Raw genomic sequence first — 57,671 nt, 5'->3', positions numbered from 1 at the left:
GGGTGGTGGCGGTGGACGGCGGCGTGTCCAGCCCCGGCAGCGACCAGCTCGAGGTGACGCTGGACGTCGAAGCCGTCGCGGCGACCGCCCCCGGCGCGGCCCAGGTGGTGTACGAGGCCCCCAACACCGACCGCGCGTGGGTCGACGAGATGGCCAAGATCGCGTCGGACAACGCGGTCACCGTGCTGTCCGGATCGTGGCTGCTCGGCGAGAAATGCGAGTCCGACCCGATCGCCTCGTCCCACGACTCCTACACCCAGCTCGCCGCCCAGGGCGTGACGATGCTGTCCGCGTCCGGCGACTGGGGCGCCACCGGCTGCGGCTACAACGGCGACAACTCGACCATCCAGGCCGACTACCCGCCGTCGGACCCGCTGTTCACCGGCGTGGGCGGCACGCAGCTGCGCACCGCCGACAACGCGGGCGCCTACAGCTCCGAGTCCTGCTGGAACCAGGGCGGCAGCGGCAACACCCGGTCCGGCGGCGGCTATTCGGCGATCTACGACCGGCCGGACTGGCAGACCGGCAGCAATGCCCACCGATCGGTGCCGGATGTCGCGTTGGACGCCGACTACGGCGCGGGCGCGTTGTCGGTCTACATGAACGGCGGCTGGCAGGACGTCGGCGGCACCAGCCTGTCCTCGCCGCTGTGGGCCGGCTACATCGCGATGGTCAACCAGAAGGCCAAGGCCGGCGGCAAGGGCAACCTCGGCGGCATCAACCCCACGCTGTACCAGATCGGCAAGGGCAGCTCCTACTCGTCGAACTTCCACGACGTCACCTCCGGCAGCAACGGCACCTACTCCGCGGGCGCCGGGTACGACCTGTGCACCGGCTGGGGTTCCATGCAGGGCGACACCCTGGCCGACTCGCTGATCAGCGGCACCACCCCGCCGGCCAGCAACGACTTCTCGATGGCGTCGAGCCCGGCGTCGGTCAGCGTCGACCCGGACAAGTCCGTGACCTCGACCATTTCCACCACGGTCAGCAAGGGCACCGCGCAGACCGTGGCGTTGGCGGCCAGCGGCCTGCCCGCCGGTGTGACCGCGACGTTCGACCCGACCTCGGTGACGGCCGGCAACTCCTCGACGCTCACCCTGACCGCGTCATCCTCGGCCTCGCCGGGCCAGAGCACCGTCACGGTGACCGGCAAGGGCTCCGACGCGACCCACACCACGACGGTGTCGTTGACGGTCAACGGCTCCGGCCAGGGGGACTTCTCGATCAGCGCCAGCCCGGGCTCCGGGTCCGTGGCCGCCGGCCAGTCCGCCTCGACCACCGTCGCCACGGCCGCCGCGCCAAGCGGAGGGAGCACGCCGGCGGCCAACCCGGACGTCATCAACGGACAGCCGACCACGCTCGCCAAGTACCCGTTCATCATCTCCGAGATGCGCACCGGCGGTGTCCGCCCGCAGGAGCAGTCCTGCACCGGCAGCGTCGTCGCCCCGCGGACGGTGCTGATCGCGGCGCACTGCAAGTTCGCCCAGGGCGACCCCAAGTACCTGGTCTACGGGCGCGACGACCTGGCCGACACCAGCAAGGGCGCCCGCATCGAGATCGCGGAGTTCCGGATCCACCCGGACTACACCCCGCAGAGCGACGAGGGCTTCCGCAACGGCAACGACGTCGCCGTCATCTTCACCAAGACCGACATTCCGACGCCCGCGGGCATGGCCTATCCGAAGATCGCGACGTCGGCCGACACGCTGCCGTTGGGCACTCAGGGCACGGCCATCGGGTACGGCAAGACCGACGCCAACGACGCCAACAAGAACACCAAGCTGCGCGAGGTGGTGCTGCCCACCGTCGACGGCCAGAAGTGCAGCGCCATCGACTCGTCGGCGTTCAAGCCGGACTACATGTTCTGCGACGGCTACGGCGACGGCAGCAAGGGACTGTGCCAGGGCGACTCCGGCGGCCCGTACTACTACAACGGCAAGATCTACGGTGTTTTCTCCTGGCTGCGCACCGACTGCGCGTCCTACAACGCCCACGGCAGGCTGTGGGGCTCGATGGGCGACTGGGCCAACGCGCAGATCGGCGACACCCCGCCGGGCAACGGCGACATCGCGCTGTCGGCCAGCGGCCTGCCCTCGGGCGCGACGGCCACGTTCGACCCGGCCTCGGTCAACGCGGGCGGTTCGTCGAAGCTGACCATCGCCACCAGCGCGTCCACCCCGGCCGGCACCTATCAGGTGACCGTCACCGGGAAGAACGCGACCGCCAGCCACGACACCACGTTCACGCTGACCGTGACCAAGGGCGGCGGCGGGCCGGTGACGGTGGCCGACCCGGACTTCCAGTTCACCCAGCACGGGCAGCCGGTCAGCCTCCAGATGTCGGCGAGCGGCGGCGCCGGTGGCTATCGGTGGTCGGCGACCGGGCTGCCGCCGGGCCTGTCGATCAACGCCGGCACCGGCCTGATCAGCGGCGCCGCGGGCAACGTCACCCAGCTCTACCAGGTGACGGTCACCGCGACCGATTCCGCCGGCGCCAGTGGACACGACCAGTTCTCCTGGTACGTCTACTGATCCCGAGCACGTGAGACGACCGGTGGCTCCCCCCGGGGGGGCCACCGGTCAGTCCCATTCCCAGCTCAGCCCGACGATGCCCGGGCGCACGTCCTCGACGACCAGGTGCGCGGTGTTGGACATGCCGATCCACAGTGGACTCCCCTGCCGGGGCGTCGCGGTCGGAGTCCGTTGCTGGTAGGGAACGCAGTGCACCGGCGCGGTTCCGCCGAACCCCACCTGGAGCACCAGCTCCCGGGCCGACCGGGTGAACCGGCGGTGGTAGGAGGTGAGTTCCGGCCCGGCGGGAAACCGCCAGGTGTAGTCCACGACCGCGCGTTCCCGCGCCGCCAGCCGCTGGTCCAGGATCAGCTCGCACACGGTGGCCCCGGCGACCTCGTCGCGGCGTATCCGCCCGAGGCGGCAGAACCTCGGCTCCACCAGTTGCGGCAGCTCCGATTCCTCGACCCACTGGTACACCAGGCAACAGTCCACGTGGTCGCGCTGGGCTTCCACCACCAGCCGGGTGCGCACCTCGGCCAGGCGCCGATCGGCGTCCACCCGGACGTGCTCGTGGATGGTGAGGTAGCGCAGCCGGTCGTCGGCGGGCGCGGCCAGCGAGGTCAGCAACGAGTCGTGCGCGGGCCACATCCGCTTGCGATCGACCGATCCCGGCTCGGCGGACCTGCCCCGGGGACGCGGCGGGCCGAGCAGGGACACCAGCGTGGACTCCGGGAGTCCGAACAGATCCTCCAGCGCTCGCACCGTTCGCAACGACTCGTCACGTTCCGGCCGGCTGCGCCCGTTGCGCCAGTAACTCAGCGCCGCCCTGCTGATGCGCACACCCCGGGCCGCGAGCTGCTGCTGGAGGCGTTTGAGGCTCAGCCCGTGCGCGTTGAGGCAGTGGTCGAGCACCTGCGCGAAGGTTCCTTGACGAAGCAACCTGCGCAGCTCGCGGTCGGCGAGAAGGAGCGAGGAACGGCGATCGGCGGACACAGATCTCCTCAAGGACGGCGGCACTCCACTATCGCCGCCTGTCCGGCTGCGGGCAAGTGCCCGCAGCCGGCTCGTCAGGTCAGCGCTCGGTGTAGATGAAGCCGACCTTGTCGACCTCGTCGCCCGAACGGCCGTGGAAACCGGCGATCTGCCACCCGGCGGGCGCGGTCCTGGTGACACAGTCCGAGGTGGTGGAGCCGCCGGACAGGGTGCGCCCGAGGTTGGTGGTGAACAGCGCCGAGAAGATCCGGGTGTGGTTCTGGTAGCTGCCCTCACACACGGTTGCCGAGGCGACGTACTCGTTGCTGCCCAACACCAACGACGTGAGGTTGCCGCCGGTCCCGCCATGCGCCAGGGAGACGCCGTTGTCCAGCGTGAGGCCAAGCTGGTCGACGCGGGAACCACTGCGCATCGACACGGTCCGCACCCGCGCCGCCGCCGCAACCGCGACGATGTCGGTGAAGTAGTCGCCGTGCGGCCCGCCGAACTGGTCGGACAGCTGGAAGGCCGGATTGCGGGTCCAGGCGAACCGGACCGTGATCGGGTCGTGGTCGGACAGCATCTTTGCCGGTGTCGTCGAGGAACTTCGCGTGCTCGTTGTTGTAGTACGTGGCGTTGAGACCGACGAGCTTGCTGCCGCGGTAGAGAACCTTGTCCACGACCTCGCAGTCGTTGGTGACGTTCTGCTCGTCGCAGACCAGGGCCGGGCTCCCCGGCGCGGGCGCGCCGCCGCCACGCACGAGCTGGACCCAGGCGTCGGTCAGGCCGTTGGCGGCGGCGAACCCGGCGATGGTGTCGGCGGCGCGGGTGTATCGCGTGTTGGTGTCGCCCATGACGATCACCGCGTCGCCGGCCGAGTGCGTCTGGACGAAATCGCTCAGCTGAGCCAGGTTCGACGCCCGCGACGACTCGTCCCCGCTGTTGTCGCCGGCATTGGTGTGCAGGTTGTAGACGTCGACGTAGACGCCTTCGGCCAGCCGCACCCGCATGAAGGTGAAGCCCTTCGGCGTGAGGCAGTCCCCGGAGTCGAGCTGACACGAGTTCCAGTGCACACGCTCGAAGTCGTCCACGTCGTACGGCAGCGAGGACAGGCTGTTCAGGCCGCTGCCGACGCCCGCGCCGCCGCTGGTCGGCGTCCGGTAGGCGTGGCTGTCGGCGGCGTAGAGCGCGGCGTGGTAGTTGAAGTCCTCCTCGACGTGCACCAGGTCGTACGCCCCGAGGCGCTGCCCGATCGCCGTGGTGGCCGACTGGCGTGGCGTCGGCGCGCTGGAGATCCCCTCCGGCAGCCCGGCCACGTTGTAGCTCAGCACGGAGAAGCTGCCTCCGCTCGTGGTGTCGGCGTGGGCGACCGCCGGCGCGCTCACCGTCGCCATGGTCAGGATGACCGCCGTGGCAAAGCTTCTCTTCACAAATGCTCCCGAAGGATTCGGACGGACAGGGCGCCTCTCATCAGCCACAGGTCAGCGTCGGCGCCGCCCAGTCGGCGTGGTCCAGGCCGTTGCCATCGCCGCCGTCGCCCACCAGGAGGTCCAGGACCTGACCGCCGGTGACGGGCACGTCGATCGTCGCCGCGGGCTGGTTGCCCTTCAGCACCGGCGTGGTGGCCAGGGTCTTGCCGTCCAGACTCACCGTGAAGGTGACGGTGCCGGCGTTTCCGGCTTCGGCGTCGACACCGACGGAAGCGGTGAAGCGGGTGCACTTGCCGGCGAGGTAGAGCTGAACGTCGCTGACGGCGTTGGTGCCCAGGCCCTTGGCGTACTGCACGCCGGCGATGGTGATCGGCTTGCCGTCGCCGGCGGCGGCCTCACCGTTGCTGGTGTCCCGTTCCACCGGGCCCCAGCCGTTGGTGGCGGACAGGAACGGCAGGCTGCTGACGGCGACCGAGCCGCTGGGTGGCGCGGCCGGCACCGCGCCGACGACCCGCTCGTCGGCCACCGTCTCCCGGCCCCACTTGGCCGTCACCTTCAGCGCGGCCGGCGCCAGGGCGCCGGTCGGCGCGGTCACCGGCCAGGAGAAGGTGTTGCCACTGCGGGAAACCACCCCGACGGCCCAGCCGGCGGGTGCCGTCAGTGCCGCCGAGTCGACCCGGCCCGGCGCCTGGACGGTCGCGGTGGCGGTGAACTGCTGGCCGCTGGCGGCGGTGTCCGGCACCGCGAGCGTCACCGACCCGCGAGGAGCCGGCGGCACAGCGTACTTGCGAGGGTCGTAGCCCGGGGAGTAGTTCTGCCGCACGGTCAACGGGGAGGCGTAGCTGCCGTAGTCGGTCAGCGCCACCTGGCCCAGGCCGCCGGTGCTGCCGTCCAGGTTCCACACCGCGATGGCGATGGTGTTGTCGCCGTTGGGGTTCAGCACGCCGTTGGGGATCGGGAAGCTGTGCTCGGGCCCCAGGTAGTTGATGTACTGCCCCATCTGCCAGCCGTTGACGAAGATCAGCGCCCGGTACTGGCGGGACGGGTCGTCGGTGATGGTGACGCCGACCGAGGTGTCCTGACCTCGGGGCAGATCGAGCCGGATGTTGGTGCGGTACCAGGAAACCCCGGGGGTCGTGTCCTTGGCCGGCAACGAGGTCGTCGACCACGAGCCGTCCGGGTAGCCCGGCAGCGACTCGCCGGTGCGCTCGCCGTACAGGCCGCCGGTGTTGAGCGGGCCGCGAACCTGGTCCAGGCCGTTCGCGCCCTGCAACCGCCAGGTGATCGAGGTCAGCGGCGAGCCGGTCACGCGGGCGCCGATCAGGCCGCGAGCGGCCTTGTTCCCGTTGGACGCCCCGTAGTCCTCGTCGTGGCCCATGTTCACGGTGAGCACGGAGATCTCGTTGTCCCCCTTGCGGACCGAGCCGGCGGGGAAGGCGAAGGTGTGCTGGTCGGTGGTCGAGCTGCCGAGGAACGTCCCGTTCAGCCACACCGAGGTCGCGCCGGCCGAGCCGCCGCTCTGCGCCGAGAGGGTGATCCCGGCCTGGGTGCCGTCCCCGGTGAACTTGCCGCGGTACCAGGTGTTTCCGGTGTGGAAGCCGTAGTCGTCGGCGAACAGCACCGGCAGCGAGCCGGGGGTGGTGCTGCTGTTGGTGGTCATCTTGTCCGCGACCGGCCAGCGCGAGTCGTCGAAGCCGGGCTGGCTCTCCGGGGACTCCTGCTGGTGTTTCCAGTCGGTCAATGCGGGCAGCGTGACCGGCTTGGCCGTCGGCAGCGCACCGGTCCGGCTGCCGCTGCCGGTGACCTGTGTCCCAACATCACGGCCGTTCCAGGTGATCCGGTCGGCGGTGCTGAACACCTCGACGGAGCCGTCGGTGTCGGTGTCGCCGGTCAACGCCAGCGACTGGCCCGAGGCCTGGGCGGTGCGCAGCAGGTGCGTGCCCCGGACCAGCACCGGCCCGGACGCGGTGTCCTGACGCCAGAAGGTCTCGGCGGTCGCCTTGTCCCCCACCAGGAGCAGCAGGGGGCGGGCGCCGGGCTCGTCGATCAGCACCCGAGTAAGTCCATTGTGGACGTAGTTGAGACGGAGGTCGCCGCGCGAGGCGTCCCAGGTGCTGGTGGCGGAGCCGCCGAGCACCGTGACGACAGGCTGCTTGGCGTAGCGCAGCACGGTCTCGCCGGCCTGGCCGGCGTCGCCGTAGAGCACCGCGACGTCACGGTTGCCGATAGTCGCGTTGGTCATGATCTCGGACGTCGAGTACTGAAGGTGCGACTGCCCGAGGTCGTAGCCGGCGACGAGGATCTTCGACTCCCGGCCGTTCAACGTGATGCCGGTGTCGGGCTGCTGCGGCACGGACGGGTAGTAGTCGGCGGTCGTGGCGGACAGCAGGTCCACGGCGTCCACGACCACGAAGGCGCCGGAGGCCGACGGGTTCTTCTGCCCGGTGACGACGATCTTCAGCGTGTGCGGACCGTCGGCCAGACCGCGGACCTCGTAGCCGGTCAGCTGGTTCTGCTTGGTCGCCGCGTACAGGTCGACGGTGCTGACCTTGGCCCCGTCCAGGTAGACGTCGGCGATGCCGTGGTTGCCGTCCTTGGAGGTGATCCAGCGGATTCCGGGGCCGGTGAAGGGGATGCTCACGCTGTCGCCGGTGGTGTTCGAGAACGACTCGGTGTGCTGGTAGTCGCCGCCGGTGTAGTTCTGCTCGGGGCCGACGTGGCTCCAGGAACCCGCATAGGCCACTGCGGCGGCCGGATCGTCATACGTGTAGCCGGAATGCGCGGCGAGGTCGAGCGCGATGTGCGTGGTGTCGGTGGTGTTGGACGTGGAATCGCTGTGCCGCAGAGTGTGGAACTGCGTGTGCGTGTCGGGGTTGATCCGGGCGGTGTCGGTCAGCGCGGCGTCGGTCAGCGGGGCGGAGCCGAGCCCGTCGGTCTTGGTCAGCGGGGCCACCGACTGCGTGAACTCGCCGATCAGCTTGTCCTCGTAGTACTTCGGGTCCAGCTGGCGGCTCTCGGTGATGGCCGCGCCGTAGTCGTAGGAGGTGTAGTTCTGCGGGATCGCGCTCCAGCCCCACGAGGTGCCGCCGTAGAGCATGTAGAAGCTCTGCGCGGTGGCCCCGGCGGCGATGTTCTGCTTGTAGAACACGTTCGCGAACTGGTCGTTGATCAGCTGGCCGCACTTGGCGTAGCCGGGCCCGCCCCACGGGTCGAACGCCCCGCCCTGGAACTCGGGGGTGTACAACGGCTTGCCGGCCGGATGGTCGTAGCTGATGTCCGGCACGCCGTTCCACGTGCCCGGGTTCGAGCAGTCGAAGCCCTGCGGGTAGGAGTCGGGCCCGTCCACGTCCAGCGCGGCCACACCCGAGTTGAAGGTGCCGTTGTTGTTGCCGGTCAACGGGACCGTGATGCCGTCGGCCCTGGCCTTGTCCTCAAGGTGCTTCATGTACGCGCGGCCGGCGTCGTTGCCGTTGTAGTACTCGTTCTCCACCTGGTAGGCGATCACGCTGCCGCCGCCGTCGGTGAGCTGGTGGCGTTTGAGGATGCCGTCGATCTGGGACTGCCACTCGTCGGAGTAGGCCAGGTAGGTCGGGTCGGCCGAGCGGGTGTGGCCCGGCGTGGTGGACAGCCAGGTCGGGAAGCCGCCGCCGTCGACCTCGGCGTTGATGTAGGGGCCGGGCCGGGCGATCACGTACAGGCCGGCTTGCTCGGCCATGTCCAGGACTTGGTCGATGTCCCGGACGCCACTGTGGTCGTAGACGCCCTGGGCCGGGGACTGGTAGCCCCAGTCGAAGTACAGCGAGGTGGCGTTGAACCCGGCGGCCTTCATCTTCTGGAAGATGTCCAGCCACAGGTCCGGGCTGGGCAGCCGGTAGTAGTGGAACTCGCCGGACCACAGGTAGGTCCGCTGCCCGTCGATGAGAAACGAGTACCCGTCGTAGCCGATGCTGTGGGTGGCTCGGGCCGGGGCGGCGGCGACCGGGCCCGACGCGCTCACGAGCCCGGTCAGCGCGAGCGCGACACAGCCGAGCAACGCCAGCAGTGTTCGCCTCCAGGAGGTCGACGGGGTGCGGCGGGGTAAGCGCATGACAGGCCTCCTGGAGTGCCACTCTGCACGGAAAGCACCATGAAAGCTAAGGAACTGAGCAGAGTCGGTCAATACTCAACACTTGCTCACAAGGTCGGGACCGTCGAATGTGTCGACGGCGTCAGCGGGTCGCGGCCACCGCGCCCCGCCGCTTGGTCCAGATGTCGTAGGCGACCGCCGCCAGCAACACCAGGCCCTTCACCAGCATCACCTGCTCGCTGGGCGCGCCGATCAGCGACATGCCGTTGTTGATCACGGCCATGATCAGGCCGCCGGTGATCGCGCCGACCACCTTGCCCACGCCGCCCTGCACCGCCGCGCCGCCGATGAAGGCGGCGGCGATGGCGTCCAGCTCGAACGACGTGCCGGCGGTCGGCCCGGCCTGGTTGAGCCGCCCGGCGAAGATCACCCCGGCCAGCGCGGACAGCACGCCCATGTTGACGAAGATCCAGAACACCACGGACTTCACCTTCACGCCGGACAGCGTGGCCGCCTGGAGGTTGCCGCCGATGGCGTAGACGCGCCGGCCGAACACCGCCCGGGTGGTCAGCAGCGAGTAGAACAGCACCAGCGCCGCCAGCAGCACCAGCACCCACGGAATGTTCTTGAACCGGGCCAGCTGCACGACGACGGCCAGCACGACCACGCCGGCGCCGCCGGTCTTGAGCAGGAACACCGGCAGCGGGTCGACCTCCTGGAGGTAGCGCATCCGGCCCCGCCGGGCCCGCCACTGGGAGAACGCGATGCCGCCGACGACCAGCACGCCGACCACCAGGCTCACCAGGTCCGCGCCGCCAAGCGGCCCCAGTCCGATGTTGCCGAGGTAGCCGTCGGTGAAGCCGTTGGCCAGCGTGCGGATCGGGTCCGGGAACGGGCCGATGCCCTGGTTTCCCAGCACGGTCAGGGTGAGCGCGCGGAACACCAGCATGCCGGCCAGCGTGACGATGAACGCCGGGATGCCGAAGTAGGCGATCCAGTAGCCCTGCCAGGCGCCGATCAGCGCGCCGACCGCCAGCGTGATCACCAGCGCCGGCAGCCACGGCACGTCGAGGTCGACCATCAGCACCGCCGACACCGCGCCGGTCACCGCGACCACCGAGCCGGCGGACAGGTCGATGTGCCCGGCGATGATGATCAGGATCATGCCGATGGCCAGGATCAGCACGTACGAGTTCTGCACGATGATGTTGGAGATGTTCTCCGGTTGCAGCAGCGTGCCGCCGGTCAGCGCCGAGAACAGCGCGATGATCAGCGCGAACGCCACGTAGATGCCGCTCTGCCTGATGTTGAGCGAGAACCGGCGCGGCGCGCGGGCCGGCGGGCCCGCGCTCCGCTCGGTGTCCACCGGGGCGGTGCTGGTCATGGCGTGCGCTCCTGGTTCCTGGTCATGTGCTGCATCAACAGCTCCTGGGTGGCCTCGGCCCGGCCCACCTCGCCGGTGATCCGGCCGGCGGCCAGGGTGTAGATCCGGTCGCACAGGCCGAGCAGCTCCGGCAGCTCGGAGGAGATGACCAGCACGGCCTTGCCCTCGTCGGCCAGCCGGTTGACGATCGAGTAGATCTCGTACTTGGCGCCGACGTCGATGCCGCGGGTGGGCTCGTCGAGGATGAGCACGTCCGGGTCGGTGAAGATCCACTTGGACAGCACGACCTTCTGCTGGTTGCCGCCGGACAGCGTGCCCACCGCGGTGGTCACGGTGGGCGTCTTGATGTTCATGTCGCGGCGGAACCGGCCGGCCACCCGGTGCTCCTCGTTCTCGTTCACCCAGCCGCGACGGGCCAGCCTGCCCAGTCCCGCCGCGGAGATGTTGCGCTTGACGTCCTCGATGAGGTTGAGGCCGTAGCGCTTGCGGTCCTCGGTGACGTAGGCGATGCCGTGGGCGATCGCCTCCCGCACCGTGCGGACCTCGATCGGCTTGCCGTCCTTGACCAGCCGGCCGGAGATGTCCCGACCGTAGGACCGGCCGAACACGCTCATGGCCAGCTCGGTCCGGCCGGCCCCCATCAGGCCGGCCAGCCCGACGATCTCCCCGCGCCGCAGCACCAGGTTGGCGCGGTCGACCACCACGTGGCCGGGCCGGGTCGGGCTGCGCACCGTCCAGTCCTCGACGCGCAGCGCCTCCGCGCCGATCTTCGGCTCGTGCGGCGGGAACCGGTGCTCCAGGTCGCGGCCGACCATGCCGGCGATGATCCGGTCCTCGGTCACGTCATCGGTCCGCGCGTCCATGGTCTCGACGGTGCGGCCGTCGCGCAGGATGGTGATCGAGTCGGCGACGGCCATGATCTCGTCGAGCTTGTGGGAGACGATCACCGAGGTCACCCCGCCCGCACGCAGGCCGCGCAGCAGATCGAGCAGGTGCGCGGAGTCGTCCGCGCCCAGCGCCGCGGTCGGCTCGTCCAGGATCAGCAGTCTGACCTCTTTGGACAGTGCCTTGGCGATCTCCACCAGCTGCTGCTTGCCCACGCCCAGGTCGCCGACCGGCGTGACCGGCGATTCCCGCAGCCCCACCCGGTCGAGCAGCTCGGCGGCCCGGTGGTTGGTGCGGTTCCAGTCGATCACCCCGCGCCTGGCCTGCTCATTGCCCAGGAAGATGTTCTCGGCGACCGACAGCTGCGGGCACAGGGCCAGCTCCTGGTGGATGATCACGATGCCGCGCTGCTCGCTGTCCCGGACGCCGCCGAACTCGCAGGGCCGCCCGTCGAAGGTGATCTCGCCGTCGTAGGACCCGTGCGGGTAGACGCCGGACAGCACCTTCATCAGCGTCGACTTGCCGGCGCCGTTCTCGCCGCAGATGGCGTGGATCTCGCCCCTGCGCACGGACAGCCGCACGTCGGCCAGCGCCCGCACGCCCGGGAACGACTTGCCGATCCCGTCCATGGTCAGGATGAACTCGGTCATGGCCGCTACTTCAGCTCGGCGGCGGTGTAGTAGCCGGAGTCCACCAGCGCCTGCTGGTAGTTGTCCTTGGTGACGATCACCGGCTGGAGCAGGAAGGAGGGCACGACCTTCTTGCCGTTGTCGTAGTCCTTGGTGTTGTTCACGGTCGGCTTGGCCCCGGTCAGCACCGCCTGCGCCATGTCGACGGCGGTCTTGGCCAGCTGGCGGGTGTCCTTGAAGACAGTCGAATACTGCTCACCCGCGACGATCGACTTCACCGACGCCACCTCGGCGTCCTGCCCGGTGACCACCGGATAGGGTTGGCCGGCGGTGCCGTAGCCGTTGCTCTTGAGCGCGGAGAGGATGCCGATCGACAGCCCGTCGTACGGCGAGAGCACGCCGGCGATCCTGGTGGTGGCGTTGTAGGTCTTGGTGAGCAGGTCCTCCATGCGCTTCTGCGCGGTGGCCGGGTCCCAGCGCAGGATGGCGCAGGTGGCGAAGTCGGTCTGGCCGCTCCTGACCACCAGCGTGCCCTTGTCCAGGTACGGCTTGAGCACGGACATCGCGCCGTTGAAGAAGAAGGTGGCGTTGTTGTCGTCGGGCGAGCCGGCGAACAGCTCGATGTTCACCGGGCCCTTGAGATCGGGGTCCGTCCGCTTCAGGCCGGTCAGCAGCGAGGTGGCCTGCTCCACGCCGACCTTGAAGTTGTCGAAGGTGGCGTAGTAGTCCACAGTGGACGTGTTGCGGATCAGCCGGTCGTAGGCGATCACCGGGATGTGCCGGTCGGCGGCGTCCTGGAGCTGCGTGGTCAGGGCGGTGCCGTCGATGGAGGCGACGATCAGCGCCTTGGCCCCCTTGGTGATCTGGTTCTCGATCTGGTTGGCCTGGGTGGGGATGTCGTTCTCGGCGTACTGGAGGTCGACCTTGTAGCCGAGCTTCTCCAGCGCGCCCTTGATGTTGTCGCCGTCGTGGATCCACCGCTCGGACGACTTGGTCGGCATGGTCACGCCGACCAGCGCACCGGCGTTGGAGCCCGGGGTCGGGGCCTGGTCCACGGTCTTGACCGCGGGCCCGCAGGCGGTCAGCGCCGCGCCGAGCGTGAGGGCGACGCCGACCGTCGCCCATCGTGCTGACTTCATGAGTGCTCCTCGTTTCTGTCAGAAGCCCTGGGCCAGCCGGTAATAGGCCTGGTTCCACCGGATGTGGTCGCCGAAGGAGTCGCTGTCGCTGCCCGCGTCCACCAGCAGCAACTCGGTGTTGAGCATGTGGGCGAAGTCCCGCAGCGCCGACGCGCCGACCGCCTGCGTCAGCACGGTGTGGTGCGGGCCGCCGGCCATCAGCCACATCTCGGCCGACTCGGCCAGCGACGGCTCGGGCCGCCACACCGCGCGGGCCACCGGCAGCTTCGGCAGCGGCTCGTCCGGCGGCACCACGGTGACCTCGTTGGCCACGAACCGGAAACGGTCGCCGAGGTCGGCCAGGCCGATCACCACGGCGTGGCCGGCCGTGGCGTCGAACACCAGCCGCACCGGGTCCTCCCGGCCGCCGATGCCCAGCGGATGGATCTCGCAGGACGGCCGGTCGGCGGCGATGCTCGGGCAGACTTCGAGCATGTGCGCACCGAGGATCTTCGGCTCCCCCGGCCCGAAGTGGTAGGTGTAGTCCTCCATGAACGACGCGCCGAGTCCGGTGCCCCGGCCCATGGCCTTGACCGCGGCCAGCAGCGCCGAGGTCTTCCAGTCGCCCTCGCCGCCGAAGCCGTAGCCGTCGGCCATCAGCCGCTGCACCGCGATGCCCGGCAGCTGCCGCAGCCCGCCGAGGTCCTCGAAGTTGGTGGTGAACGCGCCGAAGCCGCCCACGGTCAGGAAATGGCGCAGTCCGACCTCGATCCGGGCCGCGTACCGCAGCGAGTCGTGACGGTCGCCGCCCGGCGCCAGCTCCGGCCGCAGGACGTACGAGGCGGCGTAGTCCGCGACCACCTCGTCCACCGCGTGGTCCGACGCCGTGTCCACGAACGTCACCAGGTCGTTGACACCGTAGGTGTTCACCGAGACGCCGAACTTGAGCTCGGCCTCCACCTTGTCGCCCTCGGTCACCGCGACATCGCGCATGTTGTCGCCGAAGCGGGCCAGCCGCAGCGTGCGCAGGTGCGCCAGGCCGGTCGCGGCGCGAGTCCAGTCCTCGATCCGACCGAGTAGCCGGGCGTCGGTGGCGTGCCCGGCGACGGTCTTGCGCGCCACGCCCAGCCTGGTCTGCACGAACCCGAACTCGCGGTCGCCGTGCGCGGCCTGGTTGAGGTTCATGAAGTCCATGTCGATGCTCGACCACGGCAGCGTGCGGTTGAGCTGGGTGTGCAGGTGCAGCAGCGGTTTTCGCAGCGCGTCCAGGCCGCTGATCCACATCTTGGCCGGCGAGAAGGTGTGCATCCACGCGATCACGCCGACGCAGTCCGGATCGCCGTTGGCCTCCCGCATCACCCGGCGGATCGCGGCCGGCTCGGTGAGCACCGGCTTGCCGACGATCTCGGCCGGCACCCGGCCGGACGCGGTGAGCATCTGCTGCACCCGCTCGGACTGGTCGGCGACCTGGCGCAGCGTGTCCTCGCCGTAGAGGTGCTGGCTGCCGGTGAGGAACCACAGCTTCGGTTTGGTGGCGCTCATGACGGGGTTGTCTCCTAGCGCTGGCCGTAGACGTTCTGGTAGCGGTGATGCAGGCGGTCTATGTCCTCGCGGCGCAGCGCGGGCAGCTCACCGAGCTGGTGTGCGATGTGGACGGTCCGAGCCACGTCCTCGACCATCACCGCCGCCTTGACCGCGGCCCGCGCGTCCTTGCCGACGGTGAACGGCCCGTGGTTGCGCATCAGCACAGCCGGCGAGCGGCTGGCCCGCAGCGTCTCGACGATGCCCTGGCCGATCGAGTCGTCGCCGATCAGCGCGAACGGCCCGATCGGGATCTCGCCGCCGAACTCGTCGGCGATCATCGTGAGCACACAGGGAATCGGCTCGCCCCGGGCGGCCCACGCCGTGGCATAGGTGGAATGCGTGTGCACGACTCCGCCGACCTCGGGCATGTGCCGGTAGACGTAGGCATGCGCGGCGGTGTCCGATGACGGCGCGAGCTCGCCCTCGACCAGCTCGCCGTGCAGGTCGGTGACGACCATCGAGTGCTCGCTGAGCTCGTCGTAGGACACGCCGGACGGCTTGATCACCATCAGGTCGCGGTCCGGCACCCGCGCGGACACGTTGCCGGCGGTCCAGATCACCAGGCCGTTGCGGGTGAGCTCACCGTGCAGCTCGGCCACCGTGCGGCGCAGCTGGCGGACCGTTTCGCGCACCTCGGCGCTGACGGACATGGTCACTCCTGTCCCTTCTCGGCGCGGGCCCTGCGCCTGCGTTGCCTGAGCCGGCGCATGACCTGGTTGACCCCACGGCCGAAGTAGTCGTGCAGGGTCAGGTATTCGACGAACAGCTCCTCGTAGCCCGACACGTTGGCCGGGATCGGCAGGTACACGTCTCGCTCCACCGAGCCCATGGCGGCGGCCGCCGCGCGGATGTCCGGGTAGGCGCCGGCGGCGACCGCGGCGTGGATCGCCGAGCCCAGCGCCGGACCGTGCTCCGACCCGATCACCGACAGCGGCATGTCGAGCACGTCGGCGTAGATCTGCATCAGCAGCCGATTGCGGATCAGGCCGCCGGCCGCGACGAACTCGGTCACCGGCACCCGCGCGTCGATGAAGGTGTCGATGACGACCCGCGTGCCGAACGCGGTCGCCTCCAGCAGCGCGCGGTAGACGTCCTCGGGGCGGGTGGCCAGGGTCTGGCCGACGACGACGCCGGACAGCTCGTGGTCGACCAGCACCGAGCGGTTGCCGCTGTGCCAGTCCAAAGCGACCAGTCCGTGTTCGCCGACCTGTTGCCGCGCCCCCAGATCCGAGAGCAGTTCGTGCACGGACCGGCCCTGTTCACGGGCCATGTCGTGGTAGGCCGGCGGAACGGCGTGGTCCACGAACCAGCCGAAGATGTCCCCGACGCCGCTCTGTCCGGCCTCGTACCCCCAGAGGCCGGGCACGATGCCGCCTTCCACCACGCCGCACATCCCCGGCACCTCACGGAGTTCGGCGCCGTTCACCACGTGGCAGGTGGAGGTGCCCATGATCGCGACCAGCTGTCCGGGCTCCACCGCCTGCGCGGCCGGCGCGGTCACGTGCGCGTCCACATTGCCAACGGCGACGGCGATCCCCGCCGGCAGGCCGGTCCAGGCCGCCGCCTCCGCGGTGAGGACGCCAGCCTTATCGCCCAGCTGCCCCAACGGATGCGCCAGCTTGTCCGTCACGAAGCGCTCGAAGCCGGGGTTGAGCTCGCGGAGATAGTCGGAGCTCGGGTAGGCGCCGTCCTGGTGGATTCCCTTGTAGCCGGCGGTGCAGGCGTTGCGCACGTAGTTTCCGGTGAGCTGCCAGACGATCCAGTCGGCCGCCTCGACGAACCGCCACATCGCGGCATACACCTCGGGCGCTTCCTCCAGGATCTGCAAGCCCTTGGCGAACTCCCACTCCGAGGAGATCAGGCCGCCGTAGCGGGGCAGCCACTTCTCGCCGCGGTCGCGGGCCAGGTCGGTGATCCGGTCGGCCTGCCCCTGGGCGGCGTGGTGCTTCCACAGCTTGACGTAGGCGTGCGGTTCGGCGCGGAACCCCGGCAGCTCGCACAGCGCGGCGCCGTCGGCGGTGACCGGGACCATGGTGCAGGCGGTGAAGTCGGTGCCGATGCCGATCACGCTTTCCCCCGACACCCCAGCGGCTTTGAGCGCGTCGGGCACGGCGTGGCGCAGCACGTCGACGTAGTCGGAGGGGACCTGGAGCGCCCAGTCCGGCGGCAGGGTCCGCCCGGTCGCCGGCAGCGTCCGCTCGACGACGCCGTGCGCGTACTCGTGCACCGCGCTGCCCAGTTCGGCCCCGTCGCGGGCCCGGACCACCACGGCCCGGCCGGACAGCGTGCCGAAGTCGACGCCGACCACGAGCGGTTCAGTTAGCGCTAACATTCCGGCCACGGCAGTGTTTTCCTCTCGGACACGCGCGGTCAGCGGCGGGCGATCAGCCGCTGGATGGCGATGAACACGAACAACAGGGCGCCGATCACGATCCGGGTCCACCAGGAGCTGAGCGTCCCGTCGAAGGTGATCAGGGTCTGGATGATGCCCAGCACCAGCACACCCAGCACGGTGCCGAGCACATAGCCGCTGCCGCCGGTGAGGATCGTGCCGCCGATGACCACGGCGGCGATGGCGTCCAACTCCATGCCCACCGCGCCCAGCGGATCGGCCGACAGCGTGTAGAACGCCATCAGCACGCCGCCCAACGCCGAGCACGCGCCGCTGATCGTGTAGACGGCGACCTTGGTCCTGGCCACCGTCAATCCCATCAGCAGGGCCGACCGCTCGCTGCCGCCGACGGCGTACACGGTGCGGCCGAACCGGGTGAAGTGCAGGACGTAGCCGGCGATCGCCACGACCACCACCGCGATCAGCACACTCGGCGACACGCGCAGCCCGGCGCCCAGCGGGATCGGCGTCTGCGCCATCGTGGTGAAGGTGTCGTCGGTGATCGAGATGGAGTCGGTGCTGATCGTGTAGCACAGGCCGCGGGCCAGGAACATGCCGGCCAGCGTCACGATGAACGGCTGGATCTCGAAGTGGTGGATCACCAGGCCCATCGCGCAGCCGAGCGCCGCGCCGAGCACGAGCACCGCCGGGATCACCAGGTAGGCCGGCCATCCCCGGTGCTGCAACAGATCGGCCGAGGCCATCGCCGACAGCGCGGCGACCGAGCCCACGGACAGGTCGATGCCGCCGGTGAGGATGACAAACGTCGCCCCGACCGCGACCACCAGCAGGAACGAGTGGTCGATGAACAGGTCCAGCACCACCTGGCCGGTCCCGAAGGCGGGATACCTCGCCGCGCCGAAGCCGTAGGCGCCCACCAGCACCGCCAGCGCGCCGAGCACCGGCAGGTACCGCCGCTGCGGGCGGTAGGAGCGAACCCGTGCGGACAGCGCGGTCATGACGACACCTCCACCGGTTCCGCCGGTGTCACCACGGATTCGGCTCGGCGTCGGCGTTTGACCAGCTTGGCCCGAAACGCCGGCGACTGCACCAGGCACACGACGGTGACCACGATCGCCTTGAACAGCAACGTCTCCTGCGAGGGAATGCCCAGCGCGTAGACGGTCGTGGTCAGCGTCTGGATGAGCAGCGCGCCGATCACCGTGCCGCCCAGGCAGAATCGGCCGCCGGTCAGCTTGGTGCCGCCGATCACCACGGCCAGGATGGCGTCCAGCTCGATCCACAGGCCGGCGTTGTTGCCGTCGGCCCCGGTGACGTTGGAGCTGATGATCAGGCCGGCGACGCCCGCGCACAGGCCGCTGAACACGTAGCAGAGCCAGATCAGCCGGCCCGAACGCAGCCCGGACAGCCGGCTGGCCTCGGGGTTGGCGCCGACCGACTCCAGCAGTATCCCGAGTGCGGACCGCCGCACCACCAGGGAAGTCAGAGCGTAGACCGCGATCGCGATCAGGAACGACAGCGGCAGGGCGAGCAGGTAGCCGCCGGCGATGGCCAGGAACGGTCCATTCTGGACGGTCACGATCTGGCCGCCGGTGATCAGCTGGGCCAGCCCGCGGCCGGCGACCATCAGGATCAGCGTCGCGACGATGGGCTGGATCTTCAGTCCGGCCACCAGCCAGCCGTTCCACGCGCCCAGCGCCAGGCACAGCCCGAGCGCCATGGCCACGGCGACCACCACGCCGGTGCTGCCCAGCTGCACGCACGCCACCGCGCCGCTGACCGCCACCACCGCGCCGACCGACAGGTCGATGCCCCGGGTGGCGACCACGAGCGTCATGCCGACCGCGATCAGGATCAGCGGCGAGCCGTTGCGCAGGATGTCGACGAGGTTGCCGTACAGGTGCCCGTCTCGGATCTCGACGGCGAAGAACCGGGGCGAGACGACAAGATTTCCGAGCAGCAGCGCCACCAGCGCGGCCGCCGGCCAGAACAGCCGGTGCCGGGTCATGGCCGGCCCCCGTCCGCGATAGTCGACATGATCTCCTCCGGGGTCAGCCCGTCGTTGGCCAGCTGGGCGACGACCCGCCGGTCCCGCAGCACGGCGACGTGATGGCTCAGCCGCAGCACCTCCTCCAGCTCGGCGGAGATGAACAGCACCGCCGTGCCGTCCTCGGACAGCTTCGCCACCAGCCGCTGGATCTCCGCCTTGGCCCCGATGTCGATGCCGCGGGTCGGCTCGTCCAGGATCAGCAGCCGGGGCTCGGTGGCCAGCCACCGGGCCAGCAACACCTTCTGCTGGTTGCCGCCGGACAGCGTGCCGACCACGGCCTCGGGGTCGGCCGGCCGGATGTCCAACGCCTCGACGTAGCCCAGCGCCAGCTCCAGCTGCCGTCGGCGCGAGAGCGGGCGGGTCCAGCCCCGGCCGGCCTGCACCGCGAGCGCGATGTTCTCCCGGATGGTCAGCTCGGCGATCAGGCCCTCGGTCTTGCGGTTCTCCGAGCAGAAACCGATGTGCTGGCGCATCGCCGCGCGCGGGGACCGCAGGTGCACCCGCTGCCCGTCGATGTCGAGCGTGCCGCCGTCGGCGTGGTCGGCCCCGAACAGCAGGCGGGCCAGCTCGGTGCGGCCGGAGCCGAGCAGGCCGGCCAGCCCGACCACCTCCCCCGGCCGGATGCTCATCGAGAACGGCTCGATGCCGCCGGCGCGGGCCAGCCCGTCCGCGGCCACCAGCACCGGCCGGTCCGGGCCGGGCCGGGACCGCTCGGACACCTCCAGCTCGTCCAGCGCGGCCAGCTCCTTGCCGATCATCCTGGTCACCAGCTCGACCGGCGTGATGTCCGCGGTCACGTACTCGCCGACCAGCTTTCCGTTGCGCAGCACGGTCATCCGGTCGGCGATGGCGAAGACCTGGTCGATGAAGTGGGAAACGAACAGGATGGCCATGCCGTCCGCGCGCAGCGCTCGCAGCACGCCCATCAGCTGCTCGACCTCCTTGGCGTCGAGGCTGGAGGTCGGCTCGTCGAGCACCAGCACCTGGGCCTGCACGTCCAGCGCCCGGGCGATGGCCACCATCTGCTGCACGGCGATCGACCGCGTGCCCAGCTCGGCCGACACATCGAGACGCAGGTCGAGCCGGGCCAACAGCTCCTCGGCCCGGGACCGCATCCGGGACCACTGGATCCGGCCGAACCGCCGCGGCTCGCGGCCGATGAAGATGTTCTCCGCCACCGACAGGTTCGGGCAGAGGTTCACCTCCTGGTAGACGGTGCTGATGCCGGCCCGCTGGGCCTGGCCCGGGCCGCCGAACGACACCGGCGACCCGGCCAGCTCGACGGCGCCCGCGTCCACGCCCTCGACCCCGGTCAGCACCTTGATCAGGGTCGACTTGCCGGCGCCGTTCTCGCCCATCAGGGCGTGCACCTCGCCGGGGAACAACCGGAAGTCGACGCCGTCGAGCGCGGTGACGCCGGGGAACCGCTTGCGGATGCCGGTCATCCGCAGGATCTCTCGGGACTGGTTCATCGCGGGGCCGCTCTCGGGGTCGTCAGTACTGGCGGCCGGGCAGCGCGGCCTGGGCGGCGGCCTGGTCGAACGCGGTCTCCTTGGTCAGGATCCGGTTCGGCACGCTCTGCCCGGCGGCGACCTTCTTGACCAGGTCCATCAGCTGCGGGCCGAGCAGCGGGTTGCACTCGACGACGTAGTTGAACTTGCCGTCGGCCAGCGCCTGCAGGCCGTCGTGGGTGCCGTCCACCGTGACGATCTTGATGTCCTTGCCGGGGGTGAGGCCGGCGGCCTGGATAGCGTCCAGCGCGCCGAGGCCCATGTCGTCGTTCTGCGCGAACAGCACGTCAATCTTGCTCTGCGACTTCAGGAAGGACTCCATGACCTGCTTGCCCTGGGCCCGGGTGAAGTCGCCGTCCTGGGAGGCCACGACCTTGAACTTCGGGTCGGTCTTGATCACGTCGTCGAAGCCCTTGGACCGGTCGTTGGCCGGGGCCGAGCCGGTGGTGCCCTCCAGCACGGCGATGTTCACGGGACCGGTGGCCGAGGCGTACTGCTTGGCCACCCAGTCGCCGGCCTCCTTGCCCTCGTTGACGAAGTCCGAGCCGAGGAAGCTCTTGTACAGCGTGGTGTCGGTGGAGTCGATGGCGCGGTCGGTGAGGATCACCGGGATGTTCGCGGTCCTCGCCTCCTTGAGCACGGTGTCCCAGCCGGTCTCCACCACCGGCGAGAAGGCGATCACGCTGACGTGCTGCTGGATGTAGGAGCGGATGGCCTGGATCTGGTTGGCCTGCTTCTGCTGGGCGTCGGAGAACTTCAGCGTGATGCCGGCGGCCTTGGCCGAATCCTGGATGGACTTGGTGTTGGCCGTGCGCCAGCCGCTCTCCGCGCCCACCTGGGCGAAGCCCAAGGTGATGGCGCCGCTGCCGCCGGCGGCCGCGCCGCCGCCACAGCCGGTGAGCATGGTCAGGCCGAGCGCGCCGGCCACGAGTAACGCCACTCTGGTACGCACCACGTTCACTCCTCGATCAGCGTTGATCATTGTTAGCGCTAACAGTCGGGACGGGAAGGGCTGCCGTGCGGGACGGACGACGGGGATGGCTGGCGGGCTGGGGCCGAGGGCAGGGCGGGCCGAGAGCTGGACGGGATGGGCGGGCTGGGGGCTGGGCGGGATGGGGGTTGAGCGGGATGGGGGTTGAGCGGGATGGGGGTTGAGCGGGATGGGGGGTTGAGCGGGATGGAGGTTGAGCGGGATGGAGGTTGAGCGGGATGGGGGGCTGGGAGACTGAGCGGGATGGGCGGGGCGACGGGGTCCGGGTCGCCCCGCCCCGTTATCGGGGGCCGGTGCTCTCGCGCACGACCAACTCCGGTGTGATCAGACGGCGTCCGGGGCCGTCCTCGTCGCGCAGGCGCGACTCCAGCAACTCGAACGCCTGCCGGCCGACCTCGATGAAGTCCTGGCGGACCGTGGTCAGCGGCGGGCTGAAATACGCCGCCTCGGGCACATCGTCGAAGCCGACCACGTGCACGTCGCCCGGCACCGCGCTGCCGCCTTCGGCGAACGCGCGCAGCATGCCCAGCGCCATCTGGTCGTTCGCCACGAACACCGCCGTCACACCACCCCTGCCCACCAGGATCCGCCCGGCGTCGTAGCCCGAGCGCGGACTCCAGTCACCCCGCAACACCGGCGGCGCCTTGATGCCGTGCGCCGCCAGCGTCTCGCGCCAACCCTGTTCACGGGCCTGCGCCTCCAGCCAGTCCGACGGGCCGGCCACATGCCAGACCATCTTGTGCCCCAGCGCAAGCAGGTGCTCCGTGGCCCGCCGAGCCCCGTCGTACTGGTCCACCGCGACCACCGGAACCGGGGCGGACTCGGCCGCGCCGACCGCGACCAGCGGCACGTCGCGCGGCGTGAACTCCAGCGCCTGGCCGGCGGACACGTGCGGGGCGATCACCAGGATGCCTTCCACCGCCTGGCGACGGAGGTTCTCCACAGCGTCCGAAATGGACTGACGCTGCGGCCGGCTGACGCTGGAGATGGTGATCGCGTAGCCGGCCTCGCGGGCGGCGTGCTCGATGCCGTAGAGCATGCTGGCCGGCCCGTACAGCGTGGAGTCGAGTGCCACCACGCCAAGGGTTTCCGACTTGCCGGTGGCCAGCGTGCGGGCGGCGGAGTTGGGCCGGTAGTCCAGCTCCCGGATCGCGGCCTCCACCCGGGCCCTGGTCTCCGGCCGGACCGGGCCGGTGCCGTTGATCACCCGCGACACCGTCATGTGCGACACGCCGGCCACCTCGGCCACGTCCGTCAGACTCGCCTGGCGGACGGCCGGCGGGCCCGCGGCCTTGCGGCCGCCGTCGGTCGGAGACGTCCGTGCCACCGGCGTCAGCTCCTTGTCATCCGCGGTTCACCACTGCCCGTCGAGGTGCACAGTGTTAGCGGTAACAGAAAGCCAGTCAAGACCGGAAGGTAACGGTTCGATGGCGACGACCATCGACGTAACGAGTCGGCAACAAAGGCCGCCTCGACGGTTGCCCTCGTCTCGACCTGGCAATACGTTGCCGGCCAACATGTGTCGGCGACCACAGTCACCGCGTTGGCCGCCGTGGAAGTTGATCCTTCTTTATCGACGCCACCTCGGGAGACGATTGTGCGCAGACCCCGCGCCACCGCCTTGCTGTTAGCGCTAACACTGCCGGTGGTCGGCCTGCCCGGCCCGTGGTCGGCGTCGGCGGCCGACGCGCCCGGCGTGTCGCTCACCGCCGACGTCAGCAGGACGACCACCAGCGTGAACCGGACCCAGTTCGGCGACATCGTCGAGGACATCAACCACTCCGTCGAAGGCGGCCTGGGCGCGAACATGGTGCGCAACAGCACCATGAAGGAGAACGGCATCGCGAGCTGGTCGGCCGTCACCGCCGGCGGCGGCGCCGGCGCCGTCGCCCTGGACACCACCCAGCCGCTCAACTCCGCGAACGGCAACTCGCTCAGGTTGTCCATCACGGCCAACGCCCACGGCCAACGGGTCGGCGTCGCCAACAACGGTTTCTACGGCGTCGGCGTCGCCCCGTCGACCAAGTACACCGCGACCTTCTTCGCCAAGTCGGACGGCACATTCCACGGCGGCCTGACGGTCGACCTGGAGAGCACCACCGGCGCCGTGCACGCCAAGGCCACGGTCCCGGCCGTCAGCTCGACGTGGACGAAGTACAGCGTCACCATGGCCACCGACCGGAACACCCCGGTCTCCACGGCCAATCGCCTCGTCATCGCGGCCGACGGCGTCGGGGCCGGCTCCTCGCTGTACTTCGACGTCGTCACCTGCCAGCCGCCGACCTACCACGGCACCGGCCTGCGCACGGACCTGATGGACAAGCTGGCCGCCACCAGGCCCGGCTTCTTCCGCGTGCCCGGCGGCAACTACCTCGAGGGCAACACCCTGTCGACCTACTTCGACTGGAAGAAGACGGTCGGCCCGATCGAGAACCGGCCCGGCCATCAGAACGACGCCTGGGGCTACTGGTCGACCGACCAGGTGGGTCTCAAGGGCTACCTCGACCTGGCCGAGCAGACCGGGGCCCAACCGCTGCTGGCCGTGTTCGCCGGCTACACGCTCGACCACACCGTTGTCCCCCAAGGACAACTGGCCCCGTACGTGCAGGACGCGCTCGACGAGATCCAGTACGCCATCGGCGCCACCAACACCAAGTGGGGCGCGCAGCGCGCCGCCGACGGGCATCCCGCGCCGTACGACGTGCACTACGTGGAGATCGGCAACGAGGACTGGTTCGACGGCAGCGGCAGCTACAGCAGCTACCGGTTCCCGATGTTCCACGACGCCATCAAGGCCGCCTACCCGCAGCTGCAACTGGTGGCGTCGGCCTCGGTGACCAGCCGGCCGGTGGACGTGATCGACGACCACTACTACAGCGACGACACCTCGTACTTCACCAACGCCGCCCACTACTACGACGGCACTTCCCGCAACGGCCCCAAGCACCTGGTCGGCGAGTACGCCACCACCAACGGCACCAGGGCCAACCCGACCGGCACGCTGGCCGGCGCGATCAGCGAGGCCGGCTTCATGACCGGCATGGTCCGCAACGCCGATGTCGTGATCGGCGCCTCCTACGCGCCCGCGCTGTCCGACGTGAGCGACTTCCAGTGGCCCACCAACGAGATCGCGTTCGACGCCGCCACCTCGTACGGCTCACCGTCGTACTGGGTGCAGCACATCTTCGGCGCCAACACCGGCGACTACGTCGTCCAGTCCTCGCTCGCCGGGGCCGCCGCCGGCGTGAACTCCGTGGTCACCAGGACGAAGTCCGGCACCGTCTACGTCACCGTCGCCAACCCGACCGACTCCCCCGTCACCAGCCAGGTCGTGCTCAACGGCACCACCCGGATCCGGCCCACCGGCACAGCGACCGTGCTCACCGGCGATCCCAACTCCCGCAACACCATCACCGCCCCGAACACCATCGCGCCGACCACCTCGACCTTCGCCGCCTCGAGTTCCTTCAGCTACACCTTCCCGGCGAACTCCGTGGTGGCGCTGAAGGTTGACACCACCGCGCCCATCTCGCCGGTCCTGAACCTCGACCGCGGCCTGTCGCTGCACGTGACCACCCCCGGCGCGACGGACCGGTCGGTGGCCGTGGTCGACGGCGTCGGCGGCACGAACGTCGTGACCGCGTCGTCTCCGGACGCCGACAAGCTCAACGCCACCTTCCTGCTGCGTCCGGGCCTGGCCGGCACTGGCTGCTATTCCCTGGAATCGCGGGCCAACCCCGGCCAGTACCTGCGCCACCAAGGCGACCGGATCCAGCTGGCCGCGTCGGACGGGAGCCAGCCGTTCGCCCGCTCGGCCACGTTCTGCGCCACCGTCGGCAACAGCGGGATCGGCGTGTCCTTCCGCTCGTACGACGCGCCGGACCGGTTCCTGAGCTACCACAACGGTGATCTGCTCCTGGCCTGCGACGACAGCAGCTTCACCATCGGGGAGCCGTGGTGGCGCAGCGACATCTCGGTGCCACTGGGCCGTTCCTCCTGGCAGGCCGACACCGGCGACTTCCTGCGGCACCAAAACTATGTCGCCAAGACCTCGCCCATCACCGCCGGCAACTCCGCCACCGACCTCCAGGACGCCACCTTCGCCCTGGTGCCGGGCCTGGCCGATGACTCCTGCTACTCCTTCGAGGCCGTGAACTTCCCCGGCTACTACCTGCGGCACGCCAACTTCCAGGTGGTGCTCAACCAGAACGACAAGTCCGCGCTGTTCGCCGACGACGCCACGTTCTGCGCCACCACCGGCCACAACGGCAAGGGCATCTCCTGGCAGGCCTACGCCTACGAGGACCACTACCTGCGGCAGTACGCCGGCAACGTCTACATCGGCGCGGAGGGCGGGCCCCGGGTCGGCGACACGGCGTCCGGCTGGGCCGACGACACCAGCTGGTCGCGCACCGCACCTTGGGCCGCCTGACCGGTGTCATGAGCCGGGCGCCGGTGGCATGCCCCAACTCCCCCATGCCACCGGCGCCCATCCGGTCTCAGCCAATGTTCCTTGCCACATAAGGACTGCGGAACACGCCGTTGGGATCAAGCCTGGCCCGCAGCTCACGAAACTCCGACAGCATCGGGTAATTCCCCTGGTGGTGGAAGAGCTTGCCCCAGTGGGCCCGCACGCCGAACGGGGCCAGCCGCTCCTCGATCGCCGGCAGCAGCGCCTCGACCTCGTCCTGCCATGGCCGCCAGGTGAAGTGCAACGCCACGCGATCACCGCCCTGGGCCGGGCTCAGCCACAGGTCGTCGCCGGCGATCGTGCGGATCTCCGAGCACAGCGCCAGCGGCGCGATGCGGTGGCCGAGGCTCCGAAGAGCCTCGAACGCCGCGGTGGCATGCCGGTAAGGCACGAAGTACTCCGACTGGAGCTCGTCGCCGGCGCTCGGGGTGAAGCCGAGCCGGAAGTGCGGCAGCCGCTCATGCCACGGACCCGGGACACCCAACTGCTCGGTGCAGTTCTCTGCGGACATGCCTGCCGCGTGGACGGGATGCCGGGGCCCGTCGGCCGGCCGCGCGCCGAAAAGGTCCGGGTCCGGCTCGTCGACACTCTTCAGCCACACCTGGTCGACGGTGTCGTTGGCCCAGTTGGTGAACACGCTGACGCTGTAGGCGGTGTCCTGAAGGTCGTCGAAATGATCGAACAGCGCCGGCCACGGCAGCTGTTCGAAGACGGTCTGCCGCAGGTCGAAGCTCGGCACGAGGCCCAGCGTCAGCCGTGTGACGATGCCCAGCGCGCCGACGTTCACCACCAGGCCGGCGAAGTCCTTGTCACCATGGGCGAAACTGCGTAGGTCGCCATCGGCGGTGACGAGCTCGAGCGCCGTCACCGCCGACGCGAGCCCCCGGTTCCGGCGGCCGGACCCGTGAGTGCCGGTCGCGACGCTGCCGGCGACCGTGCAGTGCGGCAGCGACGCGAGGTTCGGCAGCCCGAATCCCCTGGCGTGCAGGAAGGACGCGAGCTCGCCGTACCGGGTGGCGCCGCTCACCGTCACCGTGTTGGCCGTCGAATCGAGGTCGATCGACGGCTCCAGGTCGGAGATGTCGATCTGCACGCCGCCGTCGAAGTCGGCGATGTCGTTGAAGCAGTGCCTGGTTCCCAACGCCTTGACCCGCGGCTCCGCCGCCACCACCTTGCGCAGCTCCTCGAGCGTGCGCGGGCGCAGCACCTGGTCCGCCGCGTAGACGTGGTTGCCCGACCAGTTCGACTCCAGCCTCGGCATCACCGGCCTGGCACCGCCTTCCCCTGCTGTTCCCCCACCGCTGAGCCGAAAGTATGTCAGCGGCGGACCAGCCACAAGTCGGCGCGCTCAGGATCCCCAGCCCCAGGCCACCCGCTGGGCGCCGCTGGCGTTGGCGACCCCGCAGGGTCGGGCCGGCGGCGCTGCCCGGCAACGCGATGGGCGGCCAGCCAGTTGGCCGCGACGTCGCGCCACTCCTGGCTGCTGCAGCCGAACGGCCCGTTCATCGGTTCGAAGTACACCGGTCCGTCGGGGTCAGAGGGACGCCAACCAGCGGAGGACGGCGTCGGCCGTGTGTGAGGCGTGTTCGCCGACCATGGAGAAGTGGTCGCCGGGGACGACGACCTCGGTGTGGGCGTGGGGCCAGTGGTCGCGCCATTCCTCGGCTGGCAGGGGATCCGTGCCGTCGGGTCCCGCCGGTGCCTGCTCCGGCCTGATCACGAGGGTGGGCGTCGAGGTGGCGGGCAGCAGGGAACGGCGGTAAAGCGTGAGGTACGCGGCGGAGGCGGTGATCTTGTCGTGGGTGTAGCTCTCGGGCCGGGTCGAGAGGCGGTTCTGATGGCCGAGAGCGGCGGCGAGGCGGGGCGAGATGTCCGGGGAAGAGTAGGTGTCCAGCAGCACGACGCCGGCCGGGCGCGGGCCGGTGCGGTCGAGGTGGGCGGCGACGGACTGGGCCAGCGCCCCGCCGGCGGAGTAGCCGACCAGGACGAACGGCCGGCCCGCGGCACAGCGGAGCGCCGCGTCGGCGAGGACCTGGACGAGCAGGTCCCACGACGCGGCCAGCGGGTCGGAACTGTCGTAGCCGGGCGGCAGGACCGCCCACAGCTCGTGGTTGTCCTGGAACCTGGTGGCCAGGGCGGTGAAATCCAGCAGCGGCTCCCAGGACACGAAGGTCGGGAAGCAGATCACCGTCGGCGCGGCCGGGCCCTTGGCCAGCACGACGGCCTCCGGCCGGCCGTCGGACGCGGTGTGAAAGCGGTCCCGCAGGGCGGCGGCGGAGTTCGCGAAGGTCTCCGCCTGGTCGGTGAGACCGAGGTCGATCATCCGTCGGTACATGTCGGCGAACGTCCGCATGGCCGGATCGTTCGCGGGCACAGGCTCGCGAACGTCCAATCGGGACATCAGATACCGGGCAAGCAGTTGGGGCGTCTCGTGATCGAACACGACGGTCGCGGGCAGCCGCAGTCCGGTCGCGGCGCTCAACCGGTTGCGCAGATCCACCGAGGTCAGCGAGTCGAACCCGGCGTCACGGAAGGGACGTGACGGATCCAGGACGTCGGTGGTGTCCAGGACCGCGGCGGCTTCCCGACACACCAAGGCGGCCACCTTGTGCTCGTCGTTCAGTTCGACCACCGGGTTCGCGGCGGCCCGCCGCACCGGACCGGCGAGCTGACGCAGCATCGGCGCCACTGCGTCCTCGCTCGCTCGCGCACGCAAGGTTGTCACGTCGAGATCCAGTGGCACGACAACGGGTTTCGGGAGGCTGACGGCCGCGTCGAACAGTCGCAGGCCGCGGGCCGGCGGCAGCGGAACGAGCCCGGACCGGGCCATCCGACCGGCGTCGGCGGTCGTCAGGCGGTCGGCCATTCCGCCGGCCCACGGGCCCCAGGCCAGCGATACGGCGTGCTGCCCGGCCGCGCGCCGACGGGTCGCGACCGCGTCCAGGAACGCGTTCGCCGCCGCGTAGTTGCCCTGTCCGGTCCCGCCGAGCACGCCGGCCACGGAGGAGAAGAGCACGAACGCGGCCAGCCCACTGTCCCGGGTCAACTCGTCGAGATGCACAGCGGCGTCCACTTTGGACCGAAAGACCGTGTCGATCCGACTGGCGTCCAACGATTCGAGCGGGCTGTCCGCGAGCGCACCGGCGGCATGCACGACCGCGGTCAACGGCGCGTCCTCGGGCACGGTCGCCAGCAGCTCCCGAACCTGATCCCGGTCGGCGAGATCACAGGCGACGACACCGACCCGAGCGCCGGCGGCCCGCAACCGCTCGCACAGTTCGTCGGCGCCTTCGGCTGCCGGCCCGCTTCGCGAGGCCAGGAGCACGCTGCGGATCCCGTGCGTCACAACCAGATGCTCGGCGAGCAGCGCCCCGAGCGCCCCGGTGCCGCCGGTGATGAGAACTGTGCCGCCCCAGGCCACGGGCGGGCCGGCCGGGACCGTCTTGCCGGCCAGCCGTGGCGCCAGAACCTGGCCGTTCCGCACGATGAGTTGCGGTTCGTCCGGCACCACAACCGGCCCCGGCCTGTCCTGGTCCACCAGCAGAATCCGACCGGGGTGCTCGGTCTGTGCGACGCGGACCAGACCCCACACCGCCGCGGCCACCGGTTCGATGACCGCGTCCCGAGTGGTGACCAGCAGCCGCGTGTCGGCCCAGCCCGAATCGGCGAGAAAGTCCTGCAACACCAGGAGTGCTTCGCCGACAACGGCCCGTGCCCGCTCGGGCTCCGGCTCTCCGGTCGGGCCGGGATCGACGCGGAACTCGACGTACGGACCGCCGGGGCGAACAGACCCCAGCCCGGCGACGTCCGTGATCACCGGCGCGGACACCGGGCTGCCCGTGGACACCGGCGTCCAGTCCACTTCGAACAGTGACTCCGTCTTCGACAACTGCTCGTCCATCGGCCGGCTGACCAAGGATTCCACCGTTGCCACGGCCGTCCCGGCCGGGTCGAAGACCGCCACCTGGATCCCGTTGTCGACGCGGCCGATCCGCACCCGCACCGTCGTCGCCCCGGTCGCGTGGACCCGCACCCCTGACCACGCGAAGGGCAGCGCGAGACTCTCCGAATCGGCCAGCAGCAGGGCCGAGTGCACCGAGGCATCGAGCAGTGCGGGATGGATCGCGAAGCCGGCGGCATCGGCCGTGTCGGGGAGCGCCACCTCGGCGAACAGATCATCGCCCCGTCGCCACGCCGCCCGCAGACCCCGGAACGTCGGCCCGTAGTCGTAGCCCCGCGCGGCGAGCCGCTCGTAGAAGCCTTCCACGTCAAGGGATTGGGCCCCGATCGGCGGCCACTGCTCAGCCGGGGCGACCGTGTCGCCGACCGCGGTGAGCATACCGCTCGCATGACGGGTCCAGGCGTCGTCCTGGGCCCGTGAGTAGATCGCGACGGGCCGGCGGCCGGATTCCTCCACCCCGACAACCACCTGGACCGTGAGGTCGGTGGATCCGGGAATCGGCAACCCGTTCTCGATGACGAGTTCGTCCAGGACCGGCAGGCCCACCCGGTCGCCGCCCTGAATCGCCAGTTCGACCAGTGCCGAGCCGGGAAGCAGCATCGTGCCCGCCATCATGTGGTCGGCCAGCCACGGCAACGCCGCCTGCGAAAGGCGTCCGGTCAGCACCACACCCCCGGACTCGGGGTTCTCCACGATCGCGGCCAGCACGGGATGCCGCGCCGGCGCCAGGCCCAGCGAGGCCACGGTCCCGCCCGGCCGCAGCCAGTAGCGACGACGCTCGAAGACCGAAGTCGGCACCGGGGCCAGCTTCCCGGCCGGAAGCACCGCGCCCCAGTCGACCTCGCCCCCGCGCTCGAAGACCGTGCCGACGGCCGTCAGCGCGGTGGTCACCTCGGGCTGGCCGGCACGGGTCAGGGCGACCGCCGGCAGGTCGTCGATGAACGAGGACAGCACGCCATCGGGGCCGAGTTCGAGCACCGCCGACAACGACGATCGCCGCATGGCCCGCACCGCGTCGGCGAACCGGACCGGTTGCCGGATCTGGCTGACCCAGTGCTCGGCGCGCGGCGAATCCACCGGCTCGCCGGTCATGGTGGACACCAGTGGCAGTTCGGCCGGCCGATAGGTGACCTGCTGGGCAGCCGACCGGAATTCGGCCAGCATCGGTTCCATCAGCTCGGAGTGGAAGGCATGGCTGACGGTCAGCGACCGCGTCCGATATCCCTGCTGGGCCAACTCGGCCGCGACCGCCGTCACCGCCTCTCGGCGTCCCGAAAGGACAGTCGAGTTAGGACCGTTGACCGCCGCTATGTCTACTCGGCCGGCCGCGACATCGACCACGTGGCGCTCGTCGGCGGTGACCGCGACCATCGCCCCGCCATCGGGCAGGGCCTGCATCAGCCGGCCTCGGGCCGCGACCAGATGAGCGGCGTCGGCCAACGTCAGGACGCCGGCCACGTGGGCGGCGCTCAGCTCGCCGATCGAGTGGCCGGCGACGACGGCGGGTCGCACGCCCCACGACTCCACCAGCCGGAACGTGGCCACCTCAAGCGCGAACAGGCTCGCTTGAGCGTAGACCGTCTGGTGCAGCGACGATGCATGAGTCTCGTCGAAGACGACGTCCCGCACCGGAAACTCCACATGCCCGGCCAGGCATCGATCCAGCTCCGCGCAGGCGGCGTCGAATGCCGATGCGAACACCGGAAACGCTTCGTACAGTTGCCTGCCCATGCCCGGCCGCTGCGCCCCCTGGCCGGTGAAGACGACCCCGACGCCGCCCGTGCCGGCCGGACGGCCTCCGGCCACGCCGCGCAGGCCGGCGACCGCCGAGGTCACACCGTCGGCGATAACAACGGCGCGGTGCTCCCGCACGGCACGCGTCGCCAATGACCGGCCCACGGCGGCGAGGTCGGTGTTGTCGTCCAGCACCTCGGCCAATCCTGCCGCCTGCCGGACCAGTGCGTCGGCGGAGCGGGCCGACACCACCAGCGGCACCGGACCTTCGACCGGATTGTCGTTGCCGGCCAACGGTGTCACGTGCTGTTCCAGGATTACGTGGGCGTTGGTGCCGGAGATCCCGAAAGCCGAGACCCCGGCCCGGCGGGCGCGACCGGTGTGCGGCCAGGATTCCGGCTCGGTCAGCAGTCGCACCGATCCCGCCGACCAATCGACCTTGTCCGACGGAGAGTCCACGTGCAGCGTCCTCGGCGCCACGCCGTGCCGCATGGCCAGCACGACCTTGATCACCCCGGCCACGCCGGCGGCGGCCTGGGTGTGCCCGATGTTCGACTTCACCGACCCCAGCAGCAGCGGCCGCTCGCGCCCCTGCCCGTAGGTCGCCAGCAACGCCTCGGCCTCGATCGGATCGCCCAGCGTCGTCCCGGTTCCGTGCGCCTCGACAGCGTCCACATCGGACGGTTCCAACCCGGCATTGGCCAAGGCCCGACGAATCACGCTCTGCTGGGCCAAGCCGTTCGGCGCGGTCAACCCGTTCGACGCGCCGTCCTGGTTCACCGCCGAACCCCGCACCACCGCCAAGATCTCCCGGCCGTCCCGAACCGCGTCGGACAACCGTTGCAGCACAAGAACACCGACCCCCTCGGCCCAACCAGTCCCGTCGGCCGACTGCGCGAACGACTTGCACCGGCCGTCAGCCGACAAACCCCGCTGCCGCGAGAACTCCACGAAGACGTCCGGCGTCGCCATCACCGCAGCTCCACCGACCAGAGCCATCGAGCACTCGCCCGACCGCAACGCCTGCGCCGCCAAGTGCATGGCCACCAAGGACGACGAGCACGCGGTGTCCACCGTCACCGCGGGCCCTTGCAGGTTCAGCACATACGACAACCGTCCGGACAGGACACTCGGCGAAGTGCCGGTCAGCAGATAGCCACTGGCTTGCGCGTCAGTGTCCTGCCCGTAGACGAGCTTGGTCGCGCCGACGAAGACGCCGACCTCGCGGCCGCGCAGCGCGGCCGGATCCAGCCCGGCCCGTTCGAGCGCTTCCCACGAGGTCTCCAGCAACAGGCGCTGCTGCGGATCCATCGCCAGCGCCTCACGCGGCGAGATCCCGAAGAATCCCGCGTCGAAACCCGCCACGTCGTCGAGGAATCCGCCGTGCCGGGTGTAGGTCGCGCCCGCCCCCAGGTCCCAGCCCCGATCGGCGGGGAAGCCGGAGATCGCGTCCCGCCCCTCGACCAGCAGGTCCCAGAACTGCTCCGGCGTCGACACCCCGCCCGGCAGCCGCAGCCCCATGCCGACGATCACGATCGGGTCGGCGTCCACCGGGGTGTGCACCTCCGGCTTCACGACCGCAGAGCTCTGACCGGTAAGCGAATCCTGTAGGAACTCCGCCAGGGCCGACGCGGTCGGGTGGTCGAACACCAGCGTCACCGGCAGCCGCAGGCCGGTCGCCGCCCGCAGCCGGTTGCGCAGCTCGACCGCCATCAACGAGTCGACCCCGAGATCGCGGAACTTCCGGGCCGGGTCGACGTCCTCACCGCCGGACAGGCCCAGCACGACGGCGGCCTCGGTGCGGACCAGGTCGGCCAAGTCCGGGAGGTCGGCGCGAGTCCCGGCGGCGGGTGAACCGGCAGTGCGGCGCACCCGGCCGGCCAGCTCCTGGAAAACAGCGGGCAACGTCCCGGCCCGGGCCTGGGACCGCAGCACACCGACGTCCAGGATCGCGGGTACCACCATCGACCGGTCGGCCCCCACGGCCGTGTCGAGCAGCCGCATCCCGTGCTCGGCATCGATCTGGCCGAGGCCCGACCGGGCCATCCGGCGAATGTCCGATTCGGACAGATGAGCGGTCATTCCGCTTGGCGGGGCCCAAAATCCCCACGCCAACGACACCGCCGGATGCCCGGCGGACCGACGGTTGGCGGCCAGCGCGTCGGCGAAAGCGTTCGCGGCGGCGTAGTTGGCCTGCCCCGTGCCGCCCAGCACACCCGCGACGGCCGAGAACACCACGAACGCCGCCAGATCCAGATCACGGGTCAACTCGTCCAGATGCACCAGGGCATCCGCCTTGGGGCGGAACACCGCGTCGAGCCGATCCGCGTCCAGCGCGGTGAACACGGCGTCGTCGAGCACCCCGGCCGTGTGCACCACGGCCCGCAACGGCGCGTCATCTGGCATGGCGGACAACAGCATCCGGACTTGATCACGTTCGGCGACATCGCACGCCACCACCTCCACCCGGACACCCAGCGCGCGAAGGTCCGCGCACAGTTCGGCCGCGCCGACAGCGTCCATGCCCTGCCGGGAGGCCAACACCATGCTGCGGACACCATGGCCGGCCGCCAGGTGACGGGCCACCAGGGCGCCGAGGGTTCCGGTGCCGCCGGTGATCAACACAGTGCCGTCCGGGTCCCACGGCTGAGCCGGCGGCTGCTCCGGGACGCGCACCAGCCTGGGCACGAGGACCTCGCCGTGCCGCACCGCGATCTGCCACTCGCCGGCCGCGGCGGCGGCATCCAGCACCGACAGCCCGTCAATGCCGTCGGCGAGCATGATCCGGTCCGGGTGTTCGGCCTGCGCGGTCCGGACCAGACCCCACACCGCGGCCGCCACCGGATCGACCTCGGCCACGCCGTCGGTCGAGACGGCGCGTTCGGTGGTCACCACCAGCCGGGACGACTCCAGCTCCGGGTCGGCCAGGAAATCCTGGACGCCCCGGAGCACCTCGGCCACGACCTCCCGCACCGGGCGCGATCCGGTTTCGACCCGCATCACCTTCCAGGGCAACGGGTCCGTGGTCGCGTCAGCGGAGAAGGGCTTCCAGTGCACGCCGAACAGGGCGTCATCGGGCCGGGAGGCCGCCCGCAGGTCGGCCGGCTTGGTGACCAGCGACCGAAGGGTCAGCACCGGCGTGCCGTGCATGTCGGTCAACGCCACGGAGACACCGTTGTCCACCAACCGGACTCGTGCCCGCATTGATGTAGCCGCGTCGGCATGGACGGCAACTTTGTTCCAGGCGAACGGAAGTCGCAGCTCGTCGCCCGCGTTCGGCAGCAACGACGACACGTGCAGGGCCGCGTCCAGCATGGCCGGATGGACGGCGAACCCGGCCGCGACGGCGGGCTCGGGGAGAACGACCTCGGCGAACACCTCCTGGTCGCCCAGCCAGGCCTGGGTCACCCCCTGGAACACCGGGCCGTACTCGTAGCCACCGTCGGCCAGGTCCTCGTAGAAGCGCCCCAGATCCACCGGTCGCACCCCGGCGGGCGGCCAGTCCGGCAGGGGCATGCCTTCGGCGGCGTCCGAGGTCAGCGCGCCCACGGCGTGCCGGGTCCACGTCGACTGCTCGCCCTTGAGCCGCGCGTGCACCTCAACCGGACGCCGACCCGAATCGTCGACCGCGCCGACCGCCACCTGGACCAGCAGCGTCTCGGATTCCGGCACGACCAGGGGCGTCTCCAGCACCAGTTCCTCGACCACGGGGAGCCCGACCAGACCGCCGCCTTGAAGAGCCAGCTCCACCAGCGCCGCGCCCGGCACGAGCGTGAGGCCGGACACCACATGGTCGGCCAACCAGGGCTGTGCCGCCCTGGACAGCAGCCCGGTCAGCACCACCCCGCCGGTCTGCGGGCTCTCCACCACGGCGGTCACGATCGGATGGTCGAGCGCGACCTGGCCCAGCGCATCGGCGTCCCGCCCGCCGGGGCCGGCCGCCAGCCAGTAGTTCCGGTGATCGAAAACCGTGGTCGGGATCGGCGCCAGCGGACCCGGCGGCACCAGCGCGTTCCAGTCGACGGGCACGCCCTGCTCGAACAGGTCGCCGGCCGAGCGGAGGAACCTGGCCCGGCCGCCCTCGTCGCGACGCAGCGTGCCGCCGACCACCGGCAGGTCCTCGACGGCGGTGGTCAGCACCGGATGGGAACTGCACTCCAGGAAGACCTCGAAACGCTGTTCGGCCAACGCGTGCACGGCGTCAGCGAAACCGACCCGCTGCCGGAGATTGCGGTACCAGTATTCGGCGTTCACGTGGTCGGACACCCACCGACCGTCCACAGTGGAGTACCATGGCACGGTTCCCGGCGCAGAGGTGATCTCACCCAAGGCGCGCAGCAGCTCGACGCGAACGTCCTCGACCTGGGCCGAATGGGAGGCATAGTCCACCGGAATCATCCGGACCGGCACGTCCTGCCCACGGTAGAACTCTTCCATGTCACGGAGAATCCGTGGGTCGCCCGCGAACACCGTGGCCGACGGCCCGTTCACGGCCGCTATCTCCGCACCGCCGAAGCCGTCGAGGTCGGTCAGGGCCCGCTGCTCGCCGATCCCCACCGACAGCATGCCGCCGCGCCCGGCGAGCCGGTCGGCGATCACCCGGGCGCGCACGGCGACGATCTTCGCCGCGTCCGGGAGGGACAGCACGCCGGCGACACAGGCGGCGGCGATCTCGCCCTGGGAATGCCCCAGCACCGCGTCCGGAACGACGCCGCACGACCGCCACAACGCGGCCAGCGAGACCATCACCGCGAACGACACCGGCTGGATCACGTCGACCCGGTCCCATGCGTTCCCGGCGTTGAACACCACGTCCGACAGCGACCAGTCCACCCACGGCGCCAAGGCGAGCTCGCATTCGGCCATCCGCTCCGCGAACACCGGCTCGGACTCCCACAGTTCCCGGCCCATGCCGACCCATTGCGCGCCCTGCCCGGGAAACACCAGCACCGTCTTGCCCTCGGCCACCGTGTCGGGCCGCACACGGGTGATCGCGCGCAGGCCGGTCACCGCGGCTTCGGAGCTGTCGGCGACGACCACCGCGCGCTGCTCCCACACTGCCCGCGCCGACACCAGCGACCTCGCCACCCCGGCCAGGTCCGCACCAGCCGCGAGCGCATCCGCCAGCTGCGAAGCCTGGGCGACAAGGGAATCGACCGACCGGGCCGACACCACCAGCGGCACGGCGGCCGGCGGGCCGGCGACCGGTTCCTCGGACCTGGTTCCCTGTTCCAGGATCAGGTGGGCGTTCGTGCCGGACATGCCGAACGCCGACACGCCGGCGCGGCGCGGACGGCCGTTCGCCGGCCACTCCGCCGGCTCGGTCAGCAGCGTGATCGAACCGGAACTCCAGTCCACCCGGTCCGACGGCTGGTCGACATGCAGCGTCATGGGCAGCACACCCTGTCGCATCGCCAGCACCATCTTGATCACGCCGATGACGCCGGCGGCCGCCTGGGTGTGGCCGGTGTTGGACTTCACCGACCCCAGCAGCAGCGGCCGTTCCCGCCCCTGGCCATAGGTCGCCATCAACGCCTGGGCCTCGATCGGATCACCCAGCGTCGTCCCGGTTCCGTGTGCCTCGACGGCGTCCACATCGGACGGACCCAGCCCCGCGTTCGCCAATGCCCGCCTGATCACGCTCTGCTGGGCCGGGCCGTTCGGCGCGGTCAGGCCGTTCGAGGCGCCGTCCTGGTTGACCGCCGACCCCCGCACCACGGCCAGGATCTCCCGGCCGTCCCGAACGGCGTCGGACATTCGTTGCAGGACAACAACACCGATCCCCTCGGCCCAACCGGTGCCGTCGGCTGACCGCGCGAACGACTTGCACCGGCCGTCAGCCGACAAACCCCGCTGCCGCGAGAACTCCACGAAGACGTCGGGCGTGGCCATCACGGTTGCGCCGCCGGCCAGCGCCATCGAGCACTCACCCGATCGCAATGCCTGCGCCGCCAAGTGCATCGCGACGAGGGACGACGAGCACGCGGTGTCCACCGTCACCGCAGGTCCCTGGACACCTAGTGTGTAGGACACTCGGCCGGACAACACGCTCGACGAGGTGCCGGTCAGGAAGTAACCGTCCGCCGACTCGGCCGCGCCGTAGGCCTGCGTCGCGGCGCCGGCGTAGACGCCGACATCCTTGCCCCGAAGCGAAGCCGGGTCGATACCCGCGCGTTCCAGGGCCTCCCAGGAGGTCTCCAGCAACAGCCGCTGCTGCGGATCCATCGCCAGCGCCTCACGCGGCGAGATCCCGAAGAAGTTCGCGTCGAAATCCCCGGCGCCGTCCAGGAATCCCCCGTAGCGGGTGAAGGACCAGTCGGGGTCGCGCAGCCGGTCGAGGTCCCAGCCCCGGTCGGTCGGGAACTCCGAGATCACGTCGCGCCCCGCGGCCAACAGGTCCCAGTACTGCTCCGGCGTGGTCACCCCGCCGGGCAGCCGCACACCCATCCCCACGATGACAACGGGGTCGTCGTCGACCACGGCACTCGGCGCGGGCGCGGCGGCGGCGATCGTGCCGAGCAGCTCCGTTCGGAGGAACTCGGCCAGGGCCGCCGGGTCCGGGTGGTCGAACACCAGGGTCATGGCCAGCGGGATTCCCGTCACCGCCCGCAGCTTGTTCCGCAGCTCCACGGCCGTCAACGAGTCGAAACCGCTGTCGCGGAACTTCCGAGTTCGCGACACCTGAGCGCCGAGCAGCGCGGCGGCTTCGGTCCGGACGAGGTCGACCAGCAGCTCCAGCTGTCGCGGCGGTTCCAGCTCGGCCAGCCGGGCACGCAGGGTCGCCGTCACGTCCTGGTCGCCGGTGACGGCGAGAGCCTGGCGCGCCTGCGGGATTCCGCGCAACAGCGGGCTGGGCCGGTTCGCCGTGAAGATCGGCGCGAATCGGGCCCAGTCCATCTCCGCCACGACGGCGTTGACCGGGTTCTCCCGCACCACATCTCGCAGGGCCCGCAACGCCAGGTCCGGCCGCATGGACAGCACCGCCCGCCGGGACAGCTCGTCCTCCGCGCCGGCGGCCATGCCGGTGTCCGCCCACGCACCCCACGCGACGGCCTGCGCCGCCCTGCCCCGGGCCCGGCGGGCGTGGGCCAGGGCGTCCAGGAAGGCATTGGCGGCCGCGTAAGCGCCTTGGCCGGCGGAGCCCCAGACCCCGGCAACGGACGAGTACATCAGGAACGCGTCCAGCGGCCGGTCGCCGAGCAGCTCGTCGAGGATCGCCGCGCCGGTTGCCTTGGCCGACAACACTTCCGCGAACTGCTCGGCGGTGTAGTCGGCCACCGGGATCGCGCCGCCCGCGACCCCGGCCGCGTGGACGACGGCATCCGGCGGGTACTGCTCGATCACCCGGGCCAGCCCGTCGCGGTCGCCCAGGTCGCAGGCGAGCACCGAGACCCGGACGCCACCGGCCGACAGTTCTTCCGCCAGCTCCGCGGCATCCGGCGCGGCCGGCCCACGCCGGCTGACCAGCACCAGGTGTTCGACGTCCTCGGTGGCCAGCCAGCGGGCGACCCGTGCGCCCAACGCCCCCGTGCCGCCGGTGACCAGGACCGTGCCACGGGGCACCCAGGCTCCCTGCTCGGGAACGGAGCGCTGGACCGGCGTCAACCGGCGGCCGAACACGCCGGTCGGTCGGAGCGCGACCTGATCCTCCGCGCCGGCCAGGACCGACACCAACCGCTCGTCCCAGGCGTCCGACAGGTCGACGAGACCTCCCCACCGCTCAGGATGTTCCAGGGCCGCCACCCGGCCGAGCCCCCACACCTGCGCGGCGGCCGGATCGCCGATCGGGTCCGACGGGCCGGTGGACACCGCACCCCGCGTCACGCACCACAGCCGTCCCGCGCCACCGGCTAGCACGGCCTGCACCGCCGGTAGCATCTGCCCGATGTCGCCGGAAACACAGAGCACCCCGTCGAACCGCGCCGGAGCTGGCTCCAGGGCGAGGTGGGCATCGGCCAGGGAAGTCGTGGCCAGGTCCAGACCGTGGCGGGTCAGTCCGGCCAGCAGCTCGGCTTCGTCGGCGCCGTCAGGCAACAGCACCAGCCAGCGGCCGATGGCCTTCCCCTTGGGGGCCAAGCGTTCCCACGTGACTTCGTGCCGCCACGACCGGAGGTCGGGTTCGGCGCCGTCGGTCAACCAGTAGTGCCGATGCTCGAAGACGGAGGTCGGTACCGGGACCAGCGGCCCGGCCGGCAGCACGGCGGTCCAGTCGACCCGGGCGCCCCGCGTGAAGACGGTCGCCAGCGCGGCCATGGCACTGTCCACTTCGGACCGGTCGCGCCGGGTCAGCGCGGCCGCCGGCAGTGTGTCGGCGATCATGCCGGTCAGCACGCCGTCCGGGCCGAGTTCCAGCACCGCGGCCGGCGACCGGCCGGCCATGGTGGTGGCGGCATCGGCGAACCGAACCGTGGCGCGAACCTGACGCACCCAGTAGTCGGCGTCCATCACGTCGATGAAGGCGCCGGTCACGGTGGACACGACGGGAATCGCCGGCGCGTGATAGGTGAGTTTCCCGGCGATGGCCCGGAACTGCGCCAGCATCGGCTCCATCAACGCCGAGTGGAAGGCGTGGCTCACCCGCAGCGGCTTGGTCTTGTGTCCCTGGCCGGACAGTTCGGCCGCGACTTCGGCGACGGACTGGCTCGCGCCGGAGATCACCACGGCCTGCGGCCCGTTCACCGCCGCGATGTCGACCCGGCCGGCCGCGACCGCGGCGACGTGGCTCTCGTCGGCGGTGACCGCGACCATCGCCCCGCCGGCGGGCAGGGCCTGCATCAACCGTCCCCGGGCGGCCACCAGCTGCGCCGCGTCGGGCAGGGACAGCACACCGGCGACGTGGGCCGCGCTGAGCTCGCCGATCGAATGCCCGGCCAGCACTGCCGGCAGCAGGCCCCAGGACTCCACCAGCCGGAACATCGCCACTTCCAGCGCGAACAAGCCGGCCTGGGTGTAGCCGGTCCGGTCCAGCAAGGCGCTGTGGGCCTGGTCGAACACCACATCCCGCACCGGGACCGGCTCGGACAGGGCCCGATCGAGCTCGGCGCACACCGCGTCGAACGCCTCGGCGAACACCGGATACCGGTCGTGCAGTTCGCGCCCCATGCCGGACCGCTGCGCGCCTTGACCGGTGAAAACGACTCCCAGCGCGGAACTCGCCGCCTCGTCGGACTGCTGCGCGGTGATCGCCCGAAGTCCTGACACGGCCGAGGCGACATCCCCGGCGGGCACCACCGCGCGGTGTTCCCACACCGCCCGGGTGGCGGCCAGCGAACGCGCCACCGCGCCCAGATCGGCCTCTGCGTCGAGGAAATCGGCCAGCCGAGCCGCCTGCGCCGCGAGTGCCGACGCGGTCCGCGCCGACACGACCAACGGAACGGGGCCAGCCTCCACCTTTTCGTCCACAATGGACTCTGCTGTCGGCGGCTGCTCCACGATCACATGGGCGTTGGTGCCGGAGATGCCGAACGACGAAATGCCGGCGCGACGCGGACGGTCGTTGTCCGGCCACGGCGTCCGCTCGGTCAACAGCCGCACCGACCCGGCCGACCAATCGACCTTGCCCGACGGCGTGTCCACGTGCAGGGTCCTGGGCAGCACACCGTGCCGGATCGCCAGCACCATCTTTATCACGCCCGCCACGCCGGCGGCGGCCTGGGTGTGGCCGATGTTGGACTTCACCGACCCGAGCAGCAGCGGCCGGTCCCGGTCCTGGCCGTAGGTCGCCAGCAACGCGTGGGCCTCGATGGGATCACCCAAAGTCGTTCCGGTCCCGTGCGCCTCCACAGCGTCCACATCGGACGGTTGCAGGCCGGCATTCCCGAGCGCCTGACGGATGACCGCCTGCTGGGCCGGGCCGTTCGGCGCGGTCAGGCCGTTGGACGCCCCGTCCTGGTTCACCGCCGAACCCTTCAGCACGGCGAGGATTTCCCGTCCCTCGGCCCGCGCGTCGGACAGCCGTTGCAGGACCAGGACACCGGCCCCCTCGCCCCAGCCGGTGCCGTCCGCGGCCTCGGCGAAGGACTTGCAACGCCCGTCCGCCGACAGCCCACGCACCCGCGAGAACTCGACGTAGGTCGCCGGAGTGGCCATCACCGTGACCCCGCCGGCCAGTGCCATCGAACACTCGCCCGACCGCAAGGCTTGCGCGGCAAGGTGAATCGTCACCAGCGACGAGGAACAAGCCGTGTCCACGGTCACCGCCGGCCCCTGCGCACCGAGCACATAGGACACCCGGCCGGACAACACGCTCGGCGACACCCCGGTGAGCAGATAGCCCTCAGCGTCCGAAGAGGTCAGCCCATAGGCCTGGGACGATCCGCCGGCGAACACCCCGACATCGCGTCCGCGCAGGGAAGTGGGATCGACCCCCGCACGTTCCAGGGCCTCCCAGGAGATCTCCAGCAACAGCCGCTGCTGCGGATCCATCGCCAACGCCTCACGCGGCGAGATCCCGAAGAACCCGGCGTCGAAAAGCCCGGCGTCATGCAGGAAACCGCCGTGCCGCGTGTAGGTCTTGCCGGGCTTGTCCGGATCGGGGTCGTACAGTCCGTCGAGGTCCCAGCCGCGGTCGGTGGGAAACTCCGAGACCGCGTCCCGCCCGTGCGACAGCAGATCCCAGTAGGCCTCGGGCGTGGCCACTCCACCCGGCAGCCGCAGTCCCATCCCGACGATCGCGATCGGCTCGGTGAGCCGACCGGCGAGCCGGGCGTTGTCCCGCGCCAGCCGCTCGCTCTTCAGCGTCAGCGCCCGCAGCGCCTCGACCAGCCGCGAGTCGGGGGTGGTGCTCATCAGGCTCCCTCGGTCAAGGCTCGCCGGACGAGCTCTTCCACATCCATCTCGGCGATCAGCTCGCTGAGGTCGTCCGCCGGCTCCTCGGGCTCGGGCCGGCCGAACAGCTCCACTCGCAGGTGCGCGGCCAGGGCCTGCGGGGTCGGGTGGTCGAAGACCACCGTCGCGGGGAGCCGCACGCCGGTGAGCGAGGTCAACCGGTTGCGGAGCTCCGTCGACATCAGGGAGTCGAAGCCCTCGTCCCGGAACGCCCGCGTCGCGCTTGCGTATCCTCCGTCCGGACTGCCCAGCACGACCGCGGCCTCGGCGCGAACCATGTCGGCCAGCGACGCCAGCTGCCGCGGTGCGTCCAATGAGGACAGTCGGGCCAGCACCGCCGCCGCCGGTTCCACGGCGCGGGGCACCGGTCCGGCCAGGTCCTGGAGCATCGCCGGCAGCTCACCGGATCGCGCCCGGGCCCGCAGCGACGGCACGTCCAACGCGACCGGAACAACGGTCGCTCGGCCGGAGCCCAGTGCCGCGTCGAACAGCCACATGCCCTGCGCCGGCTCGATCTGGTTCAGTCCGAACCGCGCCATTCGGCTCAGGTCCGCCGCGCTGACCGTGCCGGCCATCCCCCCGATCTCGCCCCACGGTCCCCAGCCCAGCGCGAGCGCGGGACGGCCCTGGGCCCGGCGGCGGGTCATCATCGCGTCGAGGAACGCGTTGGCGGCGGCGTAGTTGCCCTGCCCGGCGCCGCCGAGCACGCCCGAGACCGAGGAGAAGACGGCGAACACCGCCAGGTCGAGATCGCGGGTGAGCTCGTCCAGATGCGTGACGGCATCGACCTTGGGCTGGAACACCACATCGATTCGGCCGGGGTCGAGGGCCGTGATCATCGCGTCGTCGAGGAGCCCGGCGGTGTGGACGACCGCCGTAACCGGCGCGCTCTCCGTCAGCAAGCGGCGCACCTGCTCCCGGTCAGCGATGTCGCACTCGACCACCCGGACCCGCGCTCCGGCCGCCGCCAACTCGGCGCGGAGCTCGTCGGCGCCGACGGCATGGATCCCCCGCCGAGAAGCCAGAACGATGCTGCGAATCCCGTGTTCAGCCACCAGGTGCCGAGCCGTGAGCGCGCCGAGCGCACCCGTGCCACCCGTGATCACCACCGTCCCGGCGGGGTCGAGCTCGGTGGCCCGAACACCATGGTCGTCGACCGGAGTCAGCCTGGGGGCCAGCACTTTGCCGGCCCGCACCGCCACCTGCCACTCCCCGGCCGCGGTGATCGCCTCCGGGTCGGGGACCCGGCCTGGTTCGGCCAGGTCGGCCAGCAGGATCCGATCGGGATGCTCGGTCTGAGCCGACCGGACCAGGCCCCACACCGCCGCCGCCACCGGGTCGACGCGGGCAGCGTCCCCGATGTCGACCGCCCGGGTGGTGGTCACGAGCAGCCGGGAGTTCTCCCACCTCGGGGCCGTCAGGAAATCCTGGACGGTGTGGAGCACCTCGGCGGCGGCCGCGCGAGCGCGCTCCGGCTCTGGTCCGGCGCCCGTCTCGACCAGCAGGGCGACCCATGGCGGGGCCGTGGCCGTATCGGACACCGCAGCGATGTCGGCGACCTCGGACATGGTTGCCACGTCCGGAAGTGGTGTCCAGGTCAGTTCCAGCAGCGAACCGTCCCGTGCGGGAACGGGTTGGCTGACAACGGATCCCAGCGTCGCGACCGGTGTGCCGGAGGCGTCGGCCAGCACCACCGTGACACCGTCATCCGTTGCTGTGGCGCGAACCCGCACAGTTCGGCCGATGGCGCCGGAATGCATGGCGATGCCCGTCCACGCGGTCGGCACCTTGGCCTCGCCGGGATCGGTCAGCACCATGGAGGTCTGCACAGCCGCGTCGAGCAGCATCGGGTGGACGGCGAACCCGGTCGGGTCGATGTCGTCCGGAACCACGGCCTCGGCCAGCACTTCGCGTTCCACCCGCCACACCGCCTGCACGGCTTGGAAAGCGGGCCCCTGCTCGTAACCACGGTCCAGCAGCAGATCGTGGAACTCCGTGGTTTCAACCGGCTTCGCGTCGGCCGGTGGCCAATCGGACAGCGGCGTCGGCGCATCCGACTGGGCCACCAGCGTTCCCGAGGCATGGCGCGTCCACACCGTTCCCGAACGGGAGTGAATGCCGACGGACCGGGACCCGTCCGGCCCGGCTTCGGCCAGCACCACGTGCACCGGCAGGGACTCCGAGAGCGGCATCGGGGCCTCGACCGTGAAGTCGTTGAGCGTCGGCAACCCCGCCTGGCCACTGGCATAGATCGCCAGCTCCGCCAGCACCGCGTTCGACACCGTACCCGGCCGGGCGTGATCGGCGAGCCACGGCTGCGCCGAGGCGGACAGGCGTCCGGTGAGCACGATCCGGTCGGAGTCGGGGCTTTCCACGACCGCGGTCAGCACCGGATGTTCGGCGGCCTCCAGACCGGCCGCCGTCAGGTCGGCCGGCCCGCCGCCGGAGGTCAGCCAGTAGTGCCGGCGCTCGAACACCGAGGTCGGCACCGGCGCCAGCGGCCCGGTCGGCAGGATGGCGGTCCAGTCGATGTCGCCGCCGGCTTCGAACACCTTGGCGGCCGCCCGCAGTGCGGTGTCCACTTCGGACCGTTCGCGCCGGGTGAACGCCACCGCGTTCTGGTCCGCCGACATGGCGCGCACCAGCCCGGTCAGCACCCCGTCCGGCCCGAGCTCCAGGATCGTGGACAGCCGGTGGTCGGCCAGCGTGGTCACGGCGTCGGCGAACCGGACGGTGCGGCGAACCTGCCCCACCCAGTAGTCCGCGTCCAGGACCCGCACCTGCTCACCGGTCACGGTGGACACGATCGGGATCTCCGGCGGCCGGTAGGTGAACTTCTCGGCGACCGCCCGGAACTCGACCAGCATCGGATCCATCAATGCGGAGTGGAAGGCGTGGCTGACGGCCAGGGGCCGCGTCCGGCAGCCGGCCGCCGCCAGCTCGGCGCCGACCTCGCGCACCGCCTCGGCCCGGCCGGAGATCACCACTGCCTCGGGCCCGTTGACCGCGGCGAGGTCGACCCGCCCGGCGGCGACGGCACGGACCAGCTCCTCGTCGGCGGAGATCGCCAGCATCGCCCCGCCGGCCGGCAACTCCTGCATCAGCCGGCCGCGGGCGGCCACCAGTTCGGCCGCGTCCGGCAGCGACAACACCCCCGCGACATACGCGGCGGCCAGTTCCCCCACCGAATGGCCGGCGAGCACCTCCGGCCGCATCCCCCACGACTCCACCAGCCGGAACATGGCGACTTCGAGCGCGAACAGCCCGGCCTGCGTGCACACGGTCCGGTCCAGCAGATCCGCATGCTCGAAAACCACGTCCCTCAGCGGGGTCGGCCCGGCCAGGTGACGATCCAACTCCGCGTTGACCGCGTCGAACGCGGCCGCGAACACCGGGAACGCCTCGTACAGCTCGCGGCCCATCCCGGACCGCTGGGCACCTTGGCCGGTGAACAGCACGCCCACGGTCCCCCGGCCGTCCGACCGTCCAAACGCGACAGACCTCAGCTCACTCACCGCCGACTCCGGATCGCCCGCGACTACCACCGCACGGTGGTCCCAGCGGGCCCGCGTCGACGCCAGCGACCGCGCGACCGAGGCCAGATCGCAGTCGTCGTCGAGGAAATCGGCCAGCCGGGACACCTGCGCCGCCAGTGCCTGCTCGGTGCGGGCCGAGACCACCAACGGCAGCGGACCAGTGGCCCCGACCGGGGTGACAGCGGGCGATGTGTCTGCTTGCTCCAGGATCACGTGGGCGTTCGTGCCGGAGATGCCGAACGACGAGACCCCGGCCCGGCGGGGCCGGCCGCTGTCCGGCCAGTCCACGGACTCGGTGAGCAGCCGGATCGCGTCGGCGTCCCAGTCCACCTTGCTGGACGGCTCGCCGAGGTGCAACGACTTCGGCACGGTGCCGTGCCGCATGGCCAACACCATCTTGATCACGCCAGCTACCCCGGCGGCGGCCTGGGTGTGGCCGATGTTGGACTTCACCGACCCCAGCAGCAGCGGTCGGTCCCGCTGCTCGCCGTAGGTCGCGAGCAGGGCCTGCGCCTCGATGGGATCGCCCAGGGTCGTGCCGGTGCCGTGCCCCTCGACCACGTCCACATCGGACGGTCGAAGTCCGGCGTTGGCCAGCGCCTGGCGGATCACCGCCTGCTGGGCCGGACCGTTCGGCGCGGTCAGGCCGTTCGATGCCCCGTCCTGGTTCACCGCCGAACCCCTCAGCACGGCCAGGACTTCTCGGCCTTCGGCCAGCGCGTCGGACAACCGTTGCAGCACAACGACACCAACGCCCTCGGCCCATCCGGTGCCGTCCGCGCCCTCGGCGAAGGACTTGCACCGCCCGTCCGCCGACAGGCCCCGCTGACGCGAGAAGTCGACGAAGACATCGGGTGTCGACATGATCGCCGCGCCGCCGGCCAGCGCCATCGAGCATTCGCCCGATCGCAGGGATTGCGCCGCGAGGTGCATCGCCACCAGGGAAGATGAGCAGGCGGTGTCCACCGTGACCGCCGGCCCGCGCAGGCCCAGCACATAGGAGACCCGGCCGGTCGCCACACTGCCCGCGTTGCCGGTGCCGAGGAACCCGGCCACCCGCTGGTCGCGGGAACCGACGGCGTAGTCGTGGTACATCAGTCCGGTGAAGACGCCGACATCGCTGCCCCGCAACGAAGTGGGGTCGACGCCGGCCCGTTCCAAGGCCTCCCAGGAGGTTTCCAGCAGCAACCGCTGCTGTGGATCCATCGCCAACGCCTCACGCGGCGAGATCCCGAAGAACCCGGCGTCGAAAAGCCCGGCGTCGTGGAGGAAACCGCCGTGCCTGGTGTAGGACTTGCCGGGGACGCCGGGAGTCGGGTCGAACAGCTTGGCGACGTCCCAGCCCCGGTCGGTGGGGAACTCCGAGACGGCGTCCCGCCCCTCGGACAGCAGCTGCCAGAACTCCTCCGGGCTCGCCACGTCGCCTGGCAGCCGCAAGCCCATGCCCACAATGACGACGGGATCGTCGCCGACCTGCGCGCGCACCGCCGGTGCAGCCACCTCGGCAGTGCCTACGAGTTCACCGTGGAGAAACTCGGCCAGCGCTATCGGGGTCGGGTAGTCGAAGACCAGCGTGGCCGGCAGCCTCAGCCCCGTCGCGGTGGTCAGTCGGTTGCGCAGCTCCACGGACATCAGCGAGTCGAAACCGGCGTCACGGAAGGCATTCCCGGCCGGAATGTCGGTGGCGTCCTCGACGCCCAGGACGACCGCGGCCTCCGCCCGAACCAGCTCGGTCAGGCTCGCGACGTCCGTTGTGGACAGTGCGGGCTTCGCGCCCGAGGTCTGGGCGTTCCGCCGCACATGACCGGCGATCCCCCGCAGCACTGCCGGCAGTGTGCCGGCCCGGGCCTGCGCGTGGAGCGCCGGCACGTCGAGCAGCACCGGCACCAGGACAGCGCGAGTTGACGCCATTCCCGCATCGAAAAGCCGCAGGCCGGTCTCCGGCTCGATGTCCCGGACGCCGGCGCGGGCCATGCGCTGCCGGTCGGCCGAGGACAGATTCCGGGTCATACCACCGGTCGGCGCCCATGCGCCCCAGGCCAGCGACACCGCCGGTTGGCCGGCCGCGCGCCGCCGCGCGACCGCAGCGTCCAGGAACGCGTTGGCGGCGGCGTAGTTGCCCTGCCCGGAGCCGCCGAGCACGCCGGAGGCCGAGGAGAACACGACAAACGCGGCCAGATCGAGGTCCCTGGTCAGCTCGTCCAGGTGCGCCAACGCGTCAACCTTCGGCCGGAACACCGCGTCGAGCCGGTCGGCGTCCAGCGCGGTCAGCACCGCGTCGTCCACCACGCCGGCGGCGTGCACGACGGCGGTCAGCGGGGCGTCGTCGGGAATCGACGACAGCAACGACCGCAGTTGATCACGGTCGGCGACGTCGCACGCCACCACCCGCACCTCGGCGCCGTCGATCCGCACCGACGCACCACGGCGGGAGGCCAGCACCACATGGCGGATGCCGTGCTCGGCCACCAGATGACGGGCCACCAGCGTGCCCAACGCGCCGGCACCGCCGGTGATCAGCACCGTGCCGGCCGGGTTCAGCTCGGCCCGCCCGCTCACGGTGACCGGCGTCAGGCGTGGCACCCATGTCTTCCCTGTGCGCACGGCTATCTGCCATTCACCGGCGGCCACCGCCGCCTCGGCCAGAAGCGGCGCGTCCGTGCCGTCGGCCAGCACGATCCGGCCCGGGTGTTCGGTCTGGGCGCTCCGGACCAGCCCCCACACCGCCGCCGCGACCGGGTTGGCAATCTCCCCGTCGTTCACGGCGACGGCGTGCTCGGTGTGCACGATCAGCCGTGCCTCGGTCTGCCCCGGGTCCGTGACGAAGTCCCGCACCGCACGCAACACAGCGGCCACCGCCGCGCGCGCCCGGAGCGGTTCGGGCTCCGTGGGCGATCCCAGGTCGACCCGGACCACGGCCCACGGCTGCGGGCTCGGTTCGAGGTCCGGCCGGACCGTCCACTCCAGACCGAACATGGCCTCGCCCGGCCCGAGGTCGGTGGCGGCCGGCCGGGTTGTCAACGAGCCGACGGTGAACACCGGCTGCCCGGCGTGATCGGCCATGACCAGCGAAGTTCGGCCGTCCGATGAGGTCAGACGGACGCGCGCCGCGGTTGCCCCGTTGGCGTGCAGCACGACCTGGCTCCACGCGAACGGCAGTTCCTGGCGCTCGCGGTCGGCCAGCAGGGACATCGGATGCAGCGCCGCGTCCACCAACGCCGGGTGGATCGCGAAGCCGCTCGGATCGGCCGGTTCGGGCAGCACGACATCGGCGAACAGGTCACCGTCCCGCGTCCACGCCGCCCGCACTCCCCGAAACACCGGGCCGTAGTCGTAGCCCCGGTCGGCGAGCGCGTCGTAGAACCGGTCGAGCTCAACCGGCTCGGCCCCATCAGGGGGCCATTCCATCAGCGACGTCGGGTCGTCCATGGAGGCAGCGAGTTTGCCGGCGGCGTGGCGTGTCCACAGTGGCTCGCCTTCACGCCGTGAGTGGATCGCCACGTCTCGGCGTCCGGTCCGGTCCAACTCGCCGGCCACGACCTGGACCTGGAACACCGCCGACTCGGGCACCACCAGGGGCCGGTCGACGACCAGCTCGTCCAGCACGGGCAAGCCGAGCCGGTCGCCGGCCTGGATCGCCAGTTCGACCAGCGCGGCCCCGGCTACCAGCACCACACCGGAGATCACGTGGTCGGCCAGCCATGGCTGGAGGGCCAGCGAAACGCGGCCGGTCAGCGCCACGCCGCCGGTGTCGGGGTTCTCCACCACCGCGCCCAACAGCGGGTGGTTCGCGGCGGCCAGCCCCAGACCGGCAGCGTCGAGCGGCGATTGGGCGTCGAGCCAGTAGCGCTTGTGCTCGAAGACGGTGGTGGGCACTTGGCCCAGCGGTCCCGGCGGGATCACCACTGGCCAGTCCACCTCGCCGCCGTGCACGAACACCTGCCCCAGCGCGGTCAACGCACTGTCTACTTCGGACCGGTTCGCGCGGAGGAGGGACTGCCCGGGCAGAACGGGCTGGACCATGCCGGTCAGCACGCCGTCCGGCCCCAGCTCCAGCACCGTCGACAGTGGACGGCGGCCCATCGTGGCCACCGCGTCGGCGAACCTGACCGTGGCCCGGACCTGTCGCACCCAGTAGTCGGCTTCCAGCAGCTCGATCTGTTCCCCGGTCACGGTCGAGACGATCGGGATCTCCGGCGCCCGGTAGCTCAGACCTTCTGCCACCGAACGGAATTCCTCCAGCATCGGCTCCATCGACGCCGAGTGGAACGCGTGACTGACATTCAACGGCTTGGTCCGGACGCCGAGGGCCGCGAGTGCGGACGCCACCTCCGCCACCGCGTCATGACCACCGGAGATCACCACGGCCTCCGGTCCGTTGACCGCCGCGATGTCGACCCGACCTTGAGAGATGTCCCGGACTCGCTCCTCCGCCGCGGCGACAGCGACCATCGCGCCGCCCGGCAGGGCCTGCATCAGCCGTCCCCGCGCGGCCACCAACGCGGCGGCGTCCGGCAGCGACAGCACTCCCGCCACATGGGCGGCGCTCAACTCCCCCACCGAGTGGCCGGCCAACACCGCCGGGCGGACGCCCCACGACCGCACGAGGTCGAACATCGCCACCTCAAGGGCGAACAACCCGGCCTGGGTGTACCCGGTCTGGTCCAGCAAGTCCTCATGACGGCCGAAAACCACGTCACGGAGCGGAAACTCCAGCCACTGGTCCAGCTCCGCGCAGGCAGCGTCGAACGCATCGGCGAACACCGGGAACGCCTCGTACAGCTCGCGGCCCATCCCGGACCGCTGCGCGCCCTGCCCGGTGAACACGAAGCCCACGGCACCGCGACGCTCCGCCACACCGCCGGACGACACCGCACGCAACCCCGACACCGCCGACCGGACATCGTCCGCCACGACGACCGCGCGGTGTTCCCGCACCGCTCGGGCCGAGGTCAGCGCCCTGGCGACCGCGGCCAGATCACTCTCGGCCGTAAGGGAATCAGCCAGGCGCGCCGCCTGCGCGACCAGCGCGGACGCCGAACGGGCCGACACCAGCAACGGCACCGCCCGCGCGACCACGGCCGGCCGGTGCTCGCCGATGGGCCCCTGCTCCAGGATCACGTGGGCGTTCGTGCCCGACACACCGAACGCGGAGACGCCGGCCCGGCGCGGGCGGCCGCCCGCCGGCCATGCCGTCGGCTCGACCAGCAGCTGTGACGAGCCGGCGGCCCAGTCCACCTTGTCCGACGGGGCGTCCACGTGGAGGGTCTTCGGCAGCAGGCCGTGCCGCATCGCCAGCACCATCTTGATCACGCCGGCGACCCCGGCGGCGGCCTGGGTGTGCCCGATGTTCGACTTCACCGACCCCAACAACACCGGCGTCGCCCGATCCTGGCCGTAGGTGGCCAACAGAGCCTGGGCCTCGATCGGATCCCCGAGCGCGGTGCCGGTTCCGTGCGCCTCCACTGCGTCCACATCGGACGGTCGCAGGCCGGCATTGGCCAGTGCCCGCCGGATCACCTCCTGCTGGGCGGGGCCGTTCGGCGCGGTCAGGCCGTTGGACGCCCCGTCCTGGTTGACCGCCGAACCCTTCAGCACAGCCAAAACCTCACGGCCGTCCCGGAGCGCCTCCGATAGCCGTTGCAGGACAACGATCCCGACGCCCTCGGCCCACCCGGTGCCGTCGGCGGCACGGGAGAACGGCTTGCACCGGCCGTCGACCGACAAGCCGCGCTGACGGGAGAACTCCACGAAGGTCTGCGGTGTCGCCATCACCGTCACCCCGCCGGCCAGCGCGACGGTGCACTCACCCGAGCGCAGCGACTGGCCGGCCAGGTGCATGGCCACCAGCGACGACGAGCACGCGGTGTCCACCGTCACCGCCGGGCCCTTCACCCCGAGCACGTACGAAACCCGGCCCGCGGCGACGCTGCTCGCGTTGCCGGTGCCCAAGAAGCCTTGGACCTCGGGGGCGTGGACGCCGTTCGCATAGTTCTGCGCCGACAGGCCGGTGAAGACGCCGACGTCCTGCCCGCGCAGGGAATCCGGGTCGATGCCGGCCCGTTCCAGCGCTTCCCAGGAGACCTCCAACAGCAGTCGCTGCTGCGGATCCATCGCCAACGCCTCACGCGGCGAGATCCCGAAGAAGCCGGCGTCGAAACCGGCTACGTCGTCGAGGAAGCCACCGTGCCGCGTGTAGGTCCTGCCGGGCTTGTCCGGATCCGGGTCGTACAGCGCGGCCAGGTCCCAGCCGCGGTCGGCCGGAAACTCCGAGATCACGTCCCGACCGTCGACGAGCAGATCCCAGAACTCGGCCGGCGTGGTCACCCCACCGGGCAACCGCAGGCCCATTCCCACGATGACGACCGGATCGTCGTCAACGGGAGCACGCACGGCCGGCGCGGTCGGGCTGGCGGTGTCGTCGTGCAGGTACTCCGCCAGCGCGCGGGGATCCGGGTGGTCGAACACGACCGTGGCCGGCAGCTTCCGTCCGGTCAGAGTGCTCATGCGGTTGCGCAGTTCCACCGCCATCAGCGAATCCAGGCCGGCATCGCGGAAAGCCCGCTTCTCGCCGAGGCTTTCGCGATCGGTCAGGCCCAGCACGAGGGCGGCCTCGGTCCGCACCAGCTCCACCAGATCGTCCACGGACAGCGTCCGCGGCACCGCCGTGGCGGCGGCCGGGCCCACGAGATCCTTCAGCAGCGGAACAGTTTGCGCCTGTGGCGCGGTCAGGTCCAGCTCCATCGGCACGACCAGCGGCCGGCCGGCAGCCAGCGCCGCGTCCAGCAGCCGCATACCCTGCTCGGGCCCGATCTGGCCGACACCGGCCCGGGCCATCCGTCGGGTGTCGGCGTCGCTGAGGCTCCCGCTCATCCCGCCGACCGGGGCCCATAACCCCCAGGCCAACGACACACCCCGGCGGCCGGCGGCCCGACGGCGGTGGATCAGCGCGTCCATGAACGCGTTCGCGGCAGCGTAGTTTCCTTGCCCGGCACCACCGATCACGCCGGCGGCGGAGGAGAAGACGACGAGGTCGCAGTCTCGGGCCAGCTCGTCCAGATGGACCAACGCGTCGACCTTCGGCCGGAACACCGTGTCGACGTGCCGCGAATCCAACGCGGTGAAGACCGCGTCATCGAGCACGCCCGCGGTGTGCACGACTGCGGTCAGCGGCGCAACGGCGGCCAGCGTCGCCGCCAGTTGATCCCGGTCCGCGATATCGGCGGCCACGACCTGGACTCGCGCGCCCGCTTGCCGAAGTTCCCCACACAGTTGCTCGACGCCAGGCGAATCGGGGCCACGCCTGGAGGTCAGCACCAGGCTGCGGATGCCGTGCGCGGACACCAGATGCCTGGCGACCAGGGCCCCCAGCGCGCCGGTCCCGCCGGTGATCAGCACCGTGCCCTCGGTGTTCCACGTCCAAGGATCGCCGCCGGTGATCCGGGCCAGGCGCGGCACCCAGACCCGCCCGCCGCGCACGGCCAGCTGCGGCTCGCCCGGCACCCAGCCGGCACTGGCGCCATCGTGGTCGACGAGCAGAATCCGGTCCGGGTGCTCGGTTTGCGCGCTGCGCACCAGCCCCCAGACCGCAGCGGCGACGGGATCGACGGGATCATCGTTGACGGACACCGCGTGCCGGGTCATGACGATCAGCCGCGAGTCGTCCCACACCGGGTTGGTCAGGAAGGCCTGAACGACCTGGAGCACACGGCCGACTACCGCCCGGGCGCGTTCCGGTTCCGTCTCCGCCGAATCGGTCCCGACCGCCAGCCTGACCCTGGCCGGCACCGGATCCGAGGCCAGCGCGGCCAACTCTGCGACGGTGGCGACCACGGGCGCCGGTTCGTCGATCGCGGAGCCGTCGGGCAGCGGCTTCCAGTCCAGGCCGAACAGCGCGTCAGTGATCGGCTCCGCTGCCCCGACACCGGCGAAACCCTTGGCCGCCAACCAGAAGTGCTGTCGATGGAACACCGTGGTCGGCACCGGTGCGAGCGGGCCCGGCGACATCGTCGCCGCCCAGTTCACGTCGCCGCCGTTGGCGAAGACCGTGCCCATCGCCGTGAGCGCGGTGCGCACCTCGGGCTTGCCGCGCCGCGTGAACGCGACGGCCGAGTGGTCGCTCAGGATGGTCTGGACCGCGCCGGTGAGCACACCGTCCGGTCCGAGCTCAAGGATGGTCGACAGCGGTTCCCGAGCCATCCTGGCCACGGCGTCGGCGAACCGGACCGGACGGCGGGCCTGCTCGACCCAGTAGTCCGCGCCGAACGAGTCGATGACCTCGCCGGTCACCGTGGACACCACCGGGATTCGCGGGGCACGGTGGACGACCCGCCCGGCGATCGCGCGGAACTCGGCGAGCATCGGCTCCATCAGCGCCGAGTGGAAGGCGTGGCTCACCGCCAGCGGCCGGGTCCGATGTCCCTGGGCCGACAGCTCGCCGGCGACCTCGGCGACCGCCGGCGCGGCCCCGGAGATCACCACCGACTCGGGGCCGTTGACCGCCGCGATGTCGACCCGGCCGGCGGCGATGTCCCGGACCCGTTCCTCCGTCGCCGAGACTGCGACCATCGCGCCGCCGGACGGCAGCGCCTGCATAAGCCGGCCGCGGGCGGCAACCAACTCGGCCGCATCGGCCAGGGACAGCACCCCGGCGACATGGGCGGCGCTCAGCTCGCCCACCGAATGGCCGGCCAGCATTCCCGGGCGCAGCCCCCACGACTCCACCAGCCGGAACATAGCGACTTCGAGCGCGAACAGCCCGGCCTGCGTGTACACGGTCTGGTCCAGCAACTCAGGGTGCTCGAAGACAACGTCGCGGACCGGGTGCGCCACGTGCCCGGCCAGGCGCCGGTCCAGCTCGGCGCAGGCCGCGTCGAACGCCTCGGCGAACACCGGGAACGCCTCGTACAGCTCCCGGCCCATGCCCGCGCGCTGCGCGCCCTGACCGGTGAACACGACGGCGATCGCACCGTCCATTGCCGTGCCGGCGTGGACGTCGCGGAGCCCGGCCACCGCCGACGCCACGTCAGCGGCGACGACGATCGCGCGGTGTTCCCAGGTCGCCCGGGCCATCGCCAGCGATCGCGCGACCGCCGTGATGTCGGCCTCGGCGGTGAGGTGCTCGGCCAGGCGCGCCGCCTGCTCGGTCAGCGCCCCGGCCGACCGGGCAGACACCACCAGGGCCACCGTCTCCGGATCGGACTCTGTGCGGTCCGGCGGCGGAGCCTGCTCCAAGATCACGTGGGCGTTCGTGCCGGAGACACCGAACGCGGACACTCCGGCCCGGCGCGGACGACCGCCGTCCGGCCAGTCCACCGCCTCGGTCAACAGCCGCACGGCCCCGGCCGACCAGTCCACCTTGTCCGACGGCGCGTCGACGTGCAGGGTCCTGGGCGCGACCCCGTGCCGCATCGCCTGCACCATCTTGACGACCCCGGCGATCCCGGCGGCGGCCTGGGTGTGCCCGATGTTCGACTTCACCGATCCCAGCAGCAGGGGGCGTTCCCGATCCTGACCGTAGGCAGCCAGTAAGGCCTGGGCCTCGATCGGATCACCCAGCGCCGTTCCGGTGCCATGGGCCTCGACAACGTCCACATCGGACGGTCGCAGGCCGGCGTTGGCCAGCGCCTGCCGAATCACCGCCTGCTGCGCCGGACCGTTCGGCGCGGTCAGACCGTTGGACGCCCCGTCCTGGTTCACCGCCGAACCCTTCAGCACGGCCAACACCTCGCGGCCGTCCCGGAGCGCGTCCGACAACCGTTGCAGGACAAGGACGCCCGCGCCCTCGGCCCACGCGGTTCCGTCGGCCGCCTGAGCGAAGGCCTTGCACCGCCCGTCCGCCGCCAGACCCCGCTGCCGCGAGAACTCCACAAAGGTCTGCGGCGTGGCCATCACCGTGACCCCGCCGGCCAGCGCCATCGAACACTCACCGGAACGCAGCGCCTGCGCGGCAAGGTGCATTGCCACCAGCGACGAAGAACACGCCGTGTCCACGGTGATCGCGGGGCCGCGCACGCCCAGCACATAGGATACCCGGCCGGACAACACGCTGGTCGAGGCTCCGGTCAGCGCGTAGCCCTCGGTGTTGTCGTCGTCCGCGCCCCACCCGTAGCCCTGCATGGTGCCACCGGCGAAGACACCGACGTCCTTGCCTCGCAACGAGGTCGGGTCGATCCCGGCACGTTCGACGGCCTCCCACGCGGTTTCCAGCAGCAGGCGCTGTTGCGGATCCATCGCCAGCGCCTCACGCGGCGAGATCCCGAAGAACTCGGGGTCGAACCAGCCGGCCTCGTGCAGGAAACCGCCTTGACGGACAGAGGTTTTCCCGGACACGTCCGGGTCGGGGTCGTACAGGCCGTCGAGATCCCAGCCGCGGTCGACCGGGAACCCCGAGATCACGTCACGGCCGTCCGCGACCAGTGCCCAGAACTCCTCCGCGGTGGTGACGCCGCCGGGCAGCCGCAGGCCCATCCCCACGATCGCGATGGGCTCGTCACTCGCCCGCGTCGGTGTCGGCGCCGCCACCGTGGCAGCGCCGGTCAACTCGTCACGGAGGAACTCGGCCAGCGCCAAGGGGTTCGGGTGGTCGAACACGACCGTCGCCGGGAGCCGGAGCCCGGTGGCCCGACCCAACCGCTCGCGCAGTTCGAGCGAGGTCAGGGAATCGACACCGCCGGACCGGAAGTCCTGGGTGGGGGCGAGCCGCTGCCCCTTGGCCAGCGCCAGCACCTCGGCCGTCTGGGCCAGCACCAAGTCGGTCAGCGCCGACAACTGTCCGGCGGCGTCGAGCCCGGCGAGCGTGGCCCCCGTCCCGTTGCTCGCGGCCGGCTTGGGCGGCCCGGCGATGTCCCTCAGCATTGCCGGCAGGTGACCGTCGAACGCCAGTTCGCGCACGGCATTCAGGTCCAGGGCCATCGGCGCCAGCGATGCCCTCGGCGAGGCCAGGGCCGCGTCCAGCAACCGCATGCCGTGTTCGGTGTGCATCGGTCTGAGCCCGGAGCGGGCCAACCGCCGGGTGTCCGCGTCGCTGAGCTGCCCCGTCATGCCGGTGTCGGCGGCCCACAGTCCCCATGCCAGCGAGACCGCCGGGTAGCCGGCCGCCCGGCGGCGGGCCGCCACCGCGTCCAGGGCGGCGTTCGCGGCGGCGTAATTCCCCTGCCCAGCACCGCCGAACAGCCCTGACGCCGAGGAGAACAGCACGAATGCCGCGAGATCGAACCGACGGCTGAGCTCGTCCAGGTGCTCGGCAGCGGTGACCTTCGGCCGGTACACCGTCTCCAGGCGTTCCGGCGTGAGCGCGGTGACCACGGCGTCGTCCAACACACCCGCGGCATGCACGATCGCGGTCAACGGAGCGTCGGCCGGCACCGCGGCCAGTAGCGTCTCCAACTGCTCGCGATCGGCGACATCGCACGCGATCACCTGGACCCGAGCGCCTTCGGCTTGTAGCCGGTCCCGCAGCTCGACCGCGCCGTCGGCCGCCAAGCCGCGCCGGGAGGCCAGCATCAGGCTGCGGATGCCGTGCTGCGACACGACATGCCGCGCCACCTCCGCACCCAGGACGCCGGTGCCACCCGTGATCAGGACGGTCCCGGACGGGTCGAGCGGCCGCGCCTGCGGCTCACCGGGGACGGGGACCAGCCGTGGAACCAGCACG

At 71.0% G+C, this 57,671-nt stretch carries 19 protein-coding genes and 1 pseudogene (2 of these 20 cut by a window edge); 2 read left to right on the top strand and 18 right to left on the bottom strand.

Annotation, left to right across the window (positions count from 1 at the left end; translation table 11 throughout):
• Positions 1-2,531: the 3' portion of a protease pro-enzyme activation domain-containing protein gene (locus ACIG5F_RS19970; protein ID WP_396519399.1), read on the top strand. The gene continues 784 nt to the left of window position 1, outside the view; only the last 2,531 of its 3,315 coding nucleotides appear in the window; its start codon lies beyond the left edge, outside the window; its stop codon occupies positions 2,529-2,531.
• Between the two features lie 48 nt (positions 2,532-2,579).
• On the opposite strand, the gene ACIG5F_RS19965 is transcribed toward ACIG5F_RS19970, so the two are convergent.
• The 15 genes and pseudogenes from ACIG5F_RS19965 to ACIG5F_RS19895 form a co-directional block, all read right to left on the bottom strand.
• Positions 2,580-3,506, bottom strand: coding sequence for an XRE family transcriptional regulator (locus tag ACIG5F_RS19965; protein ID WP_396519397.1), 927 nt, complete (start codon positions 3,504-3,506; stop codon positions 2,580-2,582).
• A 79-nt stretch (positions 3,507-3,585) separates the two neighbouring features.
• Positions 3,586-4,068 carry a jacalin-like lectin gene (locus tag ACIG5F_RS19960; RefSeq protein ID WP_396519395.1) on the bottom strand — a complete coding sequence of 161 codons (483 nt, stop codon included), beginning with the start codon at positions 4,066-4,068 and terminating at the stop codon, positions 3,586-3,588.
• Between the two features lie 241 nt (positions 4,069-4,309).
• Positions 4,310-4,879, bottom strand: a pseudogene (locus ACIG5F_RS19955) (endonuclease); the annotation flags it as partial.
• A 76-nt stretch (positions 4,880-4,955) separates the two neighbouring features.
• Positions 4,956-9,002 carry a beta-galactosidase gene (locus tag ACIG5F_RS19950; RefSeq protein ID WP_396519393.1) on the bottom strand — a complete coding sequence of 1,349 codons (4,047 nt, stop codon included), beginning with the start codon at positions 9,000-9,002 and terminating at the stop codon, positions 4,956-4,958.
• A gap of 121 nt (positions 9,003-9,123) precedes the next feature.
• Positions 9,124-10,365, bottom strand: coding sequence for a multiple monosaccharide ABC transporter permease (mmsB, locus tag ACIG5F_RS19945; RefSeq protein ID WP_396519391.1), 1,242 nt, complete (start codon positions 10,363-10,365; stop codon positions 9,124-9,126).
• Positions 10,362-11,900, bottom strand: a complete 1,539-nt coding sequence (gene mmsA, locus ACIG5F_RS19940; RefSeq protein WP_396519389.1) for a multiple monosaccharide ABC transporter ATP-binding protein — start codon at positions 11,898-11,900, stop codon at positions 10,362-10,364. Before mmsA ends, mmsB begins: the two co-directional genes overlap by 4 nt.
• A 5-nt stretch (positions 11,901-11,905) precedes the next feature.
• Positions 11,906-13,018, bottom strand: coding sequence for a multiple monosaccharide ABC transporter substrate-binding protein (gene chvE / locus ACIG5F_RS19935; protein WP_396519387.1), 1,113 nt, complete (start codon positions 13,016-13,018; stop codon positions 11,906-11,908).
• Between the two features lie 18 nt (positions 13,019-13,036).
• Positions 13,037-14,539: an L-arabinose isomerase gene (gene araA / locus ACIG5F_RS19930; RefSeq protein ID WP_396519385.1), complete on the bottom strand. Its 1,503-nt coding sequence runs from the start codon at positions 14,537-14,539 to the stop codon at positions 13,037-13,039.
• Positions 14,540-14,553: 14 nt separating this feature from the next.
• On the bottom strand, positions 14,554-15,231 hold the full coding sequence (locus tag ACIG5F_RS19925) for an L-ribulose-5-phosphate 4-epimerase (protein ID WP_396519383.1): 678 nt from the start codon (positions 15,229-15,231) through the stop codon (positions 14,554-14,556).
• A gap of 2 nt (positions 15,232-15,233) precedes the next feature.
• Positions 15,234-16,913 (bottom strand): ribulokinase, encoded by a 1,680-nt coding sequence (gene araB / locus ACIG5F_RS19920; RefSeq protein ID WP_396519381.1) that lies wholly within the window; start codon positions 16,911-16,913, stop codon positions 15,234-15,236.
• Positions 16,914-16,951: 38 nt separating this feature from the next.
• Positions 16,952-17,932: a galactofuranose ABC transporter, permease protein YjfF gene (yjfF, locus tag ACIG5F_RS19915; protein WP_396519379.1), complete on the bottom strand. Its 981-nt coding sequence runs from the start codon at positions 17,930-17,932 to the stop codon at positions 16,952-16,954.
• The gene (locus ACIG5F_RS19910) at positions 17,929-18,942 is read right to left on the bottom strand and encodes an ABC transporter permease (protein WP_396519377.1); all 1,014 of its coding nucleotides are present in this window, start codon (positions 18,940-18,942) and stop codon (positions 17,929-17,931) included. The genes yjfF and ACIG5F_RS19910 overlap by 4 nt, the downstream gene beginning before the upstream one ends.
• Positions 18,939-20,456, bottom strand: a complete 1,518-nt coding sequence (locus ACIG5F_RS19905; protein WP_396519375.1) for a sugar ABC transporter ATP-binding protein — start codon at positions 20,454-20,456, stop codon at positions 18,939-18,941. Before ACIG5F_RS19905 ends, ACIG5F_RS19910 begins: the two co-directional genes overlap by 4 nt.
• Positions 20,457-20,478: 22 nt before the next feature.
• A complete protein-coding gene (locus ACIG5F_RS19900) occupies positions 20,479-21,477 on the bottom strand; it encodes an ABC transporter substrate-binding protein (RefSeq protein WP_396519373.1) in 999 nt (332 codons plus the stop codon).
• Positions 21,478-21,766: 289 nt separating this feature from the next.
• Positions 21,767-22,813, bottom strand: coding sequence for a LacI family DNA-binding transcriptional regulator (locus tag ACIG5F_RS19895; RefSeq protein WP_396519371.1), 1,047 nt, complete (start codon positions 22,811-22,813; stop codon positions 21,767-21,769).
• Positions 22,814-23,083: 270 nt separating this feature from the next.
• Here ACIG5F_RS19895 and ACIG5F_RS19890 point away from each other — a divergent pair, with 270 nt between their 5' ends.
• Positions 23,084-25,918, top strand: coding sequence for an AbfB domain-containing protein (locus ACIG5F_RS19890; RefSeq protein WP_396519369.1), 2,835 nt, complete (start codon positions 23,084-23,086; stop codon positions 25,916-25,918).
• 67 nt (positions 25,919-25,985) lie between these two features.
• Here the strand turns inward: ACIG5F_RS19890 and ACIG5F_RS19885 are convergent, their stop codons facing one another.
• The 3 genes from ACIG5F_RS19885 to ACIG5F_RS19875 form a co-directional block, all read right to left on the bottom strand.
• A complete protein-coding gene (locus tag ACIG5F_RS19885; protein WP_396519368.1) occupies positions 25,986-27,218 on the bottom strand; it encodes an FAD-binding protein in 1,233 nt (410 codons plus the stop codon).
• A gap of 273 nt (positions 27,219-27,491) precedes the next feature.
• Positions 27,492-42,440 carry an SDR family NAD(P)-dependent oxidoreductase gene (locus ACIG5F_RS19880; RefSeq protein ID WP_396519366.1) on the bottom strand — a complete coding sequence of 4,983 codons (14,949 nt, stop codon included), beginning with the start codon at positions 42,438-42,440 and terminating at the stop codon, positions 27,492-27,494.
• On the bottom strand, positions 42,440-57,671 hold the 3' portion of the coding sequence (locus ACIG5F_RS19875) for an SDR family NAD(P)-dependent oxidoreductase (protein WP_396519364.1). The gene runs 11,318 nt beyond the window's last position; only the last 15,232 of its 26,550 coding nucleotides appear in the window; the start codon falls outside the window, past its right edge; it ends in the stop codon at positions 42,440-42,442. Before ACIG5F_RS19875 ends, ACIG5F_RS19880 begins: the two co-directional genes overlap by 1 nt.

The sequence above is a fragment of the Kutzneria sp. NPDC052558 genome (assembly GCF_044547355.1).
Taxonomy (GTDB): Bacteria; Actinomycetota; Actinomycetes; order Mycobacteriales; family Pseudonocardiaceae; genus Kutzneria.
This window is presented reverse-complemented; position numbering and strand designations above follow the sequence as displayed.

Coding starts and splice junctions, on each gene's coding strand:
- ACIG5F_RS19960 (WP_396519395.1), bottom strand. CDS start 4,068: ATGCTGTCCGACCACGACCCGATCACGGTCCGGTTCGCCTGGACCCGC.
- ACIG5F_RS19950 (WP_396519393.1), bottom strand. CDS start 9,002: ATGCGCTTACCCCGCCGCACCCCGTCGACCTCCTGGAGGCGAACACTG.
- mmsB (WP_396519391.1), bottom strand. CDS start 10,365: ATGACCAGCACCGCCCCGGTGGACACCGAGCGGAGCGCGGGCCCGCCG.
- mmsA (WP_396519389.1), bottom strand. CDS start 11,900: ATGACCGAGTTCATCCTGACCATGGACGGGATCGGCAAGTCGTTCCCG.
- chvE (WP_396519387.1), bottom strand. CDS start 13,018: ATGAAGTCAGCACGATGGGCGACGGTCGGCGTCGCCCTCACGCTCGGC.
- araA (WP_396519385.1), bottom strand. CDS start 14,539: ATGAGCGCCACCAAACCGAAGCTGTGGTTCCTCACCGGCAGCCAGCAC.
- ACIG5F_RS19925 (WP_396519383.1), bottom strand. CDS start 15,231: ATGTCCGTCAGCGCCGAGGTGCGCGAAACGGTCCGCCAGCTGCGCCGC.
- araB (WP_396519381.1), bottom strand. CDS start 16,913: ATGTTAGCGCTAACTGAACCGCTCGTGGTCGGCGTCGACTTCGGCACG.
- yjfF (WP_396519379.1), bottom strand. CDS start 17,932: ATGACCGCGCTGTCCGCACGGGTTCGCTCCTACCGCCCGCAGCGGCGG.
- ACIG5F_RS19910 (WP_396519377.1), bottom strand. CDS start 18,942: ATGACCCGGCACCGGCTGTTCTGGCCGGCGGCCGCGCTGGTGGCGCTG.
- ACIG5F_RS19905 (WP_396519375.1), bottom strand. CDS start 20,456: ATGAACCAGTCCCGAGAGATCCTGCGGATGACCGGCATCCGCAAGCGG.
- ACIG5F_RS19900 (WP_396519373.1), bottom strand. CDS start 21,477: ATGATCAACGCTGATCGAGGAGTGAACGTGGTGCGTACCAGAGTGGCG.
- ACIG5F_RS19885 (WP_396519368.1), bottom strand. CDS start 27,218: ATGCCGAGGCTGGAGTCGAACTGGTCGGGCAACCACGTCTACGCGGCG.
- ACIG5F_RS19880 (WP_396519366.1), bottom strand. CDS start 42,440: ATGAGCACCACCCCCGACTCGCGGCTGGTCGAGGCGCTGCGGGCGCTG.